We start from the raw sequence: 54558 nt of genomic DNA, 5'->3' as shown, positions 1-54558 counted from the left end.
GGTATCCTTTTTTGCGGTTCGGTACTTCCATTATTGATTTGGCAAAAAAGATAAAGCGGAACACGTGACGGCGTGAACTTCTTTTGCGCAGCGACGACTCGTTTGCCGGCGCGCCCAAAAAAACGAAATGAAAAAATGAGAAAGTACTGCAGTTAGGCCGCTGAATTAATCGAGCTTGCTTAAAATACGCTCAAAATTGGTGTCTATTTCTTTCCATTTTGCGAATTGCGCGAAATCGGATTCGATAAGTTTACGCGCGCTGATTTTTGAACTGACTTGCTGCGTAATAACCGATTTGTATTTATCCACTGCTTCTTGCTTCTCGCCTGTCAGCAAAAGTGCGTGCCCATGAAGTATTTTAGTTTCTACATTGCTTAGGCTCGGATTAGCCGCGAAAATCTGAAGTGCATTGTCGAATTGCTTGGAAAAAATAAACGCACGTGCCAGACTGTTAACATCTTCGGTTTTTTGCAACTTGTATTCGAAAATGGTTGTTTCCAGCAAACTCACAGATTTTTCAAATTGCTCTTTGTCAATATATTGCTGAACATCTTTGCGAATTGCGGCGAGAATTCCGGCGTTACTTTCTTTTTGCGACAAACACAAACTTCCCGACTTGCTGTACAAACGCATTTTCTCTTCGGCGAGCAATTCGGTGTACTGTTCATAGGTGTACTGCGCCGAAATTTTTTCTAAAATACAGCTGCAGAACTCGTTAGTCTGTAACATTTTATTGGCAACTCCTCCTTGTTTTGCAAGAGCGATGATCTCTTTTTTGCGCGCTGCTGTCCAACCGCTACTTTTACGAGCATCGACCCAAGGCACAACTTCCAAAACAATTTTTTGCGAAAACAACCAATTGTCGCTTTCAACACCGATATATAATTTTTTGGCTGTACAGGAAAAGTTCTTGCCAAACAAGCGACCCGCATCTTTTGAAAGTGCGTCGGTTACTGAGTAGCAAGCGTTTTTTAAAGTGCCCGTTTTCTGAAATTTGTCGGCATCGGCAGCATCGCCAAACAGCGCATAACGGCATTTATCGCTTCCACTCACTTTTGAGAGCAGAAAAACGCCGCCCGCTGCTCCCTGGCTGATTCCGCTCGGATCGGGAATTGATTTTAATAGAGAAAAAAGGTTGTTAGACAGTTGCTGATTTTCGTCGAGAACGGTGATTCGGTAAACAAATTCGGTAGTTCCGGTCGGAAAATCAGTAACTGCCACCACCTGCCTGTCGCCTGCTTTTAACTTAATTTCTTTGGTAAACGAACGGTCTTTGTCCCAAAATCCCGTAGCATTTTGCCCAAAGCCAGCTCCAGTAAAAAGTAAACAAGCGAACAGTATTTTTTTCATTTAAATCTCGATTGAATCGCCAATTGGAAGCAAGATTAACTCTTTACCTTTTTCGGCAAAATGTTGCTTTGCTGCTTCGTGATCGATGGTTATATATCCGAATGTATCAAAATGTATGCCCAACACCTTGTTGCATTCTACAAAGTCGGCTGCAATAGACGCATCGGCTACATCCATCGTAAAGTTGTTACCGATCGGAAATACTGCCAAATCGAGTTTAGTTCGAAGCGGAATTAATTTCATATCGAACGTCAACGCTGTATCGCCCGAAATGTAAATGCTTTTTCCAGCCGCTTCAATGACAAATCCTCCAGGATTTCCGCCGTAGGTACCATCGGGAAACGCACTAGAGTGAATTGCATTTACATATTTCACGGTTCCAAACGGAAATTTCCAGCTTCCGCCGTGATTCATCGGATGGTGATTTAAGCCTTTCTTACCGTAATAATCGGCAATTTCAAAATTCGATACGATGGTTGCCTGTGTACGTGTTGCGATAGCCTCAACATCAGCCACGTGATCGCCGTGTGCATGCGTCAGTAAAATGAAATCTGCTTTCAATGCGTTGATATCGATGTGTGCTGCCAAAGGATTTGGACTAATAAACGGATCGACCAAAATGGAAACACCATTAACCTCAATGGCAAGCGATGCATGTCCTAAGTACGTAATTTTCATATTATAAAGCGTTTGAAATAGATTTAAAGATTTGAATAAAGATGTCTTGGAAGAAGAAAATTAGCGAGAGTGCCAATAAAACTGAAAGTGCAAATGTGGATAGAGCTACTTTTTTTAGCTCCGGATCGTAATCGGCTGGTTTTGAAATGGCTGAGAATCGTTTTAAATGTAAAAGCAGTGGAATGTAGGCGAGTAAAAACAAGTACTGATCTACTTGAAACTCTTGTAAATATGCAAATACTAAAACGAGAATTAGCGACGATAAAACTAGAAAATAGTGATACTTACGTCCGAAACTAGCACCAAGTTTTACAATTAAAGTTCGTTTACCGGCCGCTGCATCAGAAATTTGATCGCGTAAGTTGTTGAGATTTAAAACGGCAACGCTTAAAAAACCTATGGCGGTTGCCGGCAGGAAAAGTTGGGCGTCGAGTTCTTTCACAAACATAAAATGAATACCAATTGTACTCACCCAGCCGAAAAAAATGAAGACAAAAACATCGCCCAGACCGCGATATCCGTAGGCTGATGAACCAACAGTGTAACGAATAGCTGATGCGATGGCTAGTCCGCCTAAGATCAAAAACACGAGACTAAACCAGAGGTAGCGATCTTTAAACGAAAAATAAATTAGCGTTACGGCAGAGAAAAAAGTAAGAACAGATGTAATTACCATGGCGCGTTTCATCTCCGCTGGCGAAATAACACCACTTTGAATGGCGCGTTGAGGTCCGATTCTGTCTTGATTGTCGGTGCCTTTTACACCGTCGCCGTAATCGTTGGCAAAGTTTGACAGGATTTGTAAACCTAAGGTAGTTGTAAGAGCAAAAGTTACAATCCACCAATTAAACGTTGCGTGTGAAATGGCGTAAAAGCTTCCTAGGATTATTCCGGAAACAGACAGCGGTAAAGTTCGTACTCGTGCTGCTTCGATCCAATGTTTCATGTACAGGAAAAGTTAGTTGCTACAAACTTACAAAGTAAAAATGCAATTGTGTTTTGTTACGATCAATTTATCTTTCAGAATTATTTCCTCTGCTTATCTTTGGCAAAATTTCTAGATTATGAAAAGAGTATTGGTATTCCTTGTTTTATTGAGTAGTGGTTTCCTTTCCGCGCAAAGCCAAAAGCCTTCGAAAGCATTTAAAAACTTGGTGGAAATCATGCAAGGACATTATACTTCTGAATTACAGTCGAAAAAAGACAGTACGTATTTCAATATTTCACTACGCATGACGCCTATTTGGAAATCGAAGGGCGCTTTTTTGTATGTAGAACAAGCCATGGCTTCAAAACAAGACAAACCGTATCGCGTTCGAATTTATAAACTCTCGGAACGCCCCGATGGGAAGATTGTAAGTGAAATTTACACTTTGAAAGACGAAAAAGCGTGGATTGGAAAATATACAGATCCGACTCTTTTTGATGCGTTAAGTGAAGCCGATTTAGAGTTAAAAAGCGGTTGCGAAGTAGTGTTAGAACGCGTTTCGAAGAATACCTTTCGCGGATCCACTGGCGAAAAATCGTGCCCAAGTGAACTGCGCGGCGCCTCGTATGCAACATCAAAAGTTACCGTAACTAAAAACAGTATTTTGTCTTGGGACCAAGGATTTGACGCCGCTGGAAAGCAAGTTTGGGGCGCTGAAAAAGGTGGATATGAGTTTTTGAAGGTGAATTAGCTAATTTGTACAAACAAGCAATTTAATTTGTCTTCTTCTCCTCCAACAATCGCTTGAGCTCAGCGCTTACACGCGGACTATAATTTGGTAATTCCGACTCGAAAAACAGCCTGTATTTTTCTTGCTGCAGCAATTCGCGAATCTTATCTCGACAAAACTTTACAAACTGCCAACGATGATTCGACAAACCTGTAGGCAATAAACGCAATGTTGCCTTATCCGACGCATCTAAAAAGAAGAGCGCCGTAAATGCGTTTTGTCGGCGTTCGGTTGGCTGATCTTCGCCCGCGTAACGCAACAACTCGTCGTAATATTTAAGCTGCATTTCACTACTGCCCGACTTCGACTTCAAAGCCAATGTCAGCCAAAAAATGCGAACGTTGTAATCGTGCAAACCGTTTTGATCTTTCAAAGCATCCAAATACGCCATTCGCTGCTCCGGACAATACAGGTATAATTTCTTCAAAGCAATTTCTCTCGTTACGTACGACGAATCAGCCAAAGTTTTTGCAAATAAAGCGCAATCGCCTTTCGCAATCGAATCCGTTAAAGCCAAAGCCAATTGCCTATTTTCCCAATCGATATCCACAATACCTAGCTTGATTAACTCGTAACGATCTGTTTCATTTAGCTTGTCGGCTTGCAGTAAAACTTCTCTACGTATTTCACTGATATTTGACGACTTATACACATTACGTAAAGCTTCAGTTGAAATATCTTTTCCGTTAACGATGGCCGAAGTTTCCAAATATTGACGAATGTCTGGACTAAATTTCTTGAGCGTATTCAATGCTTCGGCTGTATCGAAATTCGGATTACGCAACCAGTTCTTCTCGAAATTTAAAACATCGATTTTCGAATTCTTCTTAACCAAATCCAAGAAATTTGCAGTTGTTGCCGTCTTGTATGCATAGGTTTTTAAATACGCATTCACAATCTTATCAAACGTTTCATCACCCAAAAGCCGATTCAAATAGAACAAACACCAAGCGCCTTTTTGATAATACGTTAGCGAACTAGCTCCTGTACTCACTACAGCTTCCGGTTTCTTTTTGTGAAATGCAGCTATATCGCGCGCCGATTCTAACAAAGCAAACGAAAAGTACGTATCGCCAAACAATTCGCGCTCTGCCAACAGGGCGTAATACGTAGCAAATGCTTCGTAAAGCCAGTGATCTTCCGGATTTTCGGCAGTAACCAAATTGCCAAACCAATGATGCGCCAATTCGTGAGCATGCACATTGGCATACGGTTTGTCGTGCGCGCCAACAGCATCGGTTACATAATCTTGTGCAAAAAACGTACACGTATTGTTTTCCATACCCGCATACAAGAAATCTTCTAACGGAACTTGTCGGTAAATTTCCCAAGGATACGGCAAACCTATTTTCCGCTCCAAAAACGTAAATATCTCGCTATGATGTTGGTACGTACTTTCCGCTAAATGAGTTTCGCTACTTTTTACATAAAGCTCGCGTTTCGTTTTGTTAATGGCAGGTACGTCTATTTTAGCAAAATCGCCCACAGCAACCGCAAATAAATAGGCGCTAATTGGTTTTTTAAAACCGTAATTCCATTGCGTTTTTCCAGCTACATTGGTTTTCGATTTTAGTGCGCCGTTGCTAATAACTGTTTTTCCGCTTTCGCAGATGAACGAAACGTCGAACGTGAGTTTATCCCGTTGGTCGTCTGGACTTGGAAACCAGTGACTCGTATATTTCCCTTGTCCTTGAGAGAAAATTTGCTGCTGATTATTGATATTCGTGAAGTACAGAGCCTGACGCGGCGTTGCCGAATAATTGAATTGTAAATGATACGTACCAGGTTTGAATGTTCCAGGTAAGAGAAGTGCTTTTTTGGAGCTTTGGAATACGGCAACTTTCTTGTTCAGGAGCACATCGGAAAACTGCATCGATTTGGCGTCAATTTTCAAGGTATCCATAGGTTTTAAAACCTTAATTTTATAGGAAACCGAACCAAAAACCGATTGTTTTTCAAAGTCGAATTGCAGTGTGGCTTTTGCGGAAAGGAAATCGATTTGCGATTGCGCTTTCGCAGAAAAACTAAAACAACTCAGCACAAGGAAAATTAGCAACTTTTTCATGTGGGAAAGTTCGAAAAATATTACGGAAAAACCGCATCCGAGTACAAGCGAAAAAATATATCTTCGCTTTTGATGCAAGCCGATTTACTACAATTATCCATCGAGTTTCTAAAAGGCGTTGGCCCACAGCGCGCTGTTGTTATTCGTCAAGAATTGGGAATAGCAACGGTTCAAGATTTATTGTATTTTTTTCCGAACCGCTACCTCGATCGCACGCGTTATTACAAGATTAACGAGCTACAACAATCGCTTGCCGAAGTACAAATTATTGGTCAAATTACCAGTATAAAAGAAGTTCCGTTTGGAAAAAACAGAAAACGCTTGGTAGCCACGTTTGCCGATGCAACAGGCGTTATGGAATTGGTTTGGTTTCAAGGATATAAGTACCTCATTGAAAAGCTAATTCCCGGAAAACCAATGGTAATTTTCGGACGCTTGCAATATTTCAACAATACGTATTCGATGCCGCATCCCGAAATCGAATCGTTGGAAGAACACAAAATAGGTTTAAAATCGGGCTTGCAAGCTGTATATCCGAGTACCGAAAAATTGAACAACCGCGGCATCAGCAATCGGATTTTTTCCAAAGCTTTAGAACATGCCTTTTCAATGGCAAACCAACCGTTTGAAGAGAATTTGCCGCTGGAAATTCGAAAAGAATTGCGATTGGTTTCGAAAAGCGAAGCGATGGTTGCGATGCACTTTCCAAAGTCGCCCGATCAATTAACGAAAGCTGAAAGTCGATTGAAATTCGAAGAGCTTTTCTTTGTTCAATTGCAGCTTATCACGAAAAATATAGTCCAAAAACAACGTATTAAGGGTTACGTTTTTAATTCGGTTGGTGAAAATTTCAATACGTTTTACCACAATCATTTGCCCTTTGAGTTAACGAATGCGCAAAAACGTGTGGTTAAAGAAATTCGCAAAGACATGGCAACAGGTGCGCAAATGAACCGACTGTTGCAAGGCGATGTAGGCAGCGGAAAAACCATAGTGGCTTTGTTGTGCATGATTTTAGCCAAAGACAACGGCTTTCAATCGTGCTTGATGGCGCCAACCGAAATTCTAGCAAATCAGCATTTTTCTGGTTTAACCGAATTGGCGAAACCTGCAGGCTTGAATATACGGCTGTTAACCGGCTCGACCAAAAAAGCGCAGCGCCAGGAAATTCACGAGATGCTGCTCGACGGTTCGTTGGATATGCTCATTGGCACGCATGCACTTATCGAAGATACGGTACAGTTCAAACAGTTGGGGTTGGCGATAATCGACGAGCAACACCGATTTGGCGTGGCACAACGTTCAAAACTGTGGCAGAAAAGCGTTGTTCCGCCACATGTTTTGGTAATGACCGCCACTCCTATTCCGCGCACTTTGGCGATGTCGCTTTACGGCGATCTCGACGTTTCGGTAATCGATGAACTGCCGCCCGGAAGAAAACCCATCCAAACGCTGCATAAATTTGAGTCGGCACGAGGCAATTTGTACCATTTCATGCGTAGCGAAATTGCGAAAGGACGGCAGATTTACGTAGTGTATCCGTTGATTCGCGAATCGGAAAAACTCGATTTAAAAGATTTGATGGAAGGAGTTGATACGCTGAGTCGGGAGTTTCCGTTGCCGGATTACGCCATTTCGATTGTGCACGGACAAATGAAACCCGCCGAAAAAGACTTTGAAATGAAGCGCTTTATCGAAAAGCAAACCCAAATTATGGTTGCCACCACGGTGATTGAAGTTGGTGTTAATGTACCGAATGCCAGCGTAATGGTTATCGAAAATGCCGAGCGATTCGGACTCTCACAATTGCATCAATTACGCGGACGTGTGGGTCGCGGTGCCGAACAGAGTTTCTGTATTCTGATGACCGGCAATAAGTTGTCGAAAGAAGCCAAAAAGCGTATGGAAACGATGGTTCGCACCAACGACGGCTTTGAAATTGCGGAAGTTGATTTGGAATTGCGTGGTCCGGGCGATTTAATGGGCACGCAGCAAAGTGGTGTCTTGGCCTTAAAAATAGCCGATTTAGTTAAAGATAAAGCGGTATTACAACAGGCACGCATTTTTGCCACGCGCCTACTCCAAACCGATCCGGGATTGGTTTTGCCGGAACACGAAAGCACGCGTCAACATTTAGGCCGACTAATGCAGGATAAAAACCTGTGGAATTTTATTTCGTAGCGGCGGGATTTAATGTCGCTTTTTACTGCCTGATATTCAATAAAACAGATTTGAAATCAATTACAAGAATTTCTGTTTTTTTATTTAAATAGTTAACGTTGGTTTATGAGGTATGTTAACGTTAAAAGAGCAAACGAGAATTTCCTAGAAATACTGTAAAAAATTCATTTCAAGCGATGTAACAAAAAAAATCGTCGATCGAACGTCACTAATTTAAGAGCAACAAACATAAAATTGCGACTATGGCCGGTAATGCCTGAACAAAAAAGATTTTTCTACTGGCACTGAATGCGCCGTAAATACCGGCAACCGACACACAAATTAAGAAAAAGAGCGCTATGTTTTTCGACCAAACTGTATCCGAGATTAGTATCGACCACAGTAATCCGGCCGACAAAAATCCGTTGTACAAGCCCTGATTTGCTGCTAATGCTTTGGTAGGCTTAAATAAATCTCCGGGCAACGACCTAAACGTTCTCTTACCGATGGTTTCCCATGCAAACATTTCAAAATAAAGGATATACAAATGTTCAAGAGCAATTATTCCGATTAAGATTTTTGTAATTATGTTCATTTTTTAATCTCTAGTAGTTTCCTATTTGACAAACGCAAATGTGTTAAAATTATTTGGCAATCAAGCTGAAAAAGCAACTTTTGAATGTAGTCAAATATCTGTATTTAATTCTAAAACAATTAATTGCTTCGCGCATCTAGAAACTAAGATAATTTTTTTTATTTGGGCGTTCCGGCTCCTCAGTGCCAAAGAAACAAATCAGGCGCCGTCGGGTTTTTCGCTCCCCCCGATAGCCATCGGGGTATTTTCTGTCCGCGAAGCGGATCAAAAAATAAGATCTCCGCTGCAACCCCTAACGCGGGGAAAGTGCATCTAAAATAAGTGGTTGAGATTTGGTTATGAGTTTTGGTTAATGGGATACTTTTCGTTCGAACTTTCTTCAATTATTATCCGTAAGAGAGTAGTACAATTATGTAAGAGAGAGAATTCAAATGTTGATTTACTGATTGTTAATTGTTTGAACACACAACACATACGCAATATATTGATAAACAATTACATAAGTGGTCGCGCTGTTAATTCTTGATTTTGTAATTGGTCATTCTTTAGAAAGAAAATACATTACTAATTTAGAATCAAAGATTTTGAAAAAAGCTGTTGATGTGCAAGTTATCCAAGCAGCTGATGTCAAAGAATTTTTTGGCGGCAAGGCTGACGCGGAAGTGTCGAGGCAAATCAGAAAATTAATTGATAAAAAAATGCTCGTACCAGAAAAAGAAGGCACACGAAAGTATGTTTTGAAATTTGACAACAGTTATCTGCTAAGAAGTGTTATAAAATCATTGGGTGAAAAAGGCTTTCTTCCTGTCCGTGATGAAATTTTATGATAACTCTTCCGCCCTAAATTGTCAAACCGAAGTTATTTTAGATGCTGCAACTCTTTTTATTCGTCTGCTGAGAATATTCGGTTTAACTCGCTTGCCACAAATTCCTGTTGCGATTTGTTTTGGAATTCGAACCACTTCTGCCTGTATTCGGAGTTGTCTATGACATATCCAAATGCTCTAAAAGGTTTATTTTTATCCAACGCATCGAATAGGCGAGTTTGTAGATTACTGTCTGGAACTTGCTCGGCAAATTTGCGCATCACTTGAAACGCTTCGCGTGAGCTCCATTTTTCAATTTCGTGGTAGTCTTCAGGGTTATTCTCTAGTTCTTCATTTTCATCGCCCCATGCGTCAACGTCAATATCTCCGAAACTATCCTCGTCCGGTACAAAAAGTAATTGCCCGCTTGTCTTGTGAATAAACGCGCGCAAGCCGCAATCAAGATTCTCCGCAATTTCTTTAATGTTGTCAGCTGTGATGTGGTTCTTATTCATTAGTCAAATTTAAAAAAAAGCCTTTTGATTAGCCTTTAAAACATTCGCATTTCATTTGGATTATCCTAAGCAGCACTAATTTCATTGACAGTAACCGACTGACCAACGATCTCATAACCAAGGTCAAGTTGATACCTAATTTCAGGTTCAGGTCGAACTCTTGAAATGTAATCTTCCATAATCTCAATAATGGCAACCGATTTTGTAGGGTCAAATGGCATGTTTATTCTGGCGGTTGTTTTTATGAATGTAGTTAGCGTTTTGTGTTTTGTGGTAGTTGGTGATCGCGGAGCGTTGTTGTTGCATCAAAAAAAACAGCGAAACAACGCGCTTCTTCTAAAACGGCAATTCACCGACTTAAAAGAAGGGTTTTAAGCCTTTCGAAATATAACGCACCACGAGCTTCATACAACAACTTCTTTAAATGGCTAATTTGATGTCGTTTTTGCTGTGCAAAGCAACGCTTTTGAACAGAAAGGATGTTGTGCGACGGTTAGGTGTGTTAGCCGTTCGGTTTTTTTCTATTCTTTTATTTCGTTTTCAATTTTCTGTTTATTTCTTCTCTTTAGATTATCTAGGTCACATTCAGCTTCAAATATTTGATTATTGATTTTCTGAAAATGCATATAACAACCAATAGGTATAACAACTAATAAAATAGCTCCAAATAATAATGCAGCATCACTATAACCCATTCTTTCAGCTAAAGTTCCTCTTTTCATTGGAATATATGGACCAACAAAAGGCATGATGATTCCAACAGCAATTAATCTCCAGATTTTCCATTTTTCTTTTGGTAGCTTTTTCAGTTGCTCTTCAAGTTCTCTTTCTTGATTATCTGAATTTACGTCCATTTCATTAATGTCCATTTAAATTTTTAGGTATATTTTTCTACGTTGCGCTAAACTGACGGCTAACTTTTTTTCAAATTGCGAAGGCGGGGATTTTCAGCACAAAACTTCATTAGAGGCACAAAAATTGAATTTAGCACTTCACTGTCATAGAAGCACGAAACCCCCGCTTTTGCAAAACGGCTGTTAGTGGCTGTGCTTTCATTCTATTTTCATTCCGTTAATATTATTGTCTTTTAGATATTGTTTAAGTTCTGGATGAAGCTTTGAAACTTTTTTGTCAATAAAATCCTGTACAAAGCTCGCAACAAAATATTGGCTGTCTTCGGGTGGTTGCATTTCACATTCTAGATGGTCAATATAGTCAGTTGATGAAATTAATGAAGATTCAACCATAAGAAGCAAGATCAAGAAAAAGGATGAAATATATGTTGTTCTGATACTTATGTTCTTTAAATGCGTCTCTAAGTTTTTATCATTTGCTGAAATGATATTATGCCTCGAAAATTGAGTGCCGTTATTATGTACATAGTTATTTAGCCTTTTCCTTAAAGTTTCCCAATACTCCTGAAGATTATATTCGGTAAGTATTTGATGTATATTTTCATTCTGTTTTAGAACTTTCATATAATTTTCAAATTCGAGTTTCTTTCTGACGGGTCTTTGCAACTTCGAAACTGAATTTTTAAACCAAGCTGTTAACGCCTTTTCGTCATCCGTAAGTGAATCATTGAATTGCAGATTTAAAAATGAATTTACAAATTCATCTGGGTTATCAATATTCAAATCTTTGATACTTTCTTCAAGGAATGGTTTCCTTAAGCCTATAATGTTAAGTATATATACATACTGAATTAAGTCGTCTCTTAACTTCCTGATTAATGTGTTTGCATCTGAAAAGCTACCAATGGAACAACAAAGTTTTATACTTTTTAACGTTTGTGCAGAGCTTTCAATTAATTCAGTACTTAAAGAGTAATGTTCAACATTGGAAAAAAATGAAATAATGCGTCCATTAAAAAATATTAGGTCAGATAAACCACTAAAAAAATCGGTCAAATAATCAATATCCTTCGAAAACATTCTAAAATGTTCGGTTTCATCAATTTGTCTTTCTTTCGGTAATTCAAAGCTCATATTTGAAATAGTCTGTTTTTTTAGCATGGTCACTAACGTGTTGGCGATTGGCGAATAAGCGGGTTTCGGAGCACAAAACTGTCAACCAGAACAGAACTTGAATAGAAGCACAAAGCTATCCCAATGGGACAACTCTGCCCGCCTGACGCAAAACTCGTGTTAGAAGCAGCTTTTACTTCACACCTTGATAAATTCATACCTTCCAGCTAATTCTTTTAATTCGTCAATGTTATGAAAATATTTGTCATCCCATACATGAAATCCAAGCCCATTACTTTCTACGAATGCCTTTAAACATTTTCCGTCAATTTGGACTAAAAGTCCGCAATCAATTAGGTTTGAATATTTTGGGTCAACATTTTTAACCTCGTCTGATTTTGGATGGCAAGTAATTTCTTCACAACCGCAAAGTGTCTTAGAAAGAACATCGCCAAATGGGTCTTTCTTTCCTGTCAAAAATGTTTTTACTTTTTGTTTTACTTGATTGAGAAATTGTTCAGTTTTGGAATATTCTTTAAATGTCGTGAAGTATAAAAATACTCTTGCAATATAAAGTTTTTCTACTTTTTTGTCTTGGCAAACAAGTTTAGTGTGTTGTCCCGGAGAATAAGGTTCTAAATGTTTTGTAAATTGTCCAATAATGGCTTCGTCAGATTTGTTTTGAGTGTCAGCAATTTCAGAAGCACACTCGATTTGAAAATAGAAGTCGCTGTAATCGAAAATAATTGTCGTAAAGTCCCACCATATTTTGTGAGGTGGATTTGCTTTAATATGTCGTGCGAATACTATTTCGCTGTCTTTGTATGTGTAGTCCATCTAAAGTTGCTGCTAATGTTTTGAAGATTGGCGAAGTGGCGGAAATCGAAGCAGAAATGTTCAATCGAAGAACTGCCGTTGATTTTAGCACTGAACCTGCCATTTTGCCAAACTGCTGTTAGCGGTAGTACTTATGTTATTTTATTGTTTCTAATCCACGTTATTAAATTTGAGTAGAAGTCGTTAGAAATATCTCTGTATGAAACAAAAATGTCATCATTATTTAAATTATAAGATTTAGTATCTTCAACTAACTTTTCTACAATTGAATGTAATTGAGCGTCTAGTTTTTTGAATATTGTCAAAGGTTTTTGATAGTCATTTTCAATGTTTGGGTCACACAAAATAGCTACAAGTTTTCCGATGTAAAAATCTACAGAATTAGTGTTTATTTTGTTTCCAATTTTATAGTTTCTACTCAAGTTGTTAATCTCAAATTCTGTGCATTTATAATCATAAAAATCTAAAAGGAATTTTTCTTGTCTAAACCCCAAGTTTTTGTACATCTCAAACATTTTCAAATGGTCGAGACAATTTCCAATGTGTTCGATTAATGCTTCAGAAAACATTCTACTCAAAATTCTACTTTGTGCTATCGTAAGTTTTAAAGACGAACCTATATAAAATTCTTTGTCCTTTAAATGTATATGAAGTAATTCGTGAGTAAATGAATCCTTGCAGATATTGTTTTCGTCAACATATAGAATTGCATCATTATTCTGAGTAAAACACGAATACTCTCGATTTTTAGACTGCTCAATTTTAATATTAAATTTAGAATTTAAGGAATTCCATAATTCTAAATTTCGTTCGTCTATAAATTGATTTATGTTGTACATAGTTTCGTTCTAGTATTACCGCTAACTCAACAACCGGCAAAATCCCTTCCCTTTTTCCAATTTTCAAAAACAAGCTTAAAGTATTTAATCACAGCAAATTGCACCAATAAATTTATGCGTATTTTGAATCTGTTTAATTGAACCCTTGTTTCGCCTTTTGTCTTGGTTATTAAAAAATTGTTCTTTTTTCTCCTTTGCTAATTTACGCGTTTCTCCGCTACCAAAACTACCTACTTATAGGTATTTTTTACTAACGCACGTTTTTTTGCAACGATACGTTTTACGCACTTCCTTGCACAAGGGATTGCAACGGAAAGCCGTAACGCGAAACTGCGATTGAAGCTGGTTTTGGTGCAGCGACTGCAAGAAGCTGTGCAAAAACCGTAGCTGAAACGCCGTTTCGTGTTGCGCCTTGAAGTGAAAAGCCCGACCTGCCGCGCACAAGCACTTCCACCCTATTCTCGTGGCAGGATGTGCCCAGAAAAATACGAATCATGTAACACGTTCTTTAATTTCAAGGATTTGAAAATGAATGCGTCGCAGGTGGGTGTTGCAAACCCCTGTCCTAGCCTGCCCTTTTTGCCGCGTTGTGTCCGCTATTTTTTTTCATTCCAAGCCCATTTCGCAAGTCGTGTTTGAAATTAGGTGACTATATTTGCGCAGATTTTTTATTGCTATGAGAATTTCCTACAATTGGCTGAAACAATTTTTGAAAACCGACCAAAATCCGGACGAACTCGCCGTAGTGCTCACCGATTTAGGTCTTGAAGTGGAAAGCGTAGAAGCTTTTGAATCGGTTAAAGGCGGACTGAAAGGCGTGGTTGTGGGACATGTACTTACCTGCGAAAAACACCCCAATGCCGACCGCTTGAAAGTAACTACTGTTGACGTTGGTGAAGCTACTCCGCTACAAATTGTGTGCGGTGCCGCCAATGTTGCCGCCGGACAAAAAGTTCCTGTAGCCACTATCGGCGCGGTTTTGCATACGCACAGCGGCGAATCGATTACCATTAAAAAAGGAAAAATTAGAGACGTTGAAAGCTTTGGTATGATTTGCGCCGAGGACGAAATTGGTCTCGGCAGCAGTCACGACGGGATTTTAGTGCTCGACAGCAAACTCGAACCCGGAACCGCACTCGCCGCCATTTACAATATTGAAAGCGATTTTATTTTCGAAATCGGCTTAACACCAAACCGTGCCGATGCCATGTCGCACCTTGGCGTAGCACGCGATTTACGTGCCGGCTTGCTCCAAAAGTCGAGCGTTCCGGAATTGCAAACGCCATCGATTTCAAGCTTCCGCGTCGACAAACGCACACTCAAAATTGATGTAAAAGTAGCCGACAGCAAACTGGTGCCTCGCTATTGCGGCGTTACCATTTCGGGCGTAACCGTAAAAGACTCACCTACTTGGCTGCAAAACAAACTGAAAGCCATTGGCTTAACGCCGAAAAATAACGTGGTAGACGTTACGAACTACGTGTTGCACGAACTCGGACAACCGCTGCACGCCTTCGATACCGCGAAGATAAACGGTCAGAAAATAAACGTGCGAACGGCCACAGCTGGCGAGAAATTACTCACACTCGACGATCAAGAACGCGAGTTGCATGAAGACGATTTGGTAATTGCCGATGCGCAAAATCCGCTTTGCTTGGCAGGCGTTTTTGGTGGAAAAAATTCGGGTGTATCGAACGAAACCACAAGTATTTTCTTGGAAAGCGCGTATTTTAATCCGGTTTCGGTTCGCAAGACGGCAAAAAGACACGGTTTGAGCACCGATGCCTCGTTTAGATTTGAACGCGGAATCGATCCGAACATCACAGAGTATGCGTTGAAACGTGCCGCCTTATTGATTCAAGAAGTGGCTGGAGGCGAAATTACATCGGATATCATCGACATTCATCCCAAGAAAATAGAGCCGTTTACCGTCTTTTTAAACTTACAGAAAGCACAGAAAATCATCGGACAGCAAATTCCTGCCGATACAATTAAGAAAATACTTGCTTCGCTAGATATCAAAATTAATAGCGTAACCGATACCGGTTTGGGATTGTTGATTCCGCCGTATCGTGTTGATGTTCAGCGTGAAATAGACGTTATCGAAGAGATTCTTCGCGTGTACGGATACAACAACATTCAGTTTTCTAAGAAATTGAACGCTACTGTAGCGAATTCGCCAAGAACGGAATCGTTTAAATTGGAAAACAGCATTGCCACGCAATTGGCTGCGAACGGTTTCTATGAGATGATGGCCAATTCGTTGACATCGCCGGAATATGCTTCGGAAGATGCTGTAAAATTGTTGAATCCGCTTAGTTCGGATTTAGCTGTATTGCGCACTAATATGCTCGATTCGGCTTTGGAAGCCGTTGCCTACAACAGCAATCGCAAAAACAAAGATTTGAAGTTTTTCGAGTTCGGAAAAGTATATCACACCAACAACGGTGCATACCACGAAGCCAAAAAACTAACCTTGGTAATTACCGGAAATCGATACGGCGAAAACTGGATTACTCCGGCACAACCGACCTCGTTTTACGAATTGAAAGCCATTGTAACCAATATTCTCAAACGCTTAGGAATTGATCGCTACGACAATGAGAGTTTCAGTTCGGAATCGATTAGCGAAGGATTGCGTTTGTTCGATCGCGAAGGTGCGTTAGCTAGCATTGGCTTGGTTCACGGAGCATCGTTGAAAAAGCACGGCATCAAACAAGCGGTTTTTTACGCCGAACTCGATTGGGAAGCTGTTTGCAAGCGCGTTACTACTAAGTTAAAGATTACCGAAATTCCGAAATTCCCGGAAGTGAGTCGCGATTTGGCATTGCTGCTCGACGAGTCGGTTTCTTTTAACGACTTGGCCCAGGCCGCTAAACAAACCGAGAAAAGTTTGTTGAAGTCGGTTGACTTATTCGACGTTTACGTAGGCGAAAATTTACCTGCCGGCAAAAAATCGTACGCATTGAGCTTTGTTTTGCAGGACAAGGATAAAACGTTGACTGACAGTCAGATTGACAAAGTAATGTCGAAATTAACCGACGTTTTCGCGAAGCAATTCGAGGCTACGTTGCGCTAATCGTGCTGTAACGGCTGTTTTTTAAGGCAAAGTTTCGCTGAGCGGATGCTGCTTTTTCAATTTTTCATGGAAAAGTAGTTAAAAAAGCTAGCCAACTAAACGCCAACACTTTAACATCTGTTTATTTCAACAGCTTCATTTACTTCGCTATTTTTATAAAAACTTTTGAGTATATGAAAATGCCTGTTGTCGATTTAGAAAAATCCTTGAAAGACCTTCGCAAGAAGGAAGCCTTGCATGTTGAAAATACGATCCGTACGATTTTTGAGAACTTAGATCGCGAACGCGCCGACATTAAAGCGCGTATCGAAAACTCAGATCGCAAATATCAAACACTTTTTAAGCAAGAAAAATTAGATTTATCGCGCGTTTATAGTTTGGAGTCTATTCGCGAATTGGCGCTTTCGTACCGTTTACGCTTTTTGCCTTCTTCACTTTTCATTAGCGGAATTCCGGAAGATACCATTACAAAAGTTCGTGCGCTAGAGAAAGAACACGACACTACAATTAGCTCGTTTTTTATCTTGGCGCCGGCAAAATCGTTTAAGTTGAAAAGCTACGACGATCCGTTGTTGTTTACGTACATCGGCGACGGTTTGTACTACCTTATCGACAAATGGGGCACCGATTTAAGCGCTGCTCGTAAAATACAAGCCTTTCCGCTTCGAAATTTGAATACATTCTTGATTACTTGCGTAGTTGTGTCGATTTTACTAACACTTTGCGCGCCGATTTCGAGACTGGGAGAAACGGTTCCTATGGCCGGTTTCATCTTGTTTTTGTTCATGTTTAAATCGGTTATTGCCGTTGCGGGATATTGCCTATTTATGAACAAACAAAATTTGAGTTCGGTGGTTTGGAATTCGGATTACCGCGAAGAGTAAACTTTACTTGTAAACCACAGGTGAGCATTGAGCGAATTTCACTTTTGATTTAATCGGAAAATTATACGTTTTCAAAAATTCAGAAAGCAGTTGCTGAAAGGTAGCTGCTTTTTTTGCGTCTAGATTTTTGAAATCGAATAAAAAATAATCAACGGTACCGTTTTCATTGAAGTAGATCCGATTGAAACCGCGGGTTTGTTGCTCCCAGCTGAAATCAGATTTGGCTAAAAACGAACCGAACTCGGCCAGCATATTTTGATAAGCTTCCGTAAAAAAGCGTTGCTCATCTTCTGTCTTAAACACCGCTAAATCGAGATTGGTATGAAGTGCACTTTTGTAGCGTGCGTCGAGTTCGCTCACTTTGTTGCCTTGCGCTTCGTAGGCGCTAAAACTGCTCACCAATTGCGACAAGCTACGCTGCGACAAGCAAATAATGAAAACTAGAAGTACTTTTTTCATGATCATTTTTTTAAGGGTCGCTCCTACTCCAACATTGCTGTACGAATCAACGGCACGGGCGCACTTCCGTACGACAAAAACTGTTCGTGGAATTGTTTTAGATTGAATTTATCTCCCATTTTCTTGCGATACGCTGCCCGTAAATCAACGATATCCGAGAAACCGGTGTAGTAGCTGCACAATTGTACTTGCGACAAAGTGGCGCGTTTCCATTTGCCTTCAGCTTCGGCGGTTTGTTGAAAAGCTTCACGCGTAAGCAAATCGATTACTTGTTTTTCCGACCAATTTTTGGTGTGAATTCCCACGTCGATTATTGTATTGCACGTGCTGCGTAAATTCCATTTGTAATACATTAACCACATTTCTGGCGTGGCTTTGTAGCCGTTTTCTAGCATCATCAATTCGGTGTAAACAGCCCAGCCTTCGATCATGGCACCGTTTCCAAAAAGTGATTTAACCAAACTTTTCGATTGATTACTATACACCAACTGCGCATAGTGGCCTGGAATTGCCTCGTGAATATTCAAAATTTGCAAGGTGTAATTGTTGTATTCACGCAAGTATGATTCGGCTCGGGCAGCATCCCAACCAGATAAACTTCCGACGTTGTAATACGTATTTCCTTCAATATCGTACGGACCCGGCGATGAAATCGATGCGCCAGCCACACCTGCCATATACGCCGGCTCTTTGCGCACAACCAGCGGTTTGGTAGAGTCGATATAAATGAGCTGCTTTTCGCGAACAAATCGTTCTAATTCTGGAATTTGCTTCTCAATAGCCGATTGAAATTCTTCTGGTTTTACATGATCGAGCGAAAGTACATCGATAACTTTTCGAATGGCCAAAAGTTTATCGGTTGGCATTACTTCGCTTTTCATGTACTTTGGCCAAAGCTCTTTTGCAAGGTCATACATGCGCGCATGCAATGAATCCTTATGTTTAAGTGCACGCTCGTAAATTTCTTTAGATGAAAACGTTGAATTAATTTCCAAATCGAATTTCTTGGCATACAAATCGGTTCCTAGACGAAAGCTTCTGAAAGGTCCGTTGCGTTTGCCTTCTAAAAATTTCACATAGGCTGTAACGGCTTTGGCAGCGGCTTCACACGCTTTTAGGTTTTTATCTTTTTGATTTTTGGAGAGTGTCGAATTTTTGAAAAGCTGCGGCAAATCAGTTGTAAATACCGACTTAGCCGCGTCGTTTTGCGCAATAGCTAATTCCAGATGCTCTTTGGTAACTTGTTTCAAATTTTCTCGCGCCGAGGCATAATACTCAGGAACAAACTGCAAGCGATACGCGAGTTCGTTTACTTTCTTGGTGTTTTTTGCATCGACTTTGGTGAGAATTTCCGAAAACTGTCCGCAGGCGTTGTATTCGGCCGGATTCCATTGCCAAGACTTGAGTTCTTTCACAGAAAATTCGATTTGTGCCAACAGATTTTTGAGCAATTCGCAGTCGATTTTATTCAAAGTACTCAAATCGTCGGGGTCGAAATCTTGAAGTTTTTCACGTTGATTTTCAACGAATTCAAGCATTTTAGCTCGAGATTCGGCGTTCGGAACCACCAGTAAACTGTCGTAAGCATGATTTCCGTTCGCCACAGCAGCTTCCGGATTTAACTTCCAATAGGCATCAATAAAACTGTTTTTGTAGGAATCAAATTCGGTATCGCCCGGACGATCTTTTAAACACGAAACCAATAGTAATGCTGAAAAAAGTAGCAGATATTTGCGCATGAAAAAATGTTTGTTCTTGTAAATTTATCAAATTTAAATGAAATACTTACGTGCATACTTTTTGAGCTTTATTATAGTTTTAAGAAAGTATGACATCCTTACTTTTATCTTGCAACAAAAATTGAGCGTATGAGTGCTATCAAAATTTTATGGGTTGACGACGAGATCGATCTTCTTAAACCTCACATCATGTTTTTAGAAAAAAAGAACTATCAGGTAACCACCTGCAACAACGGTAGAGACGCCGTTGATCTCTTTGAAAGTGGCGATTTTGACATCGTTTTTTTGGATGAAAACATGCCCGGTATGAATGGTCTAGAAACGCTCGCTGAGATGAAAGAAAAGAAATCGGCAGTGCCTGTAATCATGATTACCAAAAGTGAAGAAGAGTATATCATGGAAGAAGCAATTGGCTCAAAAATCGCCGATTATTTAATCAAACCTGTAAATCCGAATCAGATTTTATTGAGTTTGAAAAAGAATTTAGATCACTCGCGTCTCATTTCTGAAAAAGCTACACTCGATTATCAGAAAGAGTTCCGAAAAATTTCTATGGAACTCATGCAGGTAAATACGTTTGAAGATTGGACCGACCTGTATAAGAAGTTACTTTTCTGGGAATTGGAGTTGGAAAATATTGAAGATCAGGCGATGATTCAAATTTTGGAATCGCAGAAAGCAGAAGCCAATTCGCAATTCGGAAAGTTTATTGAGCGCAATTACGCCGAATGGATGCAACCCAAAGCGGCCCGTCCGGTTTTATCGCATACCTTGTTTCGCGAATTAGTTGTTCCGGAAATCAAAAAGAAAGAAGCACCTATTTTGTTTGTGGTGATTGATAATTTGCGATACGACCAATGGAAAGCCTTTGAATCGACCGTCGGAAATCATTACAAATTGGAGAAAGAAGTGCCGTATTTCGCCATTTTACCTACAGCCACGCAATACGCGCGCAACGCCATTTTTAGTGGATTACTTCCCCTAGAAATGGAAAAGCAATTTCCGCAATATTGGAAAAACGATATTGATGAAGGAGGAAAAAACTTGTATGAAGCCGAGTTCTTAACTGAGCAAATTCGTCGTTTGGGTTTGAATATTAAACAAGAGTATTTTAAGATTACGAATTTAGTTTCGGGTAAGAAATTGGTAGACAGCTTTAAGAGTTTAAAAGGTCACGATTTAGTGACGGTTGTTTACAACTTTGTGGATATGCTTTCGCATGCAAAAACCGAAATGGACGTGGTTAAAGAACTTGCCGGAGATGATAAAGCCTACCGTTCGTTAACTCAAAGTTGGTTCAAGAACTCGCCGCTGTTGGAAATCATTCAACAAGCACAAAAGCTTGGTTTTAAACTGATTATCACTACGGATCACGGAACAATAAACGTTAAGAATCCTTCGAAAGTGATTGGCGATAAAAATACGTCGCTGAATTTGCGGTACAAAACGGGTAAAAGTTTAACGTATGAAGAAAAGGATGTTTTTGTGGTGAAAGATCCGAAATCTGTTGGCTTGCCTACGATTAACATGTCGAGTTCATACATTTTTGCAAAGAACGATTTGTTCTTAGCGTATGTGAATAACTTCAATCATTACGTGAGTTACTACCGGAATTCGTACCAGCACGGCGGAATTTCGCTTGAAGAAATGATTGTTCCTTTCCTCGTTTTCAACCCAAAAAATTAATGGAATTGACTTTTGCTTTAGACGATTTGCCTGCCGCGGCGAGCTTTATTCTGGCAAACGCCCAGCATCGAATTTTACTTTTTGACGCCGAAATGGGTGTTGGAAAAACTACCTTGATTCGCGAACTCGTTTTTCAATTGGGTGGCGGTCGCGTGGGAGGAAGTCCGACGTTTTCTATTGTAAATGAATACGAGATTGCGAACGGAGCTGCCGCGTATCATTTCGATTTGTATCGCTTAAAATCGGAAGCCGAAGCGCTTGATTTTGGTATTGAAGAGTATTTTTACAGCGGATCATACTGCTTTATTGAATGGCCGGATAAAACGCCGAATTTAATTCCGAATTCCAATACGTTGATTTCGATTGAATTATTAGAGAATGGCGATCGGAAGCTTCAAATTAGGAATTAAAAAAATGTAAACATTCGTTAAAAACATCTATCGGATTGTTTAATTTAGGGCGGCCTAAGCAAATGCACTATGTCGATTACACCATTTACGCACCAACAGCTGCTTCCGCAAGAAGAAAAGCTCGAAATAAGCAAGCAAAAAAGCGAATTGTTTATTGGAATTCCGAAGGAAACGCGTTTTCAAGAACGTCGGATTTGCTTGACGCCTGATGCCGTAAATTCGTTGGTTTCGCACGGACATCGCGTTATATTGGAAGCGGGCGCTGGCTTGCACTCTTCGTACAGCGATAAAGAATATTCGGACGCTGGCGCGGAAATTACGCACGATACCAAGAAAGTGTTTTCGTGTCCGATGATTTTAAAAGTGGAACCGCCAAGCATCGAGGAAATTGAAATGATGAAGCCCGATAGCTTACTAATTTCGGCAGTGCAGTTAAAAACGCGTCGAAAAGAGCATTTCGAGGCCTTGCAAAAGAAAAAGATTACGGCTCTAGCATTTGAATTCATTAAAGATTCCGACGGTTCGTACCCAGCAGTTAAGTCGTTAAGCGAAATTGCCGGAACAGCTTCGGTTTTAATTGCCGCCGAATTAATGATTAACGATACATTAGGAAAAGGTTTGTTATTTGGCAATATTACCGGCGTTCCACCAACAGATGTAGTTATAATTGGTGCCGGAACGGTGGGCGAATTTGCCGCAAAAACGGCCACAGGCTTAGGCGCAAATGTGAAAGTATTCGATAATTCGATTACGAAACTACGCCGATTGCAAAACAATTTAAACGTTCCGATTTTTACCTCGACCATACAACCTAAAGCACTTTTAAAAGCTTTGCGCCGCACGGATGTTGCCATTGGAGCCATGCGCGGCAAAGACCGTTGTCCGGTTGTTGTTACCGAAACCATGGTTGAACACATGAAAAAAGGGGCCGTGATTGTTGATGTGAGCATAGACACCGGTGGATGTTTTGAGACTTCGGAAATAACTTCGCACGAAAAACCCACTTTTGTCAAGTACGATGTTATTCACTATTGTGTGCCCAATATTCCGTCGCGCTATAGCAAAACGGCATCGTTATCGATTAGCAATATACTTACACCCTATTTACTTCAGATTGCCGAAGATGGCGGTATTGAAGCGGCAATTCGTTGCGATCAAGGATTGAAGCACGGGGTGTATTTATATCACGGAATTTTTACAAATAAAACCGTTGCCGATTGGTTTAGTTTTGCGTACAGCGACATTAATTTAATTGTATTCTAAGATTTGATTGTAAGTTGATTAAATTAGCTATATTGAATATTTTATTTAATTGATTACTAGTTATTTTACTTGCTCGGAAATCCTTGCAAGGGCGTTGTTAAATTGTACAAAAAGCAGCACGAAGCACGTATTTATTTAAGCTATTTTTGCAAAAAATATCAGCATGAAGTTTTACCAACGTTTGGCCTATTATTTATTTGGATGTACCATCGGCGCCATTTTCGTGTATTACATGATTGGCGGGAAAGATGTGGGTTGTTCGTATTTTCCGAATGCGCGTGTTTTGAAAGACATTCGTCGTAAGCCAGCTGTTTATAGCGATTCGGCTCGTATGCAGATGCAAGTTTTAAAAATTGATACGGCAGATGTTCGGAAAATTATGACGTACGGCGACGTTGATTTTGGACGTAGTAACAAACCTACTCAGGGCGGAAAACTCTACATAGTTGAAGGTCGAAACAAGCAAAACGAACCGATTGAAGTTGCTGTAGTGAACGGATCGGAAAAAGTTCTGATAAAATCGTTTACTAAATTGAAGTAAAGTACCTTTTCGTGCCGACGTATTTTCGTGCACTTATTTGCGTGAGGGATTGAAGCGACATCCCCCAATGACAATTGGGGATACAGCGGAAAGCCCGACGGCGCCCTTACGGTATTGGCTAAGACAGTTGCGCCGGCACGCCCAAATCCAAAAAAGGCCTCAAATAAAAAGTATTTGAACGATTGTTAAAGTAGTTTTTTGGCTACTGAAATCCCGTATTTTTGAACGAAACAGCATTTACGGTATGCCCAAGCGAACATCGATAAAAGACGTGACGGATCTGGAAGATTTAAACGATTTGAATGAAATTGTGCACGATAAGCGTGTGAATAAGCGAGATAATTCGAAAAAAGAGCGTCGTAACCGTCATTATGTCAAGGTTTTAATAAAATCGCAATTGCGAAATCCGGAAACCGACAATTCGTACGGCGAACGCCTTCCCTAGCCTATGAACCTGAGTTCGATTAAAAATCTTTGTCAGAACGCTTGAAATGAAAAGATTGTGAAATCAAATTGCCACCGAAATGAACAACTTCCAGGCTAAACAGATTAACGGCTGCTTACTTCGTTTGATTTTTTTGCGATACTATAGTATCCCAATAAAAATCTGCCTCGTAATCAACCATTTATCTGTTTCCTGACTTCAATTTTTAAATCGAACTCAGGTTATGATTAAAATTGCGTTTGATCCGATTTACGCTCATCCTTTGCCGGAGAATCACCGGTTTCCGATGTTAAAATACGAGCTTATTCCGCAGCAATTACTGCACGAGGGAACTTGTACAGCGGCGCACTTTTTTAGCCCGCTGCCGTGTTCGGAAGAGGTGGTTTTATGGACGCATGAAAAGGCGTATTACGACAAGCTGATTCATCAGGAATTGAGTGCTTCGGAGCAAAGAAAAATTGGTTTCCCACAATCGCCCGAACTTACGTTGCGAGAATTAATTATTACTCAAGGAACCATCGATGCAGCGGTACATGCGATTGCGCACGGAGCGGCTTTAAATGTTGCTGGCGGAACGCATCATGCCTTTGCGGAACGCGGTGAAGGATTTTGTTTGCTAAACGACATGGCGATAGCCGCTAACTATTTGTTGCATAAAGATTTACGAAAGAAGATTATCATCATCGATTTAGACGTTCACCAAGGAAACGGAACTGCAAAATTGATGGAAAATAATAACCAGGTATTTACCTTTAGCATGCACGGCGCTACGAATTATCCGTTTCATAAAGAAAAATCGGATTTAGACGTCGGTTTAGCCAACGGAACCACCGGTGCCACGTATTTGTCGATTTTAAACGAAACACTGCCTAAACTACTCGATGACGTACAGCCAGATTTTGCATTTTATTTAGCTGGAGTAGACATATTGGAAACCGATAAATTTGGGAAATTACAGGTGAGTATGGAAGATTGCAAAACGCGCGATTTAATTGTATTTCAAGAACTTAAGAAAAGGAATATTCCGGTAACTGTAGCTTTGGGCGGCGGATATTCGCCAGAGGTAAAAACAATTGTTGAAGCGCATTGCAATACCTTTCGTTTAGCGATGGATTTGTTTGATTAACAAAGGCTTACATCAGCAAAAAACACGCTTGCTCGTTGCTGGAAAACAGAAAAATCGCTTGAGGTTTATTTTTTGGAAAATCGCTTGTATTAAAGATGGTAAAGACACGGCTTTTTATTTAATTTTGGAAACTTAATTAAAACAGCATGTCTACAGTAACTTTGGGCGGAAACGCCGTTCAAACCTCGGGTGATTTACCACAAATTGGCGCAGCAGCACCAGCTTTTACTTTAGTTAAAACCGATTTATCAGAGATCCACTTGTCGGATTACGCCGGGAAGCGCGTTATTTTAAATATTTTTCCAAGTATCGATACGCCTACTTGCGCAACCTCGGTACGCATGTTTAATCACGAAGCGGCGCAAGTAGAAAACACAGTTATTTTGTGTATTTCACGTGATTTACCTTTTGCAATCAAACGTTTTTGTGGCGCTGAAGGTATTGAAAACGTGTATGCTGTTTCTGATTTTAGAGCGGGGCAATTTGGAAAAGATTACGGTTTGGAATTCGTTTCTGGTCCGTTAAAAGGCTTACATGCGCGTTCGGTAATTGTTGTTGACACTGATGGCAAAGTTATTTATACTGAATTAGTTCCTGAGGTCGCAAACGAGCCGAATTACGAGCAAGCCCTAGCCAGCTTGAAATAAGAGGCAATGAAGACAGATCACAGTTTTGTTACCGGCCGTTTAAAAAGTTTCAAATTTGCGATAAAAGGCGCGTATAAATTGGTGACCACCGAGCACAGCATTATGGTTCAAAGTTCGCTTACCCTTTTATTGATATTTTTGGGATTTTACGTAGGCATTTCGCGCACCGAATGGATGTTGCAAACAATGGCCTGCGGTTTGGTTTTAGGAATCGAAGGCTTAAACACTGCTGTGGAAAAGATTGCCGATTTCATTCATCCGGATTATCACAAAAAAATTGGTTTCATAAAAGATATTGCCGCAGGAGCCGTTTGTTTTGCAGCTATTACAGCAGTTGCCGTTGGCTTACTCATTTATCTACCGTATTTTATATAAACTTCGATTGCAGGTATGGCAAAGAAAACGAAATCAGAATCGGAGCAAGTAAGTGCACCTAAAACGTCGAAAATTTTCAGCAGACAAAATATTGTTATTGCTGGTTTTGTACTGACATTAGTGTCGGTTGCCATGCTTTTGGCTTTCATTTCTTTTTTTATATCCGGCTCGCAAGATCAGAGTGCTTTAGACGCTTTCGCGGATCGATCCGAACCCGTTTCGAATTGGCTGGGAAAAACGGGAGCATTCATCGCTGAGTTTTTTCTCCATCAAGGTTTTGGCGTTGCCTCGTTCCTTTTGGTGCGTTTGTTGTTTCTAACCGGTTTGTATATGATTTTAGACATCCCGGTGGTTAAGCTTCGCGGCACCTGGTTCTGGGACTTGTTTGCGATTTTAATCGTTTCAGTTTCGCTCGGATTTTTTGCCAACTTCTTACCGGAATTAGGAGGTATGGTTGGTTACGAACTAAACGACTTGCTGCAAGATTTTGCCGGAAAAGCAGGAACAGCACTTATTTTGGTTCTTGGACTCATTGTTTACCTGATTTTTAAGGTGAAGATATCGCCCGACTTTGTTAAAACCTTTTTTGAAAAACCTGAAAAAGCAGCGCCTTCTGAAGACGACCTTAAAGCAGCCGCCGCCGCTCAATCGGCAGCAACAGCTTATAATTTAGAAGAATTTGCCGTAGAAGACACCGCCGCCACTACTGTTGCGCCCGCTGCAGCTATAGATTTTTCTATTGAAGAAGAAGACATCCCAGAACCGGTTTTAATCTCGAAACCTAGCGCATTTGAAATCGATAAAGAAGCGTTAAAACCTACTATTGGTTCAGCATCGGAAATTCAATTAAAAACAGAACCGCAGCGCCAAGAAATTTCATTAGATGTTACAAACGATGAAGATATCGAAATTGAAGGCCATCACGTAGATCCTGAAGAGGCTTTTGTGATAGAGAAAGTCGAGGAAGAAATTGTGGTTAGTGAAAATTTAGCCGATCGTTTGGTGGCCGATTTTGGTTTGTTTGATCCGACGCTTGATTTATCGAATTACAAATTTCCGTCGATTGATTTATTGAAAGATTACGCTTCTGGCGGAATTACGATCAATCAAGAAGAACTAGAAGAAAATAAGAATCGCATTGTTGAAACTTTGCGCAATTACAAAATTGAGATTGCACAGATCAAGGCAACAGTAGGTCCGTCGGTAACTTTATATGAAATTGTTCCAGAAGCGGGAATTCGAATTTCGAAGATTAAGAGTTTGGAAGACGATATTGCTTTATCGCTTTCGGCTTTAGGAATTCGAATCATTGCACCGATTCCAGGTAAAGGAACGATTGGTATTGAAGTTCCGAACAAGAATCCGACAACAGTTTCGATGAAAAGTGTTATTGCTTCTACGAAATTTCAGGAAGCAGAAATGGAGTTACCTATTGCGCTTGGAAAAACGATTAGTAACGAAACTTTTGTTGTTGACTTAGCTCGTATGCCTCACTTATTGATGGCGGGAGCAACAGGTCAGGGTAAGTCGGTAGGTTTAAACGCCGTTCTCACTTCATTACTTTACAAAAAGCATCCTGCCGAAGTTAAGTTTGTATTGGTAGATCCTAAGAAAGTTGAATTAACACTTTTCAATAAAATTGAGCGTCATTATTTGGCTAAATTACCAGATACGGAAGATGCAATTATTACCGATAACAATAAGGTTATCAATACGTTGAATTCACTTTGCGTGGAAATGGACAACCGTTATTCGTTGTTGAAAGATGCCATGGTTCGCAATATTAAGGAATACAACGAGAAGTTTAAGCAACGTAAATTAAATCCGGAATTAGGGCATCGATTTTTACCGTATATCATCCTAGTAGTTGATGAGTTTGCGGATTTGATTATGACAGCTGGAAAAGAGGTAGAAACACCAATTGCCCGTTTGGCTCAATTGGCGCGTGCTATCGGAATTCACTTAATCATCGCCACACAGCGACCATCGGTGAATGTAATTACGGGAATCATTAAAGCGAATTTCCCGGCGCGTATTGCGTTTAGAGTTACTTCGAAAATCGATAGCCGTACGATTTTAGATACGCAAGGTGCAGATCAGTTAATTGGTCGAGGCGACTTGCTGTACAGCAACGGAAATGACGTAATTCGTGTGCAGTGTGCTTTTGTTGACACGCCTGAAGTGGAACGAATTACCGAGTATATTGGTTCGCAAAAAGCGTATCCAAATGCATATTTATTGCCAGAATATGTTGGCGACGAAGAAAGTGGCATTAAACTTGATATAGATGTGTCGGAGCGCGATTCGATGTTCCGCGAAGCTGCCGAGATTATTGTAACAGCTCAACAAGGCTCAGCCTCTTTATTGCAACGAAAGTTGAAATTGGGTTACAACCGCGCTGGTCGATTAATCGATCAGTTAGAAGCCGCCGGAATCGTTGGTCCGTTTGAAGGAAGCAAAGCGCGTAACGTAAATTTTACAGATTTAGCGAGCTTGCATCAGTTTTTAAATAACGAAGAAAATAACAAGTAATGATTTCTAAAAGTCAACGTGCTTTTAAAAGAGCTTATCTTACAACTATTTTATCCTTTTTCTGTGTTTGTTTTAGCGCGATTTCAGGTTTTGCGCAAGACAAAAAAGCAAAGAGCTTACTCGATGAAGTTACTGCTAAGGTTAAAAGCTATAAGAATATAAGTATCGAATTCAAATACAGTTTACAGAATAACAGAGAGAATATAAATCAGGAATCAAAAGGAAGCGTTATTCTGGAAGGCGACAAGTATTTGCTGAATTTCATGGGAACAACAAAACTTTTTGATGGCAAGAAAGTTTACACTATAGTTCCAGAAGATGAAGAAGTGAGCATCTCAAAATACGATGATAACGACAGCAATGCGATAACACCTTCAAAAATGCTGACGTTCTTTAATAGTGGTTACAAATATTATTGGGACATTCTTCAAAATGTAAAAGGACGAAAAATTCAATACATAAAATTGGTTCCTACTTCAGCTAAAGATCAGCGTAAAGAAGTGCTTTTGGGAATCGACGTGCAGACAAAGCACATTTATAACATGATTGAAAGTGGGAAGAATGGAACAAAAACCACTTTGACTGTTAATTCCTTTAAGACAAATCAGCCATTGTCAAAAAATCAGTTTACTTTTGTGGCCTCGAAATATCCAAACTACTACATCAATAAACTCGACTAGCCAAGAGCAGTGAAAATACTGGACCGGTACATACTGATATCATTTCTTCGAACATTCATTTCGGTATTTCTCATTCTGTTTTTTGTTTTTATTCTCCAAGGTGTTTGGTTGTTTATTTCCGACCTTGCGGGGAAAGATCTTGATGCCACGTCTATTTTAAAATTCATGGTCTTTTTCATGCCGAGCATTGTTCCTATGGCTTTACCGCTATCGATATTGCTGGCTTCGATCATGACTTTCGGAAATTTGTCAGAAAACTACGAATTCGCCGCAATGAAATCGGCTGGCGTATCTTTGCAACGCGCGATGCGCAGTTTGATGGTTTTTATCTTTTTGCTCAGCGGACTCGCCTTTTTGTTTGCCAATAACGTAATCCCTTACTCGCAATACCGCTTTTTGAATTTCAAAAGTAACATTGCGCAAGTTAAACCAGCCATGGCTATTTCGGAAGGACAGTTTAGCGAAATCGGTTCTTTCAATATTAAAGTAGACAAGAAAAGTGGAGAAAAAGGCAACGATTTAACTGGCGTTACGATCCATAAAAGCAGTCAGAATTCGATTTCAAATACTACCGTTATTAAAGCAAAACGAGGAAAACTGCTTTCGAGTGAAAATTCGAATACGCTACAATTAGCGCTGTACGACGGAATTCAATACGAAGATATTATTCCTAAAAAATACGAAGAGCGACAAAAGCTTCCGTTTACAAAAACTTCATTCAAACAGTATAACATAAACATCGACTTAACTAAACTGAATAAAGTTGATGTTAACGAAGCAAACATCAACAACTCCAGCGCCATGTTAACGATTGGTGAACTAAATTATGCTTTAGATTCACTTCGAAAAGACATCAGTAAGGAAAAGAAATCATTTGCCGACAATATTAAATACAAACCAAAGCAGGAAGTAGTAAAAATGCCCGACACTTTGAACAAATCAAGTGCTTCACCAAAAGTATCTGCTTCCTTAAAAGTGTTTGATAAGTTAACTAATGTAGAGAAAATCAGAATATTAGACAATGCTTTAGGTACAGTTTCAAGTATTCAGTTCTCTATTTCCGGATCATCTGACGAATTTTCGTACAAACAAAAAAACATCAATTCGCATTGGTTATCAATCTTCGACAAGTTTGTAATCGCCTATGCGTGCATACTGATGTTCTTTATTGGAGCGCCCTTGGGAGCTATTATCAGAAAAGGTGGTTTTGGATTGCCGATCGTTTTCGCAATCTTGATTTTTATTATTTTCCACTTCACTAATACATTTGGAAAGAAAATTGCGCAAGAAGACGGCTTGCCACCATTTTTAGGATCGTGGTTGTCGTCGATCATTCTTACACCTTTAGCCTTATCGCTAACATATCGTGCAACAAACGATACCGGACTCATTAACTTCGACGGAATAAACTCCTTTTTTCAACGAATATTTCAAAAAAAATCTGCCAACTAATTCAGTTATGATTGTACTCAATACCATAGAAGAAGCCATTGAAGACATCCGACAAGGAAAAGTTATAATTGTTGTTGACGATGCTGATCGGGAAAATGAAGGCGACTTTCTTGCTGCTGCAGAAAAGGTGACGCCCGAAATGATCAACTTCATGGCTACACATGGAAGAGGTTTGATTTGTGCTCCCTTGAGCGAATCGCGCTGCAAAGAACTTGATCTACGTGCGATGGTTGCTAACAATACCGACCATTTAGAAACCGCGTTTACCGTATCGGTTGATTTAAAAGGACATGGCGTAACAACTGGCATTTCAGCTGCCGACCGAGCAAAAACAATCTTAGCGCTAGTTGACCCAGCTACAAAACCATTTGATTTAGCACGTCCAGGACATATTTTTCCACTAGTGGCTAAACAAGGTGGTGTTTTGCGAAGAACCGGACACACAGAAGCAGCTATCGATTTCGCACGACTAGCTGGTTTTAAACCCGCGGGCGTTATATGCGAAATCATGAACGAAGACGGTACAATGTCGCGCCTACCACAACTCGTAGAGGTGGCAAAGAAATTCGATTTGAAATTGGTTTCAATCGAAGATTTAGTGGCATACCGCATGCAGCATGATAGTTTGATTTCGAAAAAAGAAGATTTCGAAATTCAAACCCGTTTTGGAAATTACCGCTTACGTGCCTACCAGCAAACGACCAACAAGCAAGTACATATTGCACTTACGTTAGGAACTTGGAATGCCGGCGACGAAGTACTTACGCGGATAAATTCAAGTCAAGTTAATAACGACTTACTCGGAACCTTAACGCACAATGCCGAGGAAAAACTCGATGACATGTTTCGCGTGATCAACCAGGAAGGTAAAGGAGCTGTAGTTTTCATCAATCAAGATATGACGGCGGTTAATATGTTAAACCGACTCGCAGAATTGCGCCAACTTCAAAGCCAAGGCGAGTTGAAAGCACCTCGAATTATTATTGATAATAAAGATTTCGGTATCGGAGCGCAGATTTTACACGACCTAGATATCACTAAAATTCGCATGATTACCAATACGCAACAAAGTAAACGTGTGGGTATGATTGGCTATGGATTGGAAATTACAGAATACGTTACATACTAAGTTCGTTTCTTTTCTTCAATCTAAAAGCGGTAGTTTTTCTTAAAACTCGCGCATACTTTGAAATTCTTAACATTGAAAAACGGCTTTCCCTGTTTATCTTTGGGTTGAAATTCACAAATTATGCAACATTTAATAGACCGTTTTATATCCTACGTTACCATCGATACACAATCTGATGCCGCATCAAATACAGTTCCAAGCACCAAAAAACAGCTCGACTTAGCGCGTTTATTGGTTAAAGAATTGAAAGCCATCGGAATGTCGGATGTTACGAAGGATCACAAAGGTTATGTAATGGCAACGCTTCCTTCCAATGTTGAACACGAAGTTCCAACCATTGGTTTTGTTTCACATTACGATACAACTCCTGATTTCACGGGAACAAATGTGAAACCACAGATAGTTCACAATTACGACGGTTCGGATATTTTACTTAATGCCGACCAAAATATCGTTCTTTCGCCCTCGTATTTCAAAGATTTATTGAAGTACAAAGGACAAACGCTGATAACCACAAACGGAACTACTTTACTAGGCGCCGACGATAAAGCCGGAATTACTGAGATCGTTTCGGCTATGGAATACCTAATTCAAAATCCTGACATAAAGCACGGAAAAATTCGCGTTTGTTTTACGCCTGATGAGGAAATTGGTCGTGGTGCCGACTTTTTTGATGTGAAGAAATTCGGTGCACAATGGGCTTATACCATGGACGGCAGTGAGACTGGTGAGTTGGAATACGAGAATTTCAATGCAGCTTCAGCAAAACTTGTCTTTAAAGGAAAAAGTGTACACCCAGGCTATGCAAAAGGAAAAATGATTAATGCCATGACTTTGGCTGCGCATTTTATTGCCGACTTACCTAAAGATGAAACTCCAGAAACCACTAAAGGTTACGAAGGATTTTATCATGTTCACCATTTGCATGGAAGTATTGAAGAGAGCGTTGTTGAACTAATTATTCGCGATCACAGCTACAAGAAATTTGTGAGACGCAAAGAGTTTGTTCACGATTTAGCTAAAAAACTGAACAAAAAGTACAAAAAGCAATTTGGCGATGAAATTGTAAGTTGTGAGATTCGCGATCAATATTACAATATGCGTGAAAAGGTTGAACCAGTGATGTTTATTGTCGATTTAGCCGAACAAGCCATGAAAGATCTAGGTATCAAACCAATCATCAAACCAATTCGAGGAGGAACAGATGGTTGCCGACTATCGTATATGGGATTACCTTGCCCGAATATCTTTGCAGGTGGACATAATTTCCACGGAAAATACGAGTATGTACCGGTAGAAAGTATGCAAAAAGCCGTTGACGTTATTATTCGAATTGCGGAACTCACAGCTGCCACCGACTTCACAGTTGTAGGAAAAAAGCAGAAAAAAACGGCAAAGCAGAAAAAGTAGGTTCAGATTTGGATAAGGTAAATCGTTGGACAGCAGAAATAGCGCTTTTGAATCAGTGGTTTTCTGAAACAGAAATGCAACACAACATTAAGTGGGGAAGCGACGTATATTCTGTTGGGAAGAGAAATGTACTAGGAATTGCTGGATTCAAGAACTTTTTCGCGATCTGGTTTTTTGAAGGACACTTGCTTGCAGATCATCAGGAAGTTTTAGTGAATGCTCAAGAAGGAAAAACAAAGTTTTTAAGACAATGGCGTTTCACCGATATAGCTGAACTAGATAAAAATACCGTGATGGCATACGTTTTCGAAGCCATTGAGAACGCAAAAACAAAACAGAAATCGATTTAAACGCTACTTCTTTGAAATAAGCTCAAAATTGTTTCAAGTATAAAAGGCGTTTCATTTCTTTAAAATGAATAGTCGCGAGCATTTTCTTGGCCGACGGTTTTAGAACTATTTCCACAAAAGAAATAAACTCCAACAGTCACAAGATCATGCTCGCGATATAGTACTTTTTCAAATCGCTGTTCTTCAACAGCCGATTAGAATGCCGTTTTTATTTTTTGGCTTGAAGCGCTTTAGACAACTCCAATGAAATTGCAGAGCGTTCCATTTTCAATTTTCCTGACATAGTTTCTACAACAACAGTTGTTTCAGCTAGTTCTGCGATTTTACCATGTATTCCACTTTTAGTAATGATACGATCGCCTACTTTTAAATTGCTTTCAAATTCGCGTTCGGCTTTAGCGCGTTTCTGTTGTGGGCGAATCATTAAAAAATAAAATACGCCGATCATCAAAATATAAGGAAGAATACTAACTAGTTTGTCCATTATTTAAGTGGTTTAAGGTTTTGTAATTTTAAGATTGTTTCTTGGTTTGCTTTGTGATGCACCTATTCCTGATGAAATTGAAGCTTTGGGAGTTTTAATGAAAGTTTCAATTTTCAAAAAGGTAAAAGGTTTAGCGGTATTCGATTCGATCGTAATCGTTTTTTTAACTTCTCCCCTTTTTCCTGCGCTGTTAAACTTAGCTGATATTTTTGCAGTTTCACCAGGAGCAACGGGTTCTTTGGGATAGTCGGCTACCGTACAACCACATGAGGCCTTCGCCGATTTAATTACTAAATCTGCATTTCCGGTGTTGGTGAAAACAAAGGCAGTATCAATAACATCACCTTGGCTAATCGTATCAACTTTTACGACCTCTGTTTCAAATTTCATTTCTGCGACCTCTGGTTTGTTGGAACAAGCCGCAAGTGAAGCAAGGAAAATACTTGCTAAAACGATTTTTTTCATAGTAATCCGCGTCCGGTTTTTGGTAATTGATTTGAAGTTTTAAATTCTTGAACTAAAGCATCGAGAACACCATTGATGAATTTACTGCTGTTTGGAGTAGAGTATTCTTTAGCAATTTCGACGTATTCATTTAAAGTTACTTTCACAGGAATCGATGGAAATTTGGTAAGTTCACAAATAGCCATGTTTAGCAATATTACGTCGACTTCAGCAATACGGTCTATATCCCAATTCGGCGTTTTGTTTTCATAAAACTTATAGAATTGCTTCTCGTTAAGGATCGTCTTTCGAAATAATTCCACACCAAAACTCTCGTCTTCTTGCATCTTGTATAACTTCGACACCTTGAAGCCGTTGGTAAGCACAGTCGGTTTTAAAGCTTTCAATTCTTTAAGAATATGAGTATTGACCACGGGAAAGTCGTCGGCCCAAGTCATTTTAAAATCTTCGAGATATTCGTAAACTTTGTCGTTAGGCACTACAATATCTGCGAATAAAAAAGCAACCAAATCTTTGTGCGCTTCAAAATCTACTGTTTCCAAGCTCATGTAATTTTGATAAACATCAGACGACTTCAGCTCCGTAAGCATTAGATTAATGTAATCGCTGTGAAGATCCCAATTATTGAGTTTACGTTCTGCAATTTGCTTATTTAAATCGGTACTTTCAGAAAGTGCAATTAAAATGGGATTCTCGATAAAACGTTTGTTCGGATTTTTCTCTGCGGCAGTTGCTAAGTGCTTTTGTGCCGATTTTTCCAAAAAGCGTTCCTCCGTTTTATGAACCTCAATCAAGGCAGAAAGCATTAAAAGGTAGAGGTCGTGCAAAACCCGTAGACTATTTTCGAGGAATTTCTCCTGAGAATCGATACGGTCGGATTGTGTTTGATGCATGGCGAAAATAGATTGCATCACTTTTACGCGGATATGTCGTCTGTTTAGCACGGTAAGAACTTTAAAAAAATTGGGCGAAAGTGTTGATCACTTTCGCCCGCAAAAATAAGATATCCTTTAAACTTTGAAAGGATTATTTTGAACTGTTTTGCAATTTTCTTTCAGCAATTCGGCGCTCAGCAATTGCCATTGCTGCTTGGTGCGTCGTGATTTTATTCTGGTCGGCTAAAGCGAAGATTTCCAAGGTTGTATTATAGATGTTCTCGGTACGTCTTAATGCCTCTGCCTTGTCATAACCAACGATTTCTGCATACACATTAATGATTCCGCCAGCGTTAATCAGGAAATCTGGCGCATAAGCAATACCTTTTTCCTGCAATAAAACGCCGTGAATTTGCTCGATAGCCAACTGATTATTAGCCGCACCAGCAATAACTTTTGCTTTTAGCGTATGAATGGTCTCATCGTTGATGGTTGCTCCTAAAGCACAAGGCGCGTAAATATCAACATCGGCACTGTAAACATCGCCAGTAAAGACTTTTGCTCCATATTTTTGAGCTACAGCTTGTGTTTTATCCTCATGAATATCAAAAATATACACATCGGCACCTTCTTTAGCTAAATGAGAAACCAAAGTTTCACCTACATGGCCAGCACCTTGCACTAATACTTTTTTACCTTCTAAGTTATCACTTCCGAATTTGTATTTAGCCGCCGCTTTCATTCCCATAAAAACACCGTAAGCGGTCACCGGAGAAGGATTTCCAGAACCACCTCTTGATTCTGAAACGCCAGTAACAAAGGATGTTACGTCGCGAATTAAATCCATATCTGCAGTCGTTGTACCTACGTCTTCTGCAGTAATGTACTTACCTGATAAGCTGTTTACGTACTGACCAAACTTGATTATCATCTCTGGTGTCTTATCGATTTTACTGTCGCCAATAATAACCGCTTTTCCACCACCCAGATTCAAACCCGTTACGGCCGACTTGTATGTCATTCCTCGCGATAAGCGCAAAACATCGTTCAACGCTTCCCACTCATTATTATACTTCCACATTCGGGTACCACCAAGAGCTGGACCAAGAACCGTATTATGAATGCCTATTATTGCTTTCAAACCTGTATCTTTGTCATTGCAAAAAACGATTTGTTCATGGTTGTCAAACGACAATTGACCAAATACTGGATCGACTTTGCTAAGTTCTGCTGGTGTTAATACCTCTGTAACCATTTGATTTAGAAATTAAAAATTAAGGCTTTTTCATTTTTGCCTCTGCAAATTTACGAATATTTTTACTGCATCGTTTGCGCAGGCGTATTTTTTGAAGGAATCGTAATTTTTTGACGAATTTTTTAAAAGGTTAAATTTTTAAAGTATGCAATTTTTTAACAAAAATATTAAAAATATTATAGCTGTCTGTCTTTAACAATGAAAGAATTACAATACCTGAATAAATACTTCGTAAAATATAAAATTCGATTTTTGACCGGAATTTTAATCACGATAGTTGCCCAAATTTTCTACCTATATACACCCAAATTAATATCCAACTCTATTGCAAGTATTGAAAACTACATAAAAAATAGCGAAACAGTCGATGTTAATTTCGTTCAATCACAACTCATCAAGAACATTTTATTAATTATTGCCACTACACTTCTAGCTGGATTGCTGACGTTTTTAATGCGACAAACGCTCATTGTTATGTCGCGACTGATTGAGTTCGATCTCAAAAATGAAGTATTTGTCCAATACACACGATTATCGCAACAATTCTACAAACAAAATCGTACCGGCGATTTGATGAATCGAATTAGTGAAGATGTCGGAAAAGTGCGTATGTATGTAGGGCCAGCAGTTATGTACACGATAAATACCTTCATCCGATTTGCCATCGTTATCGGATACATGTATGCCGTTTCTCCGCGTTTAACCTTGTACACACTGCTCCCCTTACCTATTCTTTCGTATGCCATCTTTAAACTAAGTACCGAAATCAACAAACGCAGTACTTTTTTTCAGCAAAACTTATCCAATTTATCGAGCTTTTCCCAGGAACTTTTTTCAGGTTTGCGTGTAGTTAAAGCATATGCACTCGAAAAGAAACAGCAACAAAAAGTGATTGCGCTTTCAGCAGAAAGTAAAACAAAGGCTATGGAATTGGCAAAATCCAACGCATTATTCGGGCCGCTGATGATAGCGTTGATTGGATTTAGCAACTTGATTGTGATTTATTTCGGCGGACTCATGTATATCAATCAGTCGGGTGGCATCATGCATATTGGGCAAATCGCCGAATTCATCTTGTATGTGAATATGCTCACTTGGCCGGTTGCCTCTTTAGGCTGGGTTTCGAGTATGGTTCAAGAAGCTGCGGCCTCACAAAAACGTATCAACGAGTTCTTGAAAATTGAATCGGAATTAAAAAGCGGCAACCAACCTTTAAAAGAAGTGCACGGCGCCTTCATCTTTGATCGGGTTTCTTATCGTTATGAAGACACCAACATTCAAGCATTGTCTGAACTAAATTTCGAGGTAAAAGCAGGGGAAACTCTTGCAATTTTTGGGAAAACAGGGAGCGGAAAATCGACACTTTTAAATTTAATTGCGCGTTTGGATGATGCCGATACGGGTTCCATAAAAATGGATACCATTAATATTAAAGATTACAACTTACAAGAATTGCGAAGTCAAATTGGTTTTGTTCCTCAAGATGCCTTTTTGTTTTCAGATACCATTGCCAATAATATACGTTTTGGTAATGAATTGGCGTCGGAAGAAGAAATTGTGCAAGCCGCAAAAATGGCTGCAGTTCATGAAAACATTGAAAATTTCGCACAACAATACGAAACGGTGCTCGGAGAACGCGGGATAACTTTATCGGGCGGACAAAAACAACGGGTGTCTTTGGCACGCGCTTTACTTAAAAATTCGCCTATTTTAGTTTTTGACGATTGTTTATCGGCTGTGGATACCGAAACGGAAGAAGAAATTTTAGATAATCTCAAAAAGTTCTCTCAAAACCGAACCACATTTATTGTAAGTCATCGGGTTAGTTCGGCGAAAAACGCTGATAAAATCTTGGTTTTGGAAGATGGAAAGATGATTCAGTTCGGAACTCCGGAAGAATTATTGGCACAAAACGGCTATTATCGCGAACTGTATTTAAAACAACTTTCGGAAAAAGAATCGGCTTAAAAGTTGACAATTCATAAAATTTTTCTCACTTTTGGTTTACTTAACATAAATTTAATACTGACCGAGGCGACCATGAGAGAAAACGAGATGCTTGAAAAAGAAGATATTTTTTCAAAAGTTTTACGTGCAGGAAGAAGGACTTATTTTTTCGATGTACGGGCAACCAAAGCCGATGACTACTACATTACCATCACTGAAAGTAAGAAGTTTACCGAAGAAGATGGATCTTTTCACTTCAAAAAACACAAAATTTATTTGTATAAGGAAGATTTTGCCGCTTTCGCTGAAATCTTAAATGATATGACGTCTTACGTTTTAAATCACAAAGGAGAAGAAGTGATTTCTGAAAGACACCAGAAAGATTTTAAACGCGAAGATCGAGATTCTGAATCAGAAACGACCCGAAGCTATACCGACATCGAATTCGACGATATTTAGAAAATCCGCCCTGAGCGGATTTTTTTATGATTTGAATTTCAATAAAATAACGAAATCGAAACCTTTTATTAAAGGAAAAGAAGCTATAAAATTTATTTTCCTAAAACCAGATTGTCCGAAACCTCGTACATGTGTAAAACCATTAATCTTAATTGCAATGAAAAAAACACATTTACGAATTGCGTTATTCGCAGTACTAAGTTTTGGAATTATGACCTCGTGCGACGATAGTGAATCAAACACTCCGCCCGTTAACGAGCAACCTGTAGGACCAAATCAAGAATTTTTTGCACTTACAGCCGGTGGCGCTCTTTTAAAAATGAATGCCAATGATACCGCTGCTGTTGCTGCCTCGGTAAGCATCAGTAATTTACTACCGGGCGAAACACTTCGTGCAATTGACTTCCGCCCTGCCACAGGCCAACTATACGGAATAAGCTCTCAATCAAGACTTTATGTAATTAATCAATTTACGGGAGCGGCTCGTGCGGTAAACACCACATCTTTCACAACACCGTTAACTGGAAATGCAGTTGGTTTCGACTTTAACCCAACTGTCGATCGTATCCGTATCGTTTCATCTTCGGGACAAAATTTACGAGCAAATCCAGAAACAGGCGCGTTAGCAGCAGTCGATGGAAACATAAGCAATTCAGCAGCACAATTAGGCTCGGCAGCTTACACGGGTAACACCGCAGGATCTACAGCAACAGCACTTTATGTAATTGATCATGTAGCGAAAACGCTGTACAAGCAAGATCCACCAAACGACGGAGTTATAACCGCTATTGGTAGTTTAGATCTACCTGAAAGTTACGCAGTTGAAGGCGGATTTGATATCGCAGCAAATAACGATACAGCGCTAGCAACCGCAAAAATCGGAACTGCTAGTAAATTACTGCAGATAAACTTAACTACCGGCAAAGCAACCGATTTAGGAACATTACCCACAGAAGTTATCTCTATTGCTATTCCAACAAATCCTGTTGCGTATGCTATCGACAACAGTAATAATTTACATATTTTCAATTTCCAAGATATCAATGGAACTATATCTAAGCCCATTACAAATTTACAAGCTGGCGAAAACATTGTTGGAATTGATATGCGGCCAGCAACGGCGCAGCTTTATGCACTTTCTTCTCTGGGCAGATTATACACCATAAATATGTCGAATGGCGCAGCAACAGCACTAGGAAGCGCCCCCGCGGTAGCTTTACAGGGAACGTCATTCGGTTTTGATTTTAATCCAACTGTCGACCGTATTCGAGTGGTTTCAGACGCAGGTCAGAATTTACGTTTAAACCCTATCGACGGCACGCTTGCTGCCACAGATGGCGCGCTAAATCCCGGAACGCCGCAAGTAACTGCTTCGGCCTACACCAATAATTTTGCAGGATCGACCTCTACCCTACTTTTCAATATAGATACCAATACCGACATGTTGTACACTCAAACTCCGCCAAACAACGGTACTTTAGTGGCTCGTGGTTCGCTTGGAGCCGATTTTACCGGAAGCGCTTCGTTCGACATTGGCGGATTAAGCAATGTAGCTTATGCCATTTTAAACTCGGCGGCTGGAACTAAAATCTACAACATTAATACCTTAACCGGTGGTGCAATGGCTGTGGGCGATTTCCCAGCCCAAGTTCGAGGCTTTGCCATTGGGTTAGGTTTTTAAGATAAAAATTGCTAAAAATTGAAATCTAAAAACGGAAAAGGTTGCCAATTATGGCAACCTTTTTTATTGGTAATGATTTGTTTAAAAAAACTATCGACGTATTACTTTACTTCACATCCATCAATTCTACATCAAAAATCAACGTAGCGTTTGGTGGAATAACGCCTCCCGCACCAGCACTTCCGTAACCTAAATGAGATGGAATTACAAAACGTGCTTTATCGCCTACTTTCAAAAGCGCAATTCCCTCATCCCAACCTTCGATCACATGACCTTCACCTAAAGGAAATTCGATAGGTCGTTTTCTTGGATACGATGAATCAAAAACTTTTCCATTATCGAGTTGTCCGGTATAGTGAACACTTACCGTTTTACCTTTCTCGGCTGCTTTACCCGAACCTTGTTGAATGAACTGATATCGTAAACCGCTTTCTGTTTTCTGAAAACCAGCGGCTAATTTTTCCATGGCAGCTTCTGCAGCTTCGCGCTCGGCCGCTAATCTCTTTTTACGATTACCTTCGAAAGTTCTGAATGCTTCCACGGCATTCCATTTCTGCGCTTCTTCACCGACGCGAACAATCTCCACTTGTTGCAATTCATCGCCTTGCGCAACGGCATCAACTACATCTTGTCCTTCAACAACATGGCCAAAAACAGTGTGCTTTCCATCTAACCAATTGGTTGGAATGTGCGTGATAAAAAATTGCGAACCATTTGTGCCCGGTCCAGCGTTTGCCATAGACAATACACCGGGACGATCGTGCTTTAAATCGGCTTTAATTTCATCGTCGAATTTGTAACCCGGACCACCTGTTCCCGTTCCTAACGGACAACCGCCCTGAATCATGAAATCAGGAATTACGCGATGAAACTTCAACCCATCGTAATACGGTTTGCCCTGCGGACGTGCCGAATTTTCAAGATTTCCTTCCGCCAAAGCAACAAAATTACCGACTGTTCCCGGAGTTTTATCGTGTGTTAACTTAACTGTAATATCGCCTTTACCTGTTTTAAAACGAGCGTAAATACCGTTTTCCATAAAATGTAGAATTGTAATTTTAGTCGTGCAAAAGTACGTAAAAGAGTTGGTAGCCAATAATTGCATTCGTTTTAATCGAGCTAAGAGTTATAAATGAAGAATGTCGCAACTAAGCGACTTTTACTACACTTTAAAAAGAGAAACTCCGAGTATGAAAAGCAATAAATTAATTCTGCATTAAACTGTAAAACAAGTAATTAATCGTACATTGGTAGCAGCGTTGCAAATTTCAAAAATGTTGAAATGAATTCTCTCTCACTTCTTTAAAACCAATAAAAGCTCCAAAAAATGAACCTACCAAATCTTTTTAAATCGGCACTAAACTGCTGCGTTCTCTTTTTTACCATTACTGGCGTCGGACAGGAGCTAAATAGGCAAAATACCTTTATTGATGCGTTGAAATTAACTGACATTTACAACAAACTGCCAAATCCAATAGACAACATTCGGTACGATGTTACTGAGCTTACTAGTAATTTTCGAAATGTCATACAACCTTACGCTAGCGATGAAAATTTGCTGAAAAACCCGTTTTTTAAAGATAAACTTATCGGAATATATCCAAAAGAGGATGAATATGTAAAAAACAATTACGTTATGGGTGATAGTTCAGCTAAAAACGTGCGCACGCTTAAAGTTGATTATTTGGAGAAAAAAATTGACTCGCAGTCGGCCAGTGGCGGAAACTGGCAAGCTATGATTATCAACGGTTTGTCGACATTTATGGCAGGCCGCTTTAAGCAAGAAGCCTTTCATGTTGGGATAGATCGGACTTTCAAAAAATTGCGCGAGAAGGACGCAACGCAGGTAAAAATCTTATTTCCAAGAACAGTAGCTCATATTGAATTGCTTTATGGCGAAGGCGAAAACTCGTACTACACAGCTGATTTAATGCTGTTGCAGCAAACAGCGCAATTGGATATTGAAAAGTTGCCCGAGAATCTTGTTTCGAATTCGGATGTTTTGATTCCAGAAATACGAAACAATCCAAAATTAAAAGATATGCTCGGATTGTCGGCTAAGCTAGTTGAATACAGTAAAAACGGAGCTTCGCTCGATAAATTAATTCGATTGCTAGCCGTGGAAGATTTTGCAAAAGACAGCAATACCAAAGATTTATTACGGTTTGCAGATTTAATTGCACAGGCCATGCTAAATCCGTCGACAAGCGCAAACTTGTGGGTAAATTTTGCTGAAATTCCGCCGCCAACGACAACAAACCTTAAAGATATTCAAGTACTGTATTTTTATGGATTGTTGTACGAACAATTGAATGCGATTCCGAGTTTTAGACCATACTTGGAATTGAAAGTTGGCGAAAATTTATCGGATTTATCTCAGAAAATCTATAAGCTATTAGGTTTTACTTCTCATTTAAATGAAGCGTATAACTATTTAAAAAACAAAAACTTTAGTTTACAAAAAAGCGAAGAGGTTTTATACTACATCAGAAATATCAATTCGAGCTATGGTCAGTTTTCAAAGGTGTTATCAGACAATAAAATTATTGATCTTCCGGCTTCGACTTTTGATTTTACCGAGAAATATCTATCGATAACCGAGTGTTTACTGAACAAAGATTACAAAAAAGCCATTCCACTTTTGATTGTACAATTTGGGAGCTACATGAGCGCAGACATGAAAAGCTTGCGCACTTTGGGATTTGTAGGACAACTGGCAACAATTGAAAGCGCTGACGAATTCGAAGCACTTTTAAGCGCTTATTCTTTGCCGATCGGAAGTTCTTCGATAAAGCGCAGAAGTGAGTTAAATGTGTCTGTAAATGGTTATGTCGGACTAACCGCGGGCTGGGAAACAGCTTATGGAACAAAAGAAAACAGTACGGCAACAAATTTAGGCTTGGCAGCACCCATTGGGTTGTCGACAACCTTTGCGAAAGGCAAAATCACAGCTTTTGTAAGTATAATCGATTTAGGTTCGGTGGTGAATCAACGATTAAATAACGACAACAATACCTATTCTAATTTGCGACTCGAGCAATTTTTTACACCGGGTATTGGCCTTTTTTACAATTTTAAAAACCTACCAATCTCTGCAGGAATGCACTTTAACTACATTCCCAATCTGCGAAAAATCACTTACAACGATGGTGTTGCAACCGTTACGGAAACGAATCGAAGTGTTAGTCGGTTAAACTTTTCGATATTGATGGATATCCCGTTTTTTACCATTTACAACAAGGAGAAGAAATAAAATTTAAGATTGTATTTTAATTAAAAAACCCAACTTTCAAGCGAAGCTTGAGTTGGGAAGAGCCGCTCTTCCTGTTTTGTTTTTAATCAAAACAAAACTTCCCTTCGCAAAACCTAAGATTGATGAAAAATCAAAATCAGAAAACTTTTAAATGATTGATTACGAGGCGTATTTTCTTTGGGATACTGTGGTATCTCAAAAAAATACAACGAAGTAAGCGGTCGTTTAAAAGTTTAGCTTGTAGTTAATTCTTTTCAAATTCCAGTAAATACAAATGAATAGCGATCTGATGACGATTTTAAATCAATCTTAGGTTTTAGGGATTACCGCTTTTCAGGCGGTGATCCTCGCGAAGGGAAAACACAAACAAATAAAAAACCCAACATTCAAGCAAAGCTTGAGTTGGGTTTTTTATTTGTTTGTGGGAAGAGCAGGATTCGAACCTGCGAAGACATAGTCAGCAGATTTACAGTCTGCCCTCGTTGGCCGCTTGAGTATCTTCCCGCTGCGGTTGCGGGCGCAAATATAACAAGTAGATTCGCCCACACAGCATATTTTTTAAGGATTTTCTGAAACTTTTTTTACTTGCTTCACAGTCAGGCATTAAAAAATTATCGAATAATCAGTTTTTGAACCGAACGCTGACTTTCCGAACGAATTTCCACGAAATACACTCCTGAAGCTAGTTCTAACTGCAGCGAATTAGCCGAAAAATTGTCGGCTTTGTAAACACGCTGCCCGCTAATATTGTAAATACTCACCGTAGCATTGTTTAAATTCTTTGTGAAATAAACAACATCTGACGCCGGATTTGGATACAATCGAACCTCATTGTTTACATAATCGGTAGTTGTTAAACTATTGTTCCATACCTGACCTAAATTGGCGCCAAAAACATATTCTGCTAAAAGCGGCATATCTACAAACGGATTTCGATTCTTCTGCCACAAATGCACAACATTATTGTGATTCATTTCAAAATCATCTGCTGTATCACTTGCATTCCATTGCAATAAAGTTTCCAAATCACCCACAAAACCTACAGGAGCGGTTGGTGGATTACCATTTACCACATTTAAGCCGTTGTAACGAACTGCCATATAAAAAAGTGCGCGAGCCACATCGCCACGCCATGAACCCAATGTATTTGCTGGACCGTTGTAATCAATACCGTAATTGCGCTCGCTTCGCAATGAGTTTTCAGGGCTGTCTTCTGCACGAATGTGATGCGCGTCTGAATGTCCTGCTAAAATATCGTCGGGACCTGTCGTATCAAATGTATCGAAACCATCGGCTGAACCCGAAGTGCCGTCTGTGAAACCGCCACGTGACTGCGGATAAATGTGCTCGCGATTCCAAAAACCTGAAGCACCGCTTGTTCCTGTTTGCTGATCTAATTTCGAACGCGATTGTTCTACGTACATCAACCATACTTGGTTAGGATTTTCTGGATTAACATCTGCTGCCTTCAAAATTTCAAAAACATCGCCGTATGTATGCTCTCGAACCAAGGTCGGATTAGCAATAATTGCCTGTATAGCTGCTTTTAATTCGTTTCCAGCTTTTCCGTTCAAGCTGTCGTAGTATCCGGCAGGAATGCTCGGAGTAACATTTCCATAAGTCGGATTTACAGGCGTTCCGTAATTTAAGGCTTGGAAATCGTTATCAACAACACGAATAATTACGTTATTGTTTAAGCGTTCGTATCCCGAAGGTAAAGCGTTAATAAACAAACGGGCATCTTCATCGCCTTCGTCAAACGAATCGTCTATAAATGTAATTGACATTACCGCCGATTGACTTCCTGCAGCAAATGAAACCGTTGTTGTTGTTTGATAATCTGAGGCTGTAAAACCACCGTTCTCCAAAGTAAAAGTAAACGTAAACGCCGATTGAGCCGGTTGTTGCAACGAAAATGTAAGTGTAACAGTACTTCCTTCGGTTACGTTCGTTGCTGATAGCTGTGCTGTTAAGCCATTTGCCAAACTTCCGCTACCGTCGTTCGGAGCTCCTGGTGTAGGCGCTTTCACCTCATACGTTCCGTCGTTTTTTCGTTGAATACTTTCTGTTTGCGACGAACCATTTACACCTTCATTTATTTGCTCGGTTAAACCTAAAGCTGCTAATAAGCTCGTTGCATCCGGATCGTTGGTATCGTATGCTAAAGCAGAAATTAGATTCGTATTGGTACAAGGCGTATTCAATGGCCAATCGCTGGCATTTCCCAAATAAATTGCAACGGCATCCGCACCGTTTTGAAAAGTGTTGTCTGGAAGAATTTGATCTGGAAACGGACTCAATCCTTGATTACCAATCAGAATAATGCCATCGCTGTCGGTGGTAAATCCGTCTAAGTCCATCGCAAAATAAGATGGATTGTTAGGTTGACCGCCATTAAATGCTACCAAAACATAGCCATTTAACGATTGATTGGGATTAAGAGTCTTGAGTTCGATAAACTCTAAAACATCGGTTCCAGGTGTATCGGCGTCTAATTCATTAATAAATATTTGCGCTTGCGCGGAAACGCATACTAAAAGCAGGCAAATAAACTTGCCCCAGAATTTTTTCATGCCACTGAAAATTAAGACGACAAAGGTACACAACCCTTTTTAGATACTTCGGTCTGACAATTATAAATTTAGCGAAGCAGTTGTGACTGAATAATCAAATGCAAATAGTACTTTTGCACCTCAAAAAAAAGGAATGAAGAAGATTGTTGCGTACCGTGCGCTTTTAGAAGTAGATAAAAATGTAACGCTTAAGGAACTGAAAACCATTTATCGAAATGCGATGAAAGACGCGCATCCAGATAAGTTTCAAGGCGACGACGAAGGTTTAAAAGTAGCCGAAGAACGCAGCAAACAAATTATCGAAGCATACCATCATTTGGTTTCGATTAATCCAGAAACGCGTGAAGTACAAATGCCGGAATTCCAAGAAACGGTAGCCAAACAAACACTGATTGACTACGATTTCGTGGACGGACGCTTGGTTGTGAAATTCGATAATGGCATCAAATACGAGTTTATTAGCGTTCCAAAAGCTACTTACGTGAAAATGGTTAATGCCGACTCCCCTGCCCGATTTGCCAAGCGCCATATCTTCCCAAGTTTTGTTTGGCGCAAAGTTTCTAATGAAGACTAGTTTTTCTTGGGCTTTCGCCGAAGTTAACGAATGAGTTTAGGATGGGTTTTCGTCCAAGTAGCGCTCCTTGAATACATTGATGTGATGCTGTTGATGGCCTAGAATGATGAATCCTAACGCGCGAACGGAAACAGCTTTGTCGGAAGCCGTGCCTACATTTTGTAACTGTGCAGGTTTAAAACTCTTGAACAGCGCTAATGTACTTTGACGCACTAAAGCAAATTCCGTCAGCAATTCTTGAAGATGGCGATTATTGGCGTTTGTATTTTCAGCGAATAAATTCTCATCGTAACCGGGCAAAGCGGTTTGATCGCCGCGACCTATACGCAACGCACGGTATGCAAATACACGTTCGGCATCAATGATGTGTTGAATGATATCTTTTAATGACCATTTTCCAGGCGCATAGCGGTAATCGTGTTTTCCCAGAGGGACGTTTTGCACAAAGTGAATAAACTCGTGCTGCTTGATTTCCAAATTATCGAAAAGTTCGATGTTTTCTAAAGCTGTGATGTAACGCGCGTAGAAATCGGCGTATTCGTTGATGGGAAGTTGATCTTTAAACATATTTTAAATGAGTATATAAGTTAACATAGCGCTTACGCAGAATTGCGACTGGCGTTTGTGTTTCCAAACAGTGAACGGGAAATAAGTTTTTCGTATTTCGCAAACGTTTCGGCGTCTATTTGCTGTTCGGTGGCTTGTACTTGCATCATCGCGTATTGCTGAATTACTAAAAGTGGTCGTGCAATTTCCTCACGTGCCTGAACGGAGGCCTCACCTACCGGATAATTTTCCATTAAAGTTTGCTGATCCGAAAGTTCGAGTAATAGCGATTTGCTGAGTAGATATTCGTCGTAAATCAGTTGCCAAAACGCACCGTATTTCGCATCGTTTTGCATGTATTTAGTTAGTGAAAAATACGACTTTGCGAGCGACATCATGCTGTTTTCGAGCAATGTTTTAAAGAAGAGCGAACGCGAAAACAACTCTTGCACGTTTTGCCATTTGCCTGAATCTTTTGCGTGTTTTAAAGCTGTTCCGACGCCAAAAAATCCGGGAACGTTTTGTTTAAGCTGGCTCCACGAACCCACAAACGGAATAGCGCGTAAATCTTGCAACTGCAATTTTGTGTCGGCTTTTCGTTTTGCGGGTCGGCTACCGATATTGAGTTGCGAAAAGTACTTCAAGGTGCTTCGTTCTTCGAGATACGGTACAAACAAGTCGTGATTTTTAAACGAATCGTATTTGGCATGACCAACACGAGCTAAATCGTCTAGCAACTCTTGATCGGCGGCGCTTAGAACTTGTGTATCGCGGTAATCGGTTGTATTTCTAAAACCAGCAGAAAGCAAATTTTCGAGATTGAATTTACACGAATCGAGTGTTCCGAAAGTCGAACTTACGGTTTGCCCTTGAATGGTAATCTGAATTTCGCGATTCGCAATTTCTTTACCTAAACCGGCGTAAAATTGATGTGTTCGGCCGCCGCCACGCGCAGGAGGACCGCCGCGACCGTCGAAAAACAAAACCTGAATGCCATATTGTTCTGACATGCGTGTAATTTCGAGTTTGGCTTTATAAATACTCCAATTTGCCATGAGATAACCGCCGTCTTTGGTGCCGTCTGAAAATCCGAGCATGACCGTTTGTAGGTTTCCACGTGCTTGCAAATGCGTTCTGTAGCCTGTGTGCGTGTACAAGCGCTCCATGATTGCGGCTGCGCGCGACAAGTCGGAAATAACTTCGAATAAAGGAACGATATCAATGGGCGCTTGTTCGTTGGCGGATAATCGTAAGGCGTAGTGAATAATTTGATGTACGTCGAGCACATCGTTATCGCTTTCACAATTGCTTATGATGTATCGATGGCAAGTATCATGACCGTTGAGCTCTTGTAAACGAATCATGGTTTTTACCGATTCTAAAGTATCATTTTCGATGTCGGTGAAGTCGGTTTTTTGTTGCTTCAACTTGTCGACTAAGCCTCTGTGAATTTTACTATTTTGACGTACATCTAGCGTGGCAAAATGAAACTTAAATAAACGCACTTTGGTTAATAGCAACTGTATGTTTTCAAGATAAATACCTTGATGTTTCTCAACTAATAGTTTATTTATTTCCTCAAGTCGTTCAACCAAATAATCGTAAGTAATAAAATTAGGTTCTGCGTTATAAAAAACGGTTCGATAGAGTCGGTGTTCGATATCGGCAATGATATCGGTTACGCCCGAAAAGGTAAGTTTCCGTTTGAGTTTTCGAATGTCTTGATAGTAACATTTTAAGATTGATGTTCGCAAACGCATGCCGACTTCGAAAGTAGCTTGTGCCGTCACAAACGGATTCCCGTCGCGGTCGCCGCCGGGCCAAAATCCGAAACCCAGTACGTTGTGATCGATTAGTTGTAGGCGTTCGAGATCGAAGGTGATTTCGGCCGCGCTGTGGTAGCAAACGTTTTCAAGATACCAGATTAGCGACGTAGCTTCGTTAAACGGACTCGGTTTTTCTTTACGAATGAAAGGTGTTTTGCCTAATTGTGTTAGCAAGGATTTGATTTCAAACAAGTCGTCTTTTTTCAAAGCGCAGGTTAAATCGGTTATGATTCCGAGTACCGAACCGGGATAGAATTGCGTGGGATGCGCCGTTAAAATGATTTTCGTCTTGAAATTTGCTGCTGTTTTTTTTAGTTTTTTTAAGTCGGTGTTTTCGAGCAGATGCGCCAAAGTTCCCGGACCGTTTAAGTTGTTAACTTCCGCAAAACCCGCATCTTCCACGGCATCGAACAGTACAATTTGTCGTTCGATGTATTGAATAAATCGGAATAGTAAATCGATTTGTGCCGATTCGGGTTTATCGGGAAAGTACTGTTGGAAGAATTGCGAAACGATTTCTTTTGGAGAAAGTTCGTTTTCGAGTCCGTGGCTACAGCTTTCGGCGAATAGCGGCAGAAGCGCTCCGGTATTGTCGATCGCATCGAAAGGCAGTGTGATAAACAAGCTGTTGTATAAATCGTAGCGTGCTTTTACGCGTTTTTGAAACGTTTGCAGAGGCGAATTGTGGTACATGGCTTACAGGTGCAACGGGTGAGATGCCAAGATACGAAATGGAAACGTTTTTTTGTGCACTTTTTCCGTGTTAGCGGTTGGAGCGACATCCTTTTGCCGGAGTTCCGCAGGCAAAAGATACAGCGGAAGACGCGACGGCAAAAGCGCGGCTTGGGTTTCGCCGGGCTTTTGCCGGAACACCCAAATAATAACAATTAGAATTTTAAATTTTGAAAATAAGCTGTTTACATTGATTTTTCTTGCAATAAAAAAACCGATGCGGTGAAACATCGGTTTTGGAATTTAAAGCGCGGAGGCTTACATATTTTTGAAGATGGTGTGCATTAAACGTTTTTTGTCGTTGATGCTTTCTTCGAGCGAAATCATGGTTTCTGTGCGGTATACGCCTTCGATATCGTCGATCATGAAGATAACGTCTTTTGCGTGTTTGGTGTCTTTTGCACGGATTTTACAGAAAATGTTGAATTTTCCGGTGGTTACGTGTGCTACGGTTACGAATGGGATTTCGTTGATGCGCTCGAGAACGAATTTGGTTTGCGAGGTGTTGTTGAGGAACACACCTACGTAAGCGATGAATGAATATCCAAGTTTCTCATAATCAAGCGTTAATGAAGAACCCATGATGATACCGGCGTCTTCCATTTTTTTAACGCGTACGTGCACGGTTCCGGCTGAAATCAGCAATTTTTTCGCGATATCGGTAAAAGGCACTCTGGTGTTATCAATTAACATATCCAGAATCTGATGATCTACTTCGTCTAATCTGAACTTACTCATATTCTTGTGTTTGTCTGTTGTCTGCAATTACGTGTCCGTTGCGGATTTGCTGGTTTCCGACGGTAAAGTTTGCATCAACATTCGAACTTTCGAGTAAATCGTTGTAATTCAGTTGCCCCACTTCACCGTTGAAATCGTAAGTTTTGTGACCTACGAAAATTGCGTTTTCTTCTAATTTTCTGAGTTTAGCTCTGAAAAATATCGAATTTTCTGCAAATTCCTCAACGAACTGAGCGGCAAAATTGATTAAAAAATCTGAATTAGCATAATTTATTTTGACGTTTTTATAAACAATGTCAAAAAATAGGGGTCGATTTTGCGGAATTTTTAAGTATTCCGAAATTTCAGTGTCAACTATAACGTTTTCGTGATAATTTGTGAGTGTTGATAATAATGCAACGAAAATGAGATTTCGGGTTTTTTCGCGCTGATAATCGTTTGGAAAGTGACCGGCTTCGATAAGAATCGTTGGAGTTCCGAGGTTTTGAAAGGTATCGCCGGTGCAATTCAGGTTAAAACTGTCGTCGAAACGCCCAACTTGATTGGGAATGAAGTTTTGAAGTTCTCGATTTATGACATTGATATAGTGTACTGCTTCGAGTCGGTTTCGGTTAAAATCGCGTTCCGGATTAAAAGCAGGCGCCAGTAACGAGACAGTTGCTGGATTGATTTCTGGAGTTTCGACACCAAATATAGTGCGTTGATCGTGCAGATTTAAGCACAACTGAGGCTTGAAGAGCTGGTATACGTGGCGTAAAAACCGACTTTCAGGTTGCGAGAGTTCTTGTGCATCGCGATTTAAATCGATTTTATTGGCGTTTTCGCGGGTGTAGCGATGAGCGCCGTCGGGATTGAGCATAGGAATGATCCCGAGTTGCAGATCGTGTTGTGCGAGGAAATCCGGATTGGCTTTTAGGAAGCAAATGAGATCGACCACCGCCTTGGTAGTTGTTGACTCGTTTCCGTGCATTTGCGACCACATGAGAATGCGTTTGGAGCCCGAGCCGAATTTAAGAAACGGAATGGGTCGTTCTTCTACCGAAAACCCAAGCATACTTTTTTGCACTTTGTATTCTAAAAGAAAAGCGCTGATCATTTCGAAATTTAGATACCTACCGCTGATACCGGAGTAGGTGAACTGTTTGGCGAGATCTAAGAAATTAGGCTTTGTCATGCTGTAAAAGTACAAAAAGGATAGTTTACAATTGTAAACATTCGCAAACACTATTATTTATAAATATTTGTTTACATTTGTAAATAGTAAGGAAGAAATGTAAATTTATAAGCGCATATAATATATAAATTATTGTTTTTCAGTATTTTGAATATTATTATATAAAGTAATGGATTTAGTTACTAAATATCAGACGCTAATCAAAGAATAAAGACAATTAGTTATGGATTCAATCGACGAAATAGCCGAGCGCATTAAAGAAGTAATGCATCGTATGAGTGAAAGTCCGACGAGTTTTGCCGATAAATTACAAGTGCAACGTTCGTCGATTTCCCACATTTTATCCGGACGAAACAAACCCAGTTTAGATTTCGTTTTGAAGTTGTTGCACGCCTACCCGAGTATTTCGGCCGACTATATTTTATTTGGAACGGCTGTTGAAACGATTCAGAAAAACAACACAGAAACCGATTTGGACACCAACAATGAGACAACGACGCCTTCAGCAGTTGCTGCGGTATCATCGTCGAATCGCGACAAGAAATTGAAACAAGTGGTTTTATTTTACGAAGACGGAACATTTAGTACGTACTTACCGCAAGCCACCGAATAAAAACAAGAAAGCCCCGGCATAACCGAGGCTCCCTGACCAATAAAACAAACACAAAAATCAAGCGTAGTAACCTAACGAACGTCCGACTAAAAATCGGAATAAATCACTCTAAACTATTGTAAGACAGCTTTTTTATAACTAATTGCTTTTTTAACCTAAACATTTTACAGTAGCTTATTCTGCTGGTTTTCTTCAGATCATTTTGCATTAGAAAGAAATCCGCTTGATAAACACCCGTTTAGCTGTTTTTCTTACTATGATTTTTAGATCGGACTCTCGTTAACCTAAAATCTTTCTTATGTTTACATTTACGAGAATAGATTTAATTTGGTTTTTTATCAGCGCTGTTTTTTGATAAATTTTTTAAAAAATCGTTTCCACACGCAAAAAACCAGTTTAAAACCAAAGTATTTTTGATATAAGCACCGCAGGTAAAACATTTATGTCCATACAGCCTACTCTTCTACAAAAACTTAAAAGTTATTTCGTTCCCGTTTGTGTGGAGCGTTTTCAATCGGATTACAACGGGCTCATCGAAATAAACTGCGTGTCGGGAAAACTCGTCGTAGATTCCGAAAACACCAATTACAGTTATGGTTCGTTGCAGAAAATTCTGAAATACGGACTGATACATGTGGGCTATTCACGCATCCGACGTATGGAGCGCATTTTGGTGCTCGGATTAGCTGGCGGCAGTATTTTGGAAACTTTGCAACGCGACGTACGGTTTGAAGGCGCCGTTACCTGTGTAGATATCGATCGAACGCTTGTGGAACGGCTCCAGAGTTGCTACGCGTATGAGACGAATCAAAACGTTTCTATAGTATTTGCCGACGCATTTGATTTCGTACTGCGAAATACCGAAAAATACGATTTAGTGATCGTCGATATTTTTATAGACACGAAGCTGCCCGACTTTCTATTCGAACTGCATTTTCTGAAAAAACTATTTGCCGACATGCCCGCCAAGGGAATACTGCTTTTCAACACAATGGTGCTCACTACCGCCGACAGAGCCCGCAACGACCGCTATTTAAGAGATATTGCCGCTTTGGGTCTCGAACCCGAACTCCTTACCAAAGTAGAACCACATACCGAATTGATTTGTATTGAGAAGAGGTAATGGGAAGATTGAAAGATTGAAAGATTGAAAGATTGAAAGATTGAAAGATTGAAAGATTGAAAGATTGAAAGATTGGCCTTCGACAGGCTCAGGCGCCGAACGACGATACGTTGGTTAGGATGGGCAAAACAATACGAAAGATGGCGAACGTCACGAAGTCTTAATACTCAAATCTTAATACCACAGCAGTTCCCCTTTGCGAACTTTGCGTAAACCTCTGCGAACTTTGCGGTTAGCCTTCGACAAGCTCAGGCACCGGTCTGCGACAAGCTCCTACTGTGATGGAGCACAATGTTTTACTAAGTGTTTCACAATGGGCACCACGCTGCCTTCGACCAGCTCACGTACCAGCTTTTTAAGCGCACGGAAAACAATGAACCTCACAGAATTTTGCGCAATAGGGTACCGTTGAGGAAAACACAGAACGTGTCAAGCCACCAAAAAATCGCACCAGCCTTAGTCAGGCTCAGGCAACGACGATTCGTGGGTTTGGTTAGGTAAAG

General features: G+C 40.0%; 51 protein-coding genes and 1 tRNA gene. 26 read left to right on the top strand and 26 right to left on the bottom strand.

What is annotated here, in order from left to right:
* Positions 1 to 165 precede the first annotated feature (165 nt).
* From Q0064_RS03630 to menA, 3 genes are read right to left on the bottom strand one after another with little or no spacing between them, the layout of a single operon-like run.
* The gene (locus tag Q0064_RS03630; RefSeq protein WP_298144432.1) at positions 166 to 1350 is read right to left on the bottom strand and encodes a hypothetical protein; all 1185 of its coding nucleotides are present in this window, start codon (positions 1348 to 1350) and stop codon (positions 166 to 168) included.
* Positions 1351 to 2028: a metal-dependent hydrolase gene (locus tag Q0064_RS03625; RefSeq protein WP_298144430.1), complete on the bottom strand. Its 678-nt coding sequence runs from the start codon at positions 2026 to 2028 to the stop codon at positions 1351 to 1353.
* 1 nt (position 2029) lies between these two features.
* A complete protein-coding gene (gene menA / locus Q0064_RS03620) occupies positions 2030 to 2974 on the bottom strand; it encodes a 1,4-dihydroxy-2-naphthoate octaprenyltransferase (protein ID WP_298144427.1) in 945 nt (314 codons plus the stop codon).
* A 118-nt stretch (positions 2975 to 3092) separates the two neighbouring features.
* Here menA and Q0064_RS03615 point away from each other — a divergent pair, with 118 nt between their 5' ends.
* The gene (locus Q0064_RS03615) at positions 3093 to 3707 is read left to right on the top strand and encodes a chromophore lyase CpcT/CpeT (RefSeq protein WP_298144423.1); all 615 of its coding nucleotides are present in this window, start codon (positions 3093 to 3095) and stop codon (positions 3705 to 3707) included.
* Positions 3708 to 3729: 22 nt separating this feature from the next.
* On the opposite strand, the gene Q0064_RS03610 is transcribed toward Q0064_RS03615, so the two are convergent.
* Positions 3730 to 5811 (bottom strand): M1 family metallopeptidase, encoded by a 2082-nt coding sequence (locus Q0064_RS03610; RefSeq protein ID WP_298144420.1) that lies wholly within the window; start codon positions 5809 to 5811, stop codon positions 3730 to 3732.
* Between the two features lie 57 nt (positions 5812 to 5868).
* Between Q0064_RS03610 and recG the strand changes: the two genes are divergently transcribed.
* The gene (recG, locus tag Q0064_RS03605) at positions 5869 to 7992 is read left to right on the top strand and encodes an ATP-dependent DNA helicase RecG (RefSeq protein ID WP_298144435.1); all 2124 of its coding nucleotides are present in this window, start codon (positions 5869 to 5871) and stop codon (positions 7990 to 7992) included.
* A gap of 208 nt (positions 7993 to 8200) precedes the next feature.
* Here the strand turns inward: recG and Q0064_RS03600 are convergent, their stop codons facing one another.
* Positions 8201 to 8566: a DUF1304 domain-containing protein gene (locus tag Q0064_RS03600; protein ID WP_298144417.1), complete on the bottom strand. Its 366-nt coding sequence runs from the start codon at positions 8564 to 8566 to the stop codon at positions 8201 to 8203.
* A gap of 503 nt (positions 8567 to 9069) precedes the next feature.
* On the opposite strand from Q0064_RS03600, the gene Q0064_RS03595 reads away from it, so the two are divergent.
* Complete coding sequence (locus Q0064_RS03595; RefSeq protein WP_298144414.1) at positions 9070 to 9393, top strand: hypothetical protein; 324 nt, start codon at positions 9070 to 9072, stop codon at positions 9391 to 9393.
* A 56-nt stretch (positions 9394 to 9449) separates the two neighbouring features.
* Here Q0064_RS03595 and Q0064_RS03590 read toward each other — a convergent pair whose 3' ends face one another.
* From Q0064_RS03590 to Q0064_RS03560, 7 genes are all read right to left on the bottom strand, one after another.
* Entirely contained in the window at positions 9450 to 9887 is a 438-nt protein-coding gene (locus Q0064_RS03590; RefSeq protein ID WP_298144412.1) for a UPF0158 family protein, read from the bottom strand.
* Positions 9888 to 9952: 65 nt separating this feature from the next.
* Positions 9953 to 10108, bottom strand: coding sequence for a hypothetical protein (locus tag Q0064_RS03585; RefSeq protein WP_298144409.1), 156 nt, complete (start codon positions 10106 to 10108; stop codon positions 9953 to 9955).
* Between the two features lie 300 nt (positions 10109 to 10408).
* Positions 10409 to 10756 (bottom strand): hypothetical protein, encoded by a 348-nt coding sequence (locus tag Q0064_RS03580; protein ID WP_298144407.1) that lies wholly within the window; start codon positions 10754 to 10756, stop codon positions 10409 to 10411.
* Between the two features lie 183 nt (positions 10757 to 10939).
* Complete coding sequence (locus Q0064_RS03575; protein WP_298144405.1) at positions 10940 to 11875, bottom strand: DUF5677 domain-containing protein; 936 nt, start codon at positions 11873 to 11875, stop codon at positions 10940 to 10942.
* A 177-nt stretch (positions 11876 to 12052) separates the two neighbouring features.
* Complete coding sequence (locus Q0064_RS03570; RefSeq protein WP_298144402.1) at positions 12053 to 12691, bottom strand: hypothetical protein; 639 nt, start codon at positions 12689 to 12691, stop codon at positions 12053 to 12055.
* Between the two features lie 131 nt (positions 12692 to 12822).
* Complete coding sequence (locus tag Q0064_RS03565; protein WP_298144399.1) at positions 12823 to 13530, bottom strand: hypothetical protein; 708 nt, start codon at positions 13528 to 13530, stop codon at positions 12823 to 12825.
* A gap of 280 nt (positions 13531 to 13810) precedes the next feature.
* On the bottom strand, positions 13811 to 14026 hold the full coding sequence (locus tag Q0064_RS03560) for a hypothetical protein (RefSeq protein WP_298144397.1): 216 nt from the start codon (positions 14024 to 14026) through the stop codon (positions 13811 to 13813).
* A gap of 180 nt (positions 14027 to 14206) precedes the next feature.
* On the opposite strand from Q0064_RS03560, the gene pheT reads away from it, so the two are divergent.
* Both pheT and Q0064_RS03550 read left to right on the top strand, forming a co-directional pair.
* The gene (pheT, locus tag Q0064_RS03555; protein ID WP_298144395.1) at positions 14207 to 16609 is read left to right on the top strand and encodes a phenylalanine--tRNA ligase subunit beta; all 2403 of its coding nucleotides are present in this window, start codon (positions 14207 to 14209) and stop codon (positions 16607 to 16609) included.
* A gap of 173 nt (positions 16610 to 16782) precedes the next feature.
* Positions 16783 to 17493: a hypothetical protein gene (locus Q0064_RS03550; RefSeq protein ID WP_298144392.1), complete on the top strand. Its 711-nt coding sequence runs from the start codon at positions 16783 to 16785 to the stop codon at positions 17491 to 17493.
* Positions 17494 to 17496: 3 nt separating this feature from the next.
* Here Q0064_RS03550 and Q0064_RS03545 read toward each other — a convergent pair whose 3' ends face one another.
* Positions 17497 to 17952: a hypothetical protein gene (locus Q0064_RS03545; RefSeq protein WP_298144389.1), complete on the bottom strand. Its 456-nt coding sequence runs from the start codon at positions 17950 to 17952 to the stop codon at positions 17497 to 17499.
* A 23-nt stretch (positions 17953 to 17975) separates the two neighbouring features.
* Complete coding sequence (locus Q0064_RS03540) at positions 17976 to 19691, bottom strand: DUF885 domain-containing protein (RefSeq protein ID WP_298144386.1); 1716 nt, start codon at positions 19689 to 19691, stop codon at positions 17976 to 17978.
* A gap of 129 nt (positions 19692 to 19820) precedes the next feature.
* Here Q0064_RS03540 and Q0064_RS03535 point away from each other — a divergent pair, with 129 nt between their 5' ends.
* The 14 genes from Q0064_RS03535 to Q0064_RS03470 all read left to right on the top strand — a co-directional run bounded on the left by Q0064_RS03535 (position 19821) and on the right by Q0064_RS03470 (position 33737).
* A complete protein-coding gene (locus tag Q0064_RS03535) occupies positions 19821 to 21377 on the top strand; it encodes a bifunctional response regulator/alkaline phosphatase family protein (RefSeq protein ID WP_298144384.1) in 1557 nt (518 codons plus the stop codon).
* On the top strand, positions 21377 to 21787 hold the full coding sequence (gene tsaE, locus Q0064_RS03530; protein ID WP_298144381.1) for a tRNA (adenosine(37)-N6)-threonylcarbamoyltransferase complex ATPase subunit type 1 TsaE: 411 nt from the start codon (positions 21377 to 21379) through the stop codon (positions 21785 to 21787). The genes Q0064_RS03535 and tsaE overlap by 1 nt, the downstream gene beginning before the upstream one ends.
* A gap of 69 nt (positions 21788 to 21856) precedes the next feature.
* Positions 21857 to 23050 carry an alanine dehydrogenase gene (locus tag Q0064_RS03525; RefSeq protein WP_094485099.1) on the top strand — a complete coding sequence of 398 codons (1194 nt, stop codon included), beginning with the start codon at positions 21857 to 21859 and terminating at the stop codon, positions 23048 to 23050.
* Positions 23051 to 23213: 163 nt separating this feature from the next.
* Positions 23214 to 23591 (top strand): DUF4258 domain-containing protein, encoded by a 378-nt coding sequence (locus Q0064_RS03520; RefSeq protein WP_298144378.1) that lies wholly within the window; start codon positions 23214 to 23216, stop codon positions 23589 to 23591.
* A 244-nt stretch (positions 23592 to 23835) separates the two neighbouring features.
* On the top strand, positions 23836 to 24036 hold the full coding sequence (locus tag Q0064_RS03515; protein ID WP_094485097.1) for a hypothetical protein: 201 nt from the start codon (positions 23836 to 23838) through the stop codon (positions 24034 to 24036).
* Positions 24037 to 24259: 223 nt separating this feature from the next.
* The gene (locus tag Q0064_RS03510; RefSeq protein ID WP_298144373.1) at positions 24260 to 25162 is read left to right on the top strand and encodes a histone deacetylase; all 903 of its coding nucleotides are present in this window, start codon (positions 24260 to 24262) and stop codon (positions 25160 to 25162) included.
* Between the two features lie 146 nt (positions 25163 to 25308).
* A complete protein-coding gene (gene tpx / locus Q0064_RS03505) occupies positions 25309 to 25809 on the top strand; it encodes a thiol peroxidase (protein WP_298144370.1) in 501 nt (166 codons plus the stop codon).
* Positions 25810 to 25815: 6 nt separating this feature from the next.
* On the top strand, positions 25816 to 26184 hold the full coding sequence (locus Q0064_RS03500; protein ID WP_298144368.1) for a diacylglycerol kinase family protein: 369 nt from the start codon (positions 25816 to 25818) through the stop codon (positions 26182 to 26184).
* Between the two features lie 15 nt (positions 26185 to 26199).
* Positions 26200 to 28716, top strand: a complete 2517-nt coding sequence (locus Q0064_RS03495) for a DNA translocase FtsK (protein WP_298144365.1) — start codon at positions 26200 to 26202, stop codon at positions 28714 to 28716.
* On the top strand, positions 28716 to 29396 hold the full coding sequence (locus Q0064_RS03490; RefSeq protein WP_298144362.1) for an outer membrane lipoprotein carrier protein LolA: 681 nt from the start codon (positions 28716 to 28718) through the stop codon (positions 29394 to 29396). The genes Q0064_RS03495 and Q0064_RS03490 overlap by 1 nt, the downstream gene beginning before the upstream one ends.
* A 9-nt stretch (positions 29397 to 29405) precedes the next feature.
* Complete coding sequence (locus Q0064_RS03485) at positions 29406 to 30848, top strand: LptF/LptG family permease (protein WP_298144359.1); 1443 nt, start codon at positions 29406 to 29408, stop codon at positions 30846 to 30848.
* A gap of 7 nt (positions 30849 to 30855) precedes the next feature.
* On the top strand, positions 30856 to 31977 hold the full coding sequence (ribB, locus tag Q0064_RS03480; protein ID WP_298144356.1) for a 3,4-dihydroxy-2-butanone-4-phosphate synthase: 1122 nt from the start codon (positions 30856 to 30858) through the stop codon (positions 31975 to 31977).
* Positions 31978 to 32097: 120 nt separating this feature from the next.
* A complete protein-coding gene (pepT, locus tag Q0064_RS03475) occupies positions 32098 to 33387 on the top strand; it encodes a peptidase T (RefSeq protein ID WP_298144355.1) in 1290 nt (429 codons plus the stop codon).
* Positions 33388 to 33395: 8 nt separating this feature from the next.
* Positions 33396 to 33737 (top strand): DUF1801 domain-containing protein, encoded by a 342-nt coding sequence (locus tag Q0064_RS03470; protein ID WP_298144352.1) that lies wholly within the window; start codon positions 33396 to 33398, stop codon positions 33735 to 33737.
* Between the two features lie 208 nt (positions 33738 to 33945).
* Here Q0064_RS03470 and yajC read toward each other — a convergent pair whose 3' ends face one another.
* From yajC to Q0064_RS03450, 4 genes are all read right to left on the bottom strand, one after another.
* A complete protein-coding gene (gene yajC / locus Q0064_RS03465; RefSeq protein ID WP_298144350.1) occupies positions 33946 to 34221 on the bottom strand; it encodes a preprotein translocase subunit YajC in 276 nt (91 codons plus the stop codon).
* A gap of 12 nt (positions 34222 to 34233) precedes the next feature.
* A complete protein-coding gene (locus tag Q0064_RS03460; RefSeq protein ID WP_298144349.1) occupies positions 34234 to 34686 on the bottom strand; it encodes a DUF1573 domain-containing protein in 453 nt (150 codons plus the stop codon).
* The gene (gene nusB / locus Q0064_RS03455) at positions 34683 to 35630 is read right to left on the bottom strand and encodes a transcription antitermination factor NusB (RefSeq protein ID WP_298144347.1); all 948 of its coding nucleotides are present in this window, start codon (positions 35628 to 35630) and stop codon (positions 34683 to 34685) included. The genes Q0064_RS03460 and nusB overlap by 4 nt, the downstream gene beginning before the upstream one ends.
* Before the next feature lie 82 nt (positions 35631 to 35712).
* The gene (locus tag Q0064_RS03450; protein WP_298144346.1) at positions 35713 to 36816 is read right to left on the bottom strand and encodes a Glu/Leu/Phe/Val dehydrogenase; all 1104 of its coding nucleotides are present in this window, start codon (positions 36814 to 36816) and stop codon (positions 35713 to 35715) included.
* A 198-nt stretch (positions 36817 to 37014) separates the two neighbouring features.
* On the opposite strand from Q0064_RS03450, the gene Q0064_RS03445 reads away from it, so the two are divergent.
* The 3 genes from Q0064_RS03445 to Q0064_RS03435 all read left to right on the top strand — a co-directional run bounded on the left by Q0064_RS03445 (position 37015) and on the right by Q0064_RS03435 (position 40903).
* Positions 37015 to 38784, top strand: coding sequence for an ABC transporter ATP-binding protein (locus Q0064_RS03445; RefSeq protein ID WP_298144344.1), 1770 nt, complete (start codon positions 37015 to 37017; stop codon positions 38782 to 38784).
* A 72-nt stretch (positions 38785 to 38856) separates the two neighbouring features.
* Positions 38857 to 39222, top strand: coding sequence for a PUR family DNA/RNA-binding protein (locus tag Q0064_RS03440; protein WP_298144343.1), 366 nt, complete (start codon positions 38857 to 38859; stop codon positions 39220 to 39222).
* 157 nt (positions 39223 to 39379) lie between these two features.
* Positions 39380 to 40903, top strand: a complete 1524-nt coding sequence (locus Q0064_RS03435; protein WP_298144340.1) for a DUF4394 domain-containing protein — start codon at positions 39380 to 39382, stop codon at positions 40901 to 40903.
* 106 nt (positions 40904 to 41009) lie between these two features.
* Here the strand turns inward: Q0064_RS03435 and Q0064_RS03430 are convergent, their stop codons facing one another.
* Positions 41010 to 41942, bottom strand: coding sequence for a peptidylprolyl isomerase (locus tag Q0064_RS03430; RefSeq protein WP_094485409.1), 933 nt, complete (start codon positions 41940 to 41942; stop codon positions 41010 to 41012).
* A gap of 288 nt (positions 41943 to 42230) precedes the next feature.
* Between Q0064_RS03430 and Q0064_RS03425 the strand changes: the two genes are divergently transcribed.
* A complete protein-coding gene (locus tag Q0064_RS03425; protein WP_298144322.1) occupies positions 42231 to 44156 on the top strand; it encodes a hypothetical protein in 1926 nt (641 codons plus the stop codon).
* A gap of 422 nt (positions 44157 to 44578) precedes the next feature.
* On the opposite strand, the gene Q0064_RS03420 is transcribed toward Q0064_RS03425, so the two are convergent.
* Positions 44579 to 44660 (bottom strand) — tRNA-Tyr (locus Q0064_RS03420).
* 107 nt (positions 44661 to 44767) lie between these two features.
* Positions 44768 to 46729 (bottom strand): endonuclease, encoded by a 1962-nt coding sequence (locus Q0064_RS03415; RefSeq protein ID WP_298144319.1) that lies wholly within the window; start codon positions 46727 to 46729, stop codon positions 44768 to 44770.
* A gap of 133 nt (positions 46730 to 46862) precedes the next feature.
* Between Q0064_RS03415 and Q0064_RS03410 the strand changes: the two genes are divergently transcribed.
* Positions 46863 to 47303, top strand: a complete 441-nt coding sequence (locus Q0064_RS03410; protein ID WP_298144316.1) for a KTSC domain-containing protein — start codon at positions 46863 to 46865, stop codon at positions 47301 to 47303.
* A 36-nt stretch (positions 47304 to 47339) separates the two neighbouring features.
* Here Q0064_RS03410 and Q0064_RS03405 read toward each other — a convergent pair whose 3' ends face one another.
* From Q0064_RS03405 to Q0064_RS03385, 5 genes are read right to left on the bottom strand one after another with little or no spacing between them, the layout of a single operon-like run.
* Positions 47340 to 47870 carry a DinB family protein gene (locus Q0064_RS03405; protein ID WP_298144313.1) on the bottom strand — a complete coding sequence of 177 codons (531 nt, stop codon included), beginning with the start codon at positions 47868 to 47870 and terminating at the stop codon, positions 47340 to 47342.
* A 32-nt stretch (positions 47871 to 47902) separates the two neighbouring features.
* Positions 47903 to 50368 carry a phosphoenolpyruvate carboxylase gene (locus tag Q0064_RS03400; RefSeq protein WP_298144311.1) on the bottom strand — a complete coding sequence of 822 codons (2466 nt, stop codon included), beginning with the start codon at positions 50366 to 50368 and terminating at the stop codon, positions 47903 to 47905.
* A 3-nt stretch (positions 50369 to 50371) separates the two neighbouring features.
* Positions 50372 to 50638, bottom strand: a complete 267-nt coding sequence (locus tag Q0064_RS03395) for a hypothetical protein (RefSeq protein ID WP_298144308.1) — start codon at positions 50636 to 50638, stop codon at positions 50372 to 50374.
* A 27-nt stretch (positions 50639 to 50665) separates the two neighbouring features.
* Complete coding sequence (locus tag Q0064_RS03390) at positions 50666 to 51145, bottom strand: winged helix-turn-helix transcriptional regulator (RefSeq protein ID WP_091140893.1); 480 nt, start codon at positions 51143 to 51145, stop codon at positions 50666 to 50668.
* Complete coding sequence (locus Q0064_RS03385; RefSeq protein ID WP_298144293.1) at positions 51138 to 52319, bottom strand: M14 family zinc carboxypeptidase; 1182 nt, start codon at positions 52317 to 52319, stop codon at positions 51138 to 51140. The genes Q0064_RS03390 and Q0064_RS03385 overlap by 8 nt, the downstream gene beginning before the upstream one ends.
* A gap of 223 nt (positions 52320 to 52542) precedes the next feature.
* On the opposite strand from Q0064_RS03385, the gene Q0064_RS03380 reads away from it, so the two are divergent.
* Positions 52543 to 52932 (top strand): helix-turn-helix transcriptional regulator, encoded by a 390-nt coding sequence (locus tag Q0064_RS03380; protein WP_298144290.1) that lies wholly within the window; start codon positions 52543 to 52545, stop codon positions 52930 to 52932.
* A gap of 442 nt (positions 52933 to 53374) precedes the next feature.
* Positions 53375 to 54055 carry a spermidine synthase gene (locus tag Q0064_RS03375; protein WP_298144287.1) on the top strand — a complete coding sequence of 227 codons (681 nt, stop codon included), beginning with the start codon at positions 53375 to 53377 and terminating at the stop codon, positions 54053 to 54055.
* Positions 54056 to 54558: the final 503 nt, after the last annotated feature.

Source organism: Flavobacterium sp., assembly GCF_027490375.1.
Taxonomy (GTDB): Bacteria; Bacteroidota; Bacteroidia; order Flavobacteriales; family Flavobacteriaceae; genus Flavobacterium.
Note: the sequence above shows the minus strand (reverse complement) of the source record. Positions and strands in the feature narration are given on the sequence as shown.

Bases quoted from the DNA above. Each gene is read 5' to 3' on its own strand.
- Q0064_RS03550 (WP_298144392.1), top strand. From the start codon at position 16,783: ATGAAAATGCCTGTTGTCGATTTAGAAAAATCCTTGAAAGACCTTCGC.
- Q0064_RS03460 (WP_298144349.1), bottom strand. From the start codon at position 34,686: ATGAAAAAAATCGTTTTAGCAAGTATTTTCCTTGCTTCACTTGCGGCT.
- Q0064_RS03590 (WP_298144412.1), bottom strand. From the start codon at position 9,887: ATGAATAAGAACCACATCACAGCTGACAACATTAAAGAAATTGCGGAG.
- Q0064_RS03375 (WP_298144287.1), top strand. From the start codon at position 53,375: ATGTCCATACAGCCTACTCTTCTACAAAAACTTAAAAGTTATTTCGTT.
- Q0064_RS03585 (WP_298144409.1), bottom strand. From the start codon at position 10,108: ATGCCATTTGACCCTACAAAATCGGTTGCCATTATTGAGATTATGGAA.
- menA (WP_298144427.1), bottom strand. From the start codon at position 2,974: ATGAAACATTGGATCGAAGCAGCACGAGTACGAACTTTACCGCTGTCT.
- Q0064_RS03415 (WP_298144319.1), bottom strand. From the start codon at position 46,729: ATGAAAAAATTCTGGGGCAAGTTTATTTGCCTGCTTTTAGTATGCGTT.
- Q0064_RS03520 (WP_298144378.1), top strand. From the start codon at position 23,214: ATGAAGTTTTACCAACGTTTGGCCTATTATTTATTTGGATGTACCATC.
- pheT (WP_298144395.1), top strand. From the start codon at position 14,207: ATGAGAATTTCCTACAATTGGCTGAAACAATTTTTGAAAACCGACCAA.
- Q0064_RS03400 (WP_298144311.1), bottom strand. From the start codon at position 50,368: ATGTACCACAATTCGCCTCTGCAAACGTTTCAAAAACGCGTAAAAGCA.
- Q0064_RS03380 (WP_298144290.1), top strand. From the start codon at position 52,543: ATGGATTCAATCGACGAAATAGCCGAGCGCATTAAAGAAGTAATGCAT.
- Q0064_RS03430 (WP_094485409.1), bottom strand. From the start codon at position 41,942: ATGGAAAACGGTATTTACGCTCGTTTTAAAACAGGTAAAGGCGATATT.
- Q0064_RS03575 (WP_298144405.1), bottom strand. From the start codon at position 11,875: ATGAGCTTTGAATTACCGAAAGAAAGACAAATTGATGAAACCGAACAT.
- Q0064_RS03495 (WP_298144365.1), top strand. From the start codon at position 26,200: ATGGCAAAGAAAACGAAATCAGAATCGGAGCAAGTAAGTGCACCTAAA.
- Q0064_RS03450 (WP_298144346.1), bottom strand. From the start codon at position 36,816: ATGGTTACAGAGGTATTAACACCAGCAGAACTTAGCAAAGTCGATCCA.
- Q0064_RS03515 (WP_094485097.1), top strand. From the start codon at position 23,836: ATGCCCAAGCGAACATCGATAAAAGACGTGACGGATCTGGAAGATTTA.
- Q0064_RS03525 (WP_094485099.1), top strand. From the start codon at position 21,857: ATGTCGATTACACCATTTACGCACCAACAGCTGCTTCCGCAAGAAGAA.
- Q0064_RS03580 (WP_298144407.1), bottom strand. From the start codon at position 10,756: ATGGACATTAATGAAATGGACGTAAATTCAGATAATCAAGAAAGAGAA.
- Q0064_RS03625 (WP_298144430.1), bottom strand. From the start codon at position 2,028: ATGAAAATTACGTACTTAGGACATGCATCGCTTGCCATTGAGGTTAAT.
- Q0064_RS03410 (WP_298144316.1), top strand. From the start codon at position 46,863: ATGAAGAAGATTGTTGCGTACCGTGCGCTTTTAGAAGTAGATAAAAAT.
- tsaE (WP_298144381.1), top strand. From the start codon at position 21,377: ATGGAATTGACTTTTGCTTTAGACGATTTGCCTGCCGCGGCGAGCTTT.
- ribB (WP_298144356.1), top strand. From the start codon at position 30,856: ATGATTGTACTCAATACCATAGAAGAAGCCATTGAAGACATCCGACAA.
- Q0064_RS03445 (WP_298144344.1), top strand. From the start codon at position 37,015: ATGAAAGAATTACAATACCTGAATAAATACTTCGTAAAATATAAAATT.
- Q0064_RS03565 (WP_298144399.1), bottom strand. From the start codon at position 13,530: ATGTACAACATAAATCAATTTATAGACGAACGAAATTTAGAATTATGG.
- Q0064_RS03425 (WP_298144322.1), top strand. From the start codon at position 42,231: ATGAACCTACCAAATCTTTTTAAATCGGCACTAAACTGCTGCGTTCTC.
- Q0064_RS03490 (WP_298144362.1), top strand. From the start codon at position 28,716: ATGATTTCTAAAAGTCAACGTGCTTTTAAAAGAGCTTATCTTACAACT.
- Q0064_RS03395 (WP_298144308.1), bottom strand. From the start codon at position 50,638: ATGTTTCACCGCATCGGTTTTTTTATTGCAAGAAAAATCAATGTAAAC.
- Q0064_RS03500 (WP_298144368.1), top strand. From the start codon at position 25,816: ATGAAGACAGATCACAGTTTTGTTACCGGCCGTTTAAAAAGTTTCAAA.
- Q0064_RS03560 (WP_298144397.1), bottom strand. From the start codon at position 14,026: ATGATTCGTATTTTTCTGGGCACATCCTGCCACGAGAATAGGGTGGAA.
- Q0064_RS03390 (WP_091140893.1), bottom strand. From the start codon at position 51,145: ATGAGTAAGTTCAGATTAGACGAAGTAGATCATCAGATTCTGGATATG.
- Q0064_RS03615 (WP_298144423.1), top strand. From the start codon at position 3,093: ATGAAAAGAGTATTGGTATTCCTTGTTTTATTGAGTAGTGGTTTCCTT.
- Q0064_RS03405 (WP_298144313.1), bottom strand. From the start codon at position 47,870: ATGTTTAAAGATCAACTTCCCATCAACGAATACGCCGATTTCTACGCG.
- Q0064_RS03385 (WP_298144293.1), bottom strand. From the start codon at position 52,319: ATGACAAAGCCTAATTTCTTAGATCTCGCCAAACAGTTCACCTACTCC.
- Q0064_RS03540 (WP_298144386.1), bottom strand. From the start codon at position 19,691: ATGCGCAAATATCTGCTACTTTTTTCAGCATTACTATTGGTTTCGTGT.
- Q0064_RS03535 (WP_298144384.1), top strand. From the start codon at position 19,821: ATGAGTGCTATCAAAATTTTATGGGTTGACGACGAGATCGATCTTCTT.
- tpx (WP_298144370.1), top strand. From the start codon at position 25,309: ATGTCTACAGTAACTTTGGGCGGAAACGCCGTTCAAACCTCGGGTGAT.
- Q0064_RS03600 (WP_298144417.1), bottom strand. From the start codon at position 8,566: ATGAACATAATTACAAAAATCTTAATCGGAATAATTGCTCTTGAACAT.
- Q0064_RS03545 (WP_298144389.1), bottom strand. From the start codon at position 17,952: ATGAAAAAAGTACTTCTAGTTTTCATTATTTGCTTGTCGCAGCGTAGC.
- Q0064_RS03570 (WP_298144402.1), bottom strand. From the start codon at position 12,691: ATGGACTACACATACAAAGACAGCGAAATAGTATTCGCACGACATATT.
- pepT (WP_298144355.1), top strand. From the start codon at position 32,098: ATGCAACATTTAATAGACCGTTTTATATCCTACGTTACCATCGATACA.
- Q0064_RS03630 (WP_298144432.1), bottom strand. From the start codon at position 1,350: ATGAAAAAAATACTGTTCGCTTGTTTACTTTTTACTGGAGCTGGCTTT.
- yajC (WP_298144350.1), bottom strand. From the start codon at position 34,221: ATGGACAAACTAGTTAGTATTCTTCCTTATATTTTGATGATCGGCGTA.
- Q0064_RS03510 (WP_298144373.1), top strand. From the start codon at position 24,260: ATGATTAAAATTGCGTTTGATCCGATTTACGCTCATCCTTTGCCGGAG.
- Q0064_RS03440 (WP_298144343.1), top strand. From the start codon at position 38,857: ATGAGAGAAAACGAGATGCTTGAAAAAGAAGATATTTTTTCAAAAGTT.
- Q0064_RS03610 (WP_298144420.1), bottom strand. From the start codon at position 5,811: ATGAAAAAGTTGCTAATTTTCCTTGTGCTGAGTTGTTTTAGTTTTTCT.
- Q0064_RS03435 (WP_298144340.1), top strand. From the start codon at position 39,380: ATGAAAAAAACACATTTACGAATTGCGTTATTCGCAGTACTAAGTTTT.